This is a genomic window from Kitasatospora sp. NPDC050463 (assembly GCF_040655255.1).
GTDB lineage: Bacteria > Actinomycetota > Actinomycetes > Streptomycetales > Streptomycetaceae > Kitasatospora.
Genome location: NZ_JBFAJO010000036.1, coordinates 1 through 57,671, shown reverse-complemented (window position 1 = coordinate 57,671; position 57,671 = coordinate 1). Strand labels below are relative to the sequence as shown.

Below are 57,671 nucleotides of genomic sequence, written 5' to 3'. Positions count from 1 at the left end.
CTTCGGCGAGGAGGTCGAGTCGAACGGGTCGTAGGTGTGCGGCGAGTAGTCGTCCACCTCGGGGACCTCGACCGGCAGCATCGACTCGGGCAGCGCGTGCATCACGCCGTCCTCGTCGTAGACGATCGGGAAGGGCTCGCCCCAGTACCGCTGGCGGCTGAACAGCCAGTCGCGCAGGCGGTAGTTGACGGTTCCCTCGCCGATGCCGCGCTCGGCCAGCCAGGCGGTGACGGCGGCCTTGGCGTCGACGACGCTCAGGCCGTCCACGGAGATCCCGTTCTCGGCGGCCACGTCGTCGGCGGAGTGCGCCGAGTTGACGATCACCGAGTCGTAGGTGTCGAAGGCGTCGTCCCAGGTGTGCGGGTCCTCGTCGCGGCCGTCGGTCGGCTTGACGACGCAGCGCATCGGCAGCGCGAAGGCGCGGGCGAACGCGAAGTCGCGGTGGTCGTGGGCCGGGACGGCCATGATGGCGCCGGTGCCGTAGCCCATCAGCACGTAGTCGGCAATGAAGACCGGGACGGGCTCGCCGCTGACCGGGTTGACGGCGTGGGCGCCGGTGAAGACGCCGGTCTTGACCTTGGCCTCGACCTGGCGTTCCACGTCGGACTTGGCCGCGGCGGTCGCGCGGTAGGCGGCGACGGCCTCGGCCGGGGTGGCGGCCCCGCCGGTCCACTCCTCACGGGTGCCGGCGGGCCAGGCGGCCGGCACGATCGAGTCGACCAGACCGTGCTCGGGGGCCAGCACCATGTAGGTGGCGCCGAACAGGGTGTCGGGACGGGTGGTGAAGACGGTGATCCGCTGGTCGCCGGGGGCCGCGAAGTCGACGCGTGCGCCCTCGGAGCGGCCGATCCAGTTGCGCTGCTGCAGCTTGATGGCGTCGGGCCAGTCCAGCAGGTCCAGGTCGGAGATCAGCCGGTCCGAATAGGCGGTGATCCGCATCATCCACTGGCGCAGGTTCGACTTGAACACCGGGAAGTTGCCGCGCTCGGAGCGGCCGTCCGCGGTGACCTCCTCGTTGGCCAGCACGGTGCCCAGCCCGGGGCACCAGTTGACCGGCACCTCCTTGGCGTACGCCAGCCGGTACTCGCCCAGCAGTTCGTCGCGCTCGGCGGCGGACAGCTCCGACCACGCCCGGCCGCCCGGGACCTCGCGGGAGCCGTCCGCGAAGCCGGCGATCAGCTCGGCGATCGGGCGGGCCCGGCCGGCCTCGTCGTCGTACCAGGAGTTGAAGATCTGCAGGAAGATCCACTGGGTCCAGCGGTAGTACTCCGGGTCGATCGTGGAGATTGAGCGGCGGGGGTCGTGGCCCAGGCCCAGCCGGCGCAGCTGCTGGCGCATGTTGGCGATGTTGGCCTCGGTGGAGACCCGCGGGTGGGTGCCGGTCTGCACCGCGTACTGCTCGGCGGGCAGGCCGAACGCGTCGTAGCCCAGCGTGTGCAGGACGTTGTGGCCGGTCATCCGCTGGTAGCGGGCGAAGACGTCGGTGGCGATGTAGCCCAGCGGGTGACCGACGTGCAGGCCCGCGCCCGAGGGGTACGGGAACATGTCCATGATGAAGCTGTGCGGCTTCGCGGAGACGTCGCCGGCGGTCGGGTCGGCCAGGTCGCCGGCCGGGTTGGGGGCGCTGAACGTCCCTTCCTTCTCCCAGATGTCCTGCCAGCGGGACTCGATCTCCGCCGCCAGGGGGGCGCTGTACCGGAACGGCTCGGTTGCGGCCTCGGCCGCGCCGGAAGCAGGGGTCGTCTCGCTCATGGTCCTTCAGGCTCCATCGATGTCAGGGGGCGAACCGGGCACTGGGCCGGGCGCGACACGAAAGGCGGCGGGAAACAAAAAAAGCCCCTCGCAGGAGGGGATGCCACGCCGACTCCGGCGCCCGCCCTGGGGCGCGGCCGGTCCTGGTCAGCGCGGCCGGCTAAGGAGCAGGCGCACGGTTCGCATGGGCTCAGGGTACCGCAAGGGGCTCAGGCCTCCTCCGGTGATATCGACCGGGAGGCCGCGTCGAAGTCGCGCAGCGCGCGGGCGACCCGCTCGGACTGCATCCCGGCCGCCAGGGCGCGCGCCCGGTCGGCCGTGTCGGCGGCCTCCCGGAGGCGTCCGGTGCGGCGCTGGGAATCCGCCAGCCGGACCATCAGCAGCGCCCTGGCCCGTGCCCGGCCGGGGCCGAGCCCGGCCACCGCGTCGGCGAGCAGGGCCTGGGCGCTCCGGTGGTCACCCAGGTGCAGGTAGCCCTCCCCCACCATGCCGGCGAGGTCCGCCCGGGCCTCCGCCACGTCCGGACCCGCCGCCGCCCCACCACCCGGCCCAGCGAAGGCGCCGCCCGACCCCCCGAACGCCCCGCCCGACTCCCCGAGCGCCCCGCCCGACCCCCCGAACGCCCCACCCAGCTCCGCGAACGCGCGCCCGGCCGCCGCCGCGGTCTCCTCCGGCTCGCCGCGCCGCCCGTACGCGCGGGCCATCCGGCCGAGCTGCAGGGCCCGGTCGACCGGGCCGAGCGCGTCCCCCGCCGCCTCCAGCACCCCGGCGAGCACGGTGACCGCGTCCAGCCCCCGCCCTCCCCCGCCCTGGGTGGCCAGCACCACCAGGCAACCGACCACCCCCACCCCGAGCCGGGGATCCCCGCTGAGGTGCGCGGCGCGCAGCGCGGCCACGAACGCCCGCTGGGCCGCCGCCTCGTGCCCGAGGTCGTAGGCAGCCCAGCCCGCCAGCCGGGCCAGTCGGCTCGCCGTGCCGTACAGCGCGCGGCCGAGTTCCTCGTCGTACCCTCCGAGTTCCAGCAGTTTGGCGACCATGGCCAGCTCGGCCCGGGCCGGCCCGAGCACCAGGCCGCCCCCGCAGGCCCGCTCCAGCCGCAGCTTGCTCCGGTAGGAGAGCCGGAGCTCCCCGAGCAGCGCGGGGTCGATCCGCAGCGCACCCTCGCCACCGCCGACGGGCGGCGGCGGGGTGGCCAGCCGGGCGGCGGCCTGGTCGAGGTCAGCGCCGCGGAACAGGTCGGTGAGCCGGACCGGTCCGGCGTCGGCGGCCGCCTCGCGCAGCGCGGTCTGCGCGGTGTCGGCCGTCCACGGGTCGCTGAGCAGCCGCGGCGAGAGGATCTTGGCTCCCCGGTTGCCACCCATCCGGCCCCAGAGCTGCTCGTAGGTGACGGCGATGCCGAGCGTGCGGCTGAGCACCTCGCAAACCGTCTGGTCGTGCGGGCTGCGCGGGACCATGCCCCGGTCGCGCCACTTGTACGGGGCCGTCGAGCTGATCGCCAGGCCGGGCGGCAGGGTGAGGTTCACCTCGCGGGCCAGGCGCTCCGGGTTCCAGCCGAGCTGGTGCAGTATCCGGGCCAGCTCCTCGTTGCGTCTGCGCTCCAGATCGGCCATGGCACGACGGTAGCGGTCCCGCGAGGCCGGCTGCCGAGCCGTTCGGAAACTTCCGGGCCGCTCGGCGCCGAGCCGTCACGTCGGCCCGGAAAACACCGAGGGCCGCCTCCCGGAACGGGAGACGGCCCTCGACTGCTGTGGAGCTACGGGGAATTGAACCCCGGACCTCTTGCATGCCATGCAAGCGCTCTACCAACTGAGCTACAGCCCCTTGACCTGCATTGTCACCGGAGGCTTTCCTGCGTTTTCCCTCGGCGACATCGACTACTTTACACGGTCGAAGGGGTGCTCCACGAATCCGTTACCGGAGGTACTACCCGGCCGTCGGACGGGTGCGGGCCGCGAAGGCCGCGCCTAGGCCGACGATGCCCGCGATCGCGGCGGTGGTCACCAACAGGGCGTGCCCGGAGTCCCCGGCCGTCGCCGGCAGATCGACCCCGCCGAGGAAGACCGAGCCGAGCACCGCCACCCCGACCACCTGGCCGAGCTGGACGACCGTCACCATCACACCGCTGGCGTCCGCCGCGTCCGCCGGGGCGACGCCGCCCAGCGCCCGGGCGAACAGCGGCGAGTACGAGCAGCCGGCAACGAGACCGAGAGCGGCCATCAGCAGCAGCGCCACGGGGCCGATCTCGGCGCCACCGCCGAGCAGCCACCCGAGCAGCAGGTAGCCGGGGGCCAGCAGGGCGGCGCCGAGCAGCGGCAGGACGCCGTGCAGCCGGCCGGGCAGCCGCTGCCAGTGCAGGCTGGAGAACCCGAAGCCGAGCGCCACCGGTACCGAGCAGAGCCCGGCGCGCAGCGCGCTGTACCCGAGACCGGACTGCTGGTGCAGGGCGAAGGCGAACAGGAAGCCCGCGAAGGCCGCCATGATCATGAAGATCGCGCCCGCCGCCGGGCGCAGTCCGGTCGCCCGCAGCACCCGGCCGGTGATCAGCGGCTGTCCGCCGCGCCGCGCGATCCGCCGCTCGACCACCGCGAACAGGCCGAACAGTGCCGTGCCGGCGGCGAGCATCGCCCAGCCCCAGGCGGGCCAGCCCAGTTCGCGGCCGAGCACCAGCGGCACCACCAGCAGCCCGAGGGCCGCACCGAGCACCACCAGGCCGGGGAGGTCGAAGCCGCGCTCGCGGTCGCCCGGCAGGCTCGGCAGCAGCCGGGCACCGGCCGCCAGCAGCGCCAACCCGATCGGCACGTTGACCAGGAAGACGGGGCGCCAGCCCGTCCCGAACAGGTCGGCGCTGACCAGGACGCCGCCGAGCACCTGGCCGACCGCCAGGCCCCCGGCCAGCACCGCCGAGTAGAGGCCGAGCGCCCTGGTCCGGGCGGCGCCGGTGAAGGTCTGCTGCACCAGGCTCATCACCTGCGGCACCATCAGGGCCGAACCCGCGCCCTGGAGCAGTCGGAAGGCGATCAGCCAGCCGGTGGCCGGCGCGAGGCCGCAGGCCAGCGAGGCGGCGGTGAAGGCGGCCAGTCCCAGCTGGAACAGCCGGCTGTAGCCGTAGCGGGCGCCGAGCCGGGCGCCGGTGATGAGCAGCACCGCGTAGGCGATGGTGTAGCCGGCGATGACGAGTTGGAGGGCCGCGCCGGAGGCGCGCAGGTCGGTGCGGATGGTCGGCACCGCGACGTTGACGATGGAGACGTCCAGGATGGCCATGAACTGGCCGCAGAGCAGGAGGGCGAGGAGCAGGCCGGGCCTGGTGGCCGAGCCGCTGGTGGTGCCGCCGGCCACGCCGGGCCGGATCTGAAGGTCCGTCATGGCCCCAGCGTGCCGCGCGCCCGGTACTGGTGGTTAGAGCCTGCCGATCCTGGTACTGGCAGCACCTGTTTCGGCCGCCGGGTCTGCGGCACGATGGCGGGTATGACCGTCCTGGACGACCGCACCGCCACCGTTGTCGGGCCGCGCCGGCAGGACCGCCGCCGCACCGAGCTGGCCGGCTTCCTCAAGGCCTGCCGGGCCCGGGTCACCCCGGAGGAGGTCGGCCTGCCGCCGGGGCTGCGCCGCCGTACGCCGGGGCTGCGCCGGGAGGAGGTGGCGCAGCTCTCCGGGGTCGGCGTCACCTGGTACACCTGGCTGGAGCAGGGGCGGCCGATCAACGCCAGCGAGCAGGTGCTGGCGGCGGTGGCCCGGACGCTGCGGCTGGACGATACCGAGCGCGAGCACCTGTTCCGGCTCGCGGGGGTGTCCGCGAGCCCGAGCGCCCAGCCCGATCCGCCGGTCCTCGACCCGTCCACCCAGGCCATCCTGGACGCGCTCGCGCCGCTGCCGGCCGCGGTCTCCAACACCCGGTTCGACGTGCTGATGTACAACCGCTCGTACGAATCGCTGTTCGGAACGAACCGCACCGCCACGCCCAGCGGGCGGTTCAACAGCATCTGGTGCACGCTCCTCATGCCGCCCTGCTGCAATCCGTTCCTGAACCGTGCGGAGGCACTGCCGCGGATGGTGGCGGTGCTGCGGGCCTCGTACGGCAAGCACGTGGGCGAGCCGGTCTGGGAGGAGCACGTGCAGGGGCTGTCGGCGAAGAGCGAGCTGTTCCGGGACCTCTGGGCCCGGCAGGAGGTGGCGCCGCCGGAGACCTCGCTGCGGGTGTTCCGGCACCCGGAGGTCGGGGTGCTGCGGCTCAACGCCTCGTACCTGACGCTGCCCGGGGTGCCCGAGACCTATGTGGTGGTCTACCTCCCGGAGGGGCCGGGGGACCGCACGCGGATCGAGGAGCTCGCCGCCCTGCCGCCCGGCGGCTGGCTGAACAGCTGCCACTCCTGAGCCCCCGCCGGGGCCCGGGCACACGGCCACCGGGAAAGCCGGGAGGGCAGGAAGGCGAGCGGGAACGCAGAAGGCCGCCACCCGATGGGTGGCGGCCTCTCGCCGTTCTGTGGAGCTACGGGGAATTGAACCCCGGACCTCTTGCATGCCATGCAAGCGCTCTACCAACTGAGCTACAGCCCCGCGACACGCACGGCCCTCGCGGACCGCAGGTGCGGAGTGGAGCTACGGGGAATTGAACCCCGGACCTCTTGCATGCCATGCAAGCGCTCTACCAACTGAGCTACAGCCCCGCACTCACCGGATTTCGCGCTTCCCTTCCGGGCTGCGTTTCTTCCGTGCGAACGAGGAAGACTCTAACTGGTCAGGCCCGGAACTGCGAAATCCGCCCCCGCAGGCCGCTCGGCGGCTCACCGCCGAACGTCGTCGCCCAGGTGTCACCACCCGAACGCCGCCGCTCGGCCGGCACCGCTCGCCCGTCGCCGATCGCGTGGTCGCCGGTCAGGCGTCGCCCCCGATCAGGCACCGTCCCGATCAGGCACCGTCCCCGATCGGATCCACCCGATCAGGTGTCGTCGCCGATCACCGGCTGCGGCAGGGTGCCCGCGTTGTGCTCCAGCAGACGCCAGCCGCGCGCCCCCCGGCCCAGCACCGACCAGCAGCAGTTGGACAGGCCCCCGAAGCACTCCCAGAGCGCCGGCTCCAGGCCGAGCAGCTGCCCGAGCATGGTGCGGATGGTGCCGCCGTGGCTGACCACCACCAGGGTGCCGTCCTCCGGCAGCTTGCCGACCGCGTCCAGCACCACCGGCACCGAACGGTCGGCGACCTCGGTGGACAGCTCGCCGCCACCGCGCCGGACGGGTTCGCCCTGCGCCCAGGCCGCGTACTCCTGCGGGAAGCGGGCCCGGATCTCGGCGTTGGTGAGCCCCTGCCAGGAGCCGGCGTAGGTTTCGCGCAGCCCCTCGTGGTGCTGCACGTCCAGGCCGGTGATCCTGGCCAGCTCCTCGGCGGTGCGCCGGGCGCGCTGGAGGTCCGAGGAGATCAGCAGGTCGGGGTGCAGGCCGGCGAGCAGCCGGGCCGCCCGCTGGGCCTGCAGGACGCCCTGGCCGGTCAGCTCGATGTCCGTGGTGCCCTGGAACCGCGATTCGAGGTTCCAGGACGTCTGGCCGTGCCGCCAGAAGACGATGCGCGGGCCCCGCGCCTCCCGGCTCAGCTGTAGTCCTCGGCGCCGAAGTTGTCGGCCGGGGCGACCTCGGCCGGGGCGAGGGCGTTGCCGGCCTCGTCGGTGTGCGCGTCGGGGCGGTTGCGGGAGGCCAGCGCGTCGGCCGGCAGCGGCAGCTCGGGGCAGTCCTTCCAGAGCCGGTCCAGGGAGTAGAAGGAGCGCTCCTCGGAGTGCTGGACGTGCACCACGATGTCCAGGTAGTCGAGCAGGATCCAGCGGCCGTCGCGCTCGCCCTCCCGGCGCACCGGCTTGATGTCCAGCTGCTCGCGCAGCTTGTCCTCGATCTCCTCGGCGATCGACTTGACCTGGCGGTCGTTGTTCGCGGAGGCGATCAGGAAGGCGTCGGTGATCGACAGCACGTCGCTGACGTCGAACGCGATGATGTTGTGCGCCAGCTTGTCGGCCGCCGCCTGGGCGGCGACGTTGATGAGTTCCTGGCTGTGCTCGGTGGCGGTCACGATGTTCTTCCGGCTCGGCGGCTTGGGGGCGATGCCCAGCACTCGGCCGGGCATCGCCTTCCAGGATCTCACGCCGCCCCGGTGGCCCAGGAACCGTTTCCCGCGCCCACCCGCCACGGGTGGGCCCGGGAGCCGGTCTCCCGCGGGCCTACGACGCCTTCGGCGGCTGGTAGTCCTTGCCGAGGACGACCACCAGGTCGGCGTTCTGCGCGTCGGTGACCTTCTTCGCCGCCGTCTCCGGCAGATTGAGGCTGATCGCCAGCGACTTCGCCGCGGCCTGCCGGGCGTCGTCGGTGTAGCGGATCTCACTGGCCGCCTGTGGAGCAGCCTTCGCCCCGCCGGGGATGAAGGTGAGGCCCGCGTTCACCACCTGGACCTGCGCGGCGGCGGCCGCCTGGTCGTTGCCGGTGGCGTCCTGGATCGAGACCCGGGCCGGCGCGTCGGCCGAGGTGGCGGACTTCAGCGTGCCGCCCAGCACCTCCTTGACCTGCTGGCCGGCGCCGGCCTCGTCCAGGGTGCCGTCCGGCTTCACGGTCAGCGCGGTGGTTCCGAGGTGCCCGTCCTTCGCCTGCTGGGCGAGCTGGACGAGCACGCCGGCCAGGGCGTCCTCGGGCAGCGACGGGTCGAGCACCGCGTTCATCCGGTGCACGTCGTCCTTGGCGTCCTTGAACTCGGTCGGCATGGTCCGCATCACCGCGTCCATCACCTGGCCGAACCGGGCCAGTTGGGCGTCCCGGCTCTCACCGGCCGCCTGCAGGGTGGCGTAGGCGACGGCCGCCTTTCCGCTCAGCAGGGTGTTCTTGCCCACCGCGGAGAGCAGCTTGCCGTCCGGCTTGCCGCCCTCGTGGGTCTCCGCGTTGGTGTCCACCCGGACTCCGCCGAGCTGGGCGACCAGCAGTTCCAGGTACGGCGTGTCGAGCCGCCAGGTGCCGGCCACCGGGGCGCCCAGCACGGCGGTCAGGGCGTCGCGGGTGGCGGACGGGCCGATGCTGTCCATCGCCTGGCCGACGGAGGTGAGCGGCGGGTCGCCCGGACCGGGCAGGCGCAGCGTGTCCGGCAGCAGCAGCACGGTGCCCTTGTGTCCCGCGGCGTCGTTGACCAGCAGCGCGCTGGACACCTTGCCCTGCAGGTCGCGCAGGTGCACCACGTTGACCTGGCGCGGGCCGGCGGCGGTCGCCGCGCTCTGCTTGTCGCCGGTGAACCAGAGGTAACCGCCGGCGCCGGCCGCCGCGAGGGCCAGCACCACACCGACGCCGATCAGCCGGTTGCGCAGCTTGCGGCGGCGCTCGGCGCGCACCTCGCTGCGCGACTCGGCGAACTTCAGCCAGTCGATGACGTCCTCGGTCTCCTCCGCCTCCTCGTCGACGAAGGTGAACTCGCCGGTGGCGTAGTCGTCCCTGGGCGCCTTGCCGGCGCCGGCGGCCTTGGCGGCGCGGCTTCCGCCGACCTGTTCGGACGGCGGGGCGGGCCGGGCCGGCGCAGCCTCGGCGGGGGCCGGCCTGGGCGTGCGGGGGCGCGGCGGCACCGGGGCGGGCGCCGGGGCGGCCTGCTCGCGCTCCGGCTCGGTGACCACCGGCTGCTGCGCGGTCCCGTACTGCTGCTGCTCGTAGCCGCCCTGCTGTCCGTAGCCGCCCTGCTGCGACTGCTCGTACGGCTGGTACGCCTGCTGGTACTGGTCCTGCCCCTGGTAGCCGCCGGGCTGCTGGTACGCCTGTCCGCCGGGCGCCGCCGGCTGCCCGTACGGGTCGTACTGGTCGTACTGCTGCTGCTCGTAGCCGCCCTGCTGTCCGTAGCCGCCCTGCTGCGGCTGCTCGTACGGCTGGTACGCCTGCTGGTACTGGTCCTGCCCCTGGTAGGCGGTGTACTGGTCCTGCGCGTAGGGCTGCGCCGGTGGTACCGGCTGCCCGTACTGGTCGTACTGCTGCTCGTAGCCGCCCCGTTGCTGGGGCGGGTACTGCTGCTGGTACTGCCCGGTGGACCAGTCGTCCTGCTGTCCCCTGCGATCGGTCATCCGTCGGCCCCTCCGGGGATCAGGTCCGGTGCGGCGCGTAGAGCGCCCGCTTGTCGATGTAGCGGACCACGCCGTCCGGGACGAGGTACCAGACCGGTTCGCCCTTGGCGACCCGGTTGCGGCAGTCCGTGGAGGAGATGGCCAGCGCCGGGACCTCCACCAGGGAGACCCCGCCCACCGGAAGCCCGGCGTCCGACAGAGTGTGCCCCGGCCGGGTGCAGCCGATGAAGTGGGCGAGCGAGAAAAGCTCCTCGGAGTCGCGCCAGGAGAGGATCTGCGCGAGCGCGTCGGCGCCGGTGATGAAGAAGAGGTCGGCGTCCGGGTGGAGCGCGTGCAGGTCGCGCAGGGTGTCGACGGTGAAGGTCGGGCCCTCGCGGTCGATGTCGATCCGGCTGACCGAGAACTGCGGGTTCTCCGCGGTGGCGATGACCGTCATCAGGTAGCGGTCCTCGGCCGGGGTCACCTGGCGGTCGGTCTTCTGCCACGGCTGCCCGGTCGGAACGAAGATCACCTCGTCGAGGCGGAACGCGCTCGCCACCTCACTGGCGGCGACCAGGTGCCCGTGGTGGATCGGGTCGAAGGTGCCGCCCATCACGCCGAGCCGCTTCTTCACCGGTACCGGTCCGCCGGGATTCCCGGCCTGCTCTCCCATGCCGCCACACCTTACGCGACGCCCGTTACGGTGCGGGAACGCCCGGGTGGCGGGCGTCCGGAGGACGCGTGAGGGAGCGGCCAGCGCTCCCGCCGGACGCTCCCCGGGCCGCCCCGGCGGGGCTCATCGCGCCGCTCAGCGGTCCCGGTTGAAGCGGGTGGTGACGTAGAGCAGCAGCAGCAAGACGAACAGTGCGGCGCCACCGGTCAGGTACGGGTTGAGGCTGTCGTGGTTGCCCCCCTCACCCTCGGAGGCGAGCAGGTTCAGGACGGGAAGTGCGGCGGCAGTGCTCATGGTCGGCGGACCTTCTCGGCTCGGGTGACGGACCAGGGTGTGCGGGCCGGCGAGGGCCCACCCGTCATCGTACGGGTGCCGACACGGCAACCGCTCGGCGGCCCACCGCGTCTGATCCGGCGTGAGCCGGGCGCCCGGCGGGGCCGTCCGGGAGCGCTCAGTTGTTGCGACCGGCCCGCAGCAGCGCCCACGCGAGCAGACCGACACCGACGAAGGAGGCCACCACGATGATCCGCAGGAAGAGCCCCGGGCCGTTCTCCGTGGAGATCGGACCGGCCAGGCTGACAAGGGCGTCGGTGGACATCTGCGGGCTCCTCGGACTGCTCGGTACCGCGGCCAGGTCTGGTCTCGGCTCTCCAGGGCATTCAGGGTAAACCGGTCTCACACCCGCGCCGGCCACCGCCCCCTCCGGCGCCGTCCGCGCCGCGTAGGGTGACCGCGGGGACGAGTACGCAACCACGGACGTTGCACAGACAGTCGTTGCAGGCGAAGACCAGCGGGGGCCGGCCAGCTGCCGGGGCCGCCGTCGACCAGGAGGGTACTCACACCATGACCGATACGACCTCGAAGACCCCGAGCCGGCGCCGTCAGCGCTTTCCGGAGATCTCCACCCGGGCCTGGGAGCACCCGGCGGACCGCTCCGCCCTCGTCGCGCTGCGCAAGCTGACCGGCTTCGACGACGTCCTGAAGAAGCTCGCCGGGCTGGTCTCCGAGCGTTCGATCCGGCTGATGTTCCTGGCCACCGCCGTGAAGACGTCCGAGCGTCAGTTCCCCGAGCTGAACGAGATGGTCCGCGACGCCGCGTACGTGCTGGACCTGGAGAAGGTCCCGGACCTCTACGTCTCCCAGGACCCGACGGTCAACGCCTACTGCATCGGCATCGACACCCCGATCATCGTGGTCACCAGCGGCCTGGTCGAACTCCTGGACGAGGAGGAGCTGCGCTCCGTCATCGGCCACGAGGTCGGCCACGCGATGTCCGGCCACGCGGTCTACCGCACGATGCTGCTGATCCTCACCAACATCGCCGCCCGGATCGCCTGGGTGCCGCTCGGCAACCTGGCGATCATGGCGATCGTGACCGCGCTCAAGGAGTGGTTCCGCAAGGCCGAACTCTCCTGCGACCGGGCCGGCCTGCTCGCCGGGCAGGACCTCCAGGCCTCCATGCGGGCCCTGATGAAGCTGGCCGGCGGCCACAACCTGGCCGAGATGAACGTCGACGCCTTCCTGGAGCAGGCCGAGGAGTACGAGAAGGCCGGCGACCTGCGCGACGGTGTGCTCAAGCTGCTGCAGGTGCTGCCGCAGAGCCACCCGTTCGCGGTGGTGCGCGTCGCCAAGCTGAAGAAGTGGGCGGAGAGCGAGGAGTACCGCTCCATCCAGGCCGGCGCGTACCCGCGCCGCTCCGACGACGCCGACACCTCGGTCGGCGAGCAGTGGAAGGCGGCCGCCGACCACTACACGACCTCGGTGAAGGAGAGCAAGGACCCGCTGATGGGCCTGATCCGTGACGTCGCCGGTGGCGCGGCCACCGTCGGCGGCAAGCTCCGTGACACTTTCACCGGTGCCACGCGCACCAACGGCTCCTCGGCACCCCGCGACGAGAACTGACCCGGACGGGGACCGGCCCCGCCCCGCCGACGGCTCCCGGCTCCCCCGCCGGGAGCCGTCGCCACGTCCGGGCCCGGGCCGCCCGCACCTCGGCCGACCCTTACCCCGGTGACCCGCGCTGCCAGGACTGCCCGGACGGCCCGCGGCACAGTGCCCCGCGGCCCGGCGTCAGCTGCCCGCCAGCACGCCGCAGACCTGCCAGGCCGGGCGGGCGTGGTTGCCCGGGTCGATCGGCTGCGCACCGGCCGCCGGGGTGCCGTCCGCCCCCGCCAGCAGCGGCTGCACGTACCCGGCCAGCGAGCTGCCGCACGGCGCCGGACCGGCCTGGAGCACCGAGTCCACCAACCGCAGCTGGGCGGAGGCCAGGTCGAGCCGGTCGAACTGGAAGGTCAGCTGCCGCCGGACGGTCTCCACGGTCACCGGCGCGCCGCTCGGGGCCCCGGCCGCCTTCAGCGCGTACACGAAGGTGTGGTCGGTGGTGATCTGCAACGTGGTGCTGTCCGCCTCGTCGATCCGCATCGCTCCCGCCACCTTCACGCTGTCGGCGGCCAGCGCGACCTGCGCCGGGTCGAAGCGGACCAGCCATCCGGTCAGCGCGTGGTGACGGTCGTCGACGGGGTGCGCCACGCTGGCGTCGAAATGCGCCTGCTCGCCGGGCGTCACGAAGGCCCGCACCTCGGCGGTCGCCCCCTGGATCAGGGTCGTCGGCGCCAGCGACGAGGCCACCAGGTAACGCTGGACGGTGTCGAGCGCCTTGGTCACCTCGATCTTGCTGAAGTGCTCGGTGGCCGCTCCGGCGGGCGTCCCCAGGCCGATGGCGCCGTCGCTGTAGCCGGGCGGCAGCGCGGCGAACGGGGCGGCCGGGTCGGCGACCGCGTGGACCGCCGAAGCCGGGCTCAACGCCACAAGACTGACGGTCAGTTGACTTCCCTCGGGACGGGCCGTCTGACGGTTCGGCGTGCTGATGCCGAAGTACACGGCGGCCGAGAAGGCCAACAGGATCAACAGCAGCAGGGCGAGCGCCTGCCTCGGCACGGTACCCAGCGGGCCGAGCCGGATGCGCGGGCGGGTGGCCCGGCCGAACGAACTCGCCAGCCGCTCACGGGCGGAAAGCTCCTGGATCCGGGCAGCCCGGACGAACGATTCGTCGAAGACGACGGACCGGTACTCGTCATCGCTTCCGGAACCACCGTCGGGCGCACCCTCCGGAGGCTCTCGCGGGTCACCCATGACACCAGGGTAAGCCGCATCCGCGCCCGGCCACGAGGGTGTTCACGCAGATTCCCGGGAGCGCTCCGCGGCGGACTTTCGGCACGCCAACGCCCCCGGGCGCACTCCGGCGCGGAACTCGCGAATCAGCGCCTCAGCCCGCCGGCGCGGTGACCACGAGCGACGGCTCGGCCGGCGAGGGAGCCGGATCGACCCCCGCACTGCTGCTCCCGGACTCGGGCCGCCGCGGCGTACCGCCGGAGGCCCCGCCCACGCCCTGGTAGACGGCCGCGACCGCCACCGCGACCAGGCTCACCCCCATGATCACGGCGAGCACCCAGGCCACCGGCCGGTGCCAGCGCTGCTGGGCGACATAGCGCCCGCGCCGCGCCCGGACCGGGTCGTAGACACTGTCCCGACCCCACCGCCCGGAGCGGCGCCCGGCCACCCGGCCGGGCCCCGACCACGGGTCGGGGTAGAGGCGGTCGTCGTCCAGTCCGCTCGGGTGGGGGCGCAGCTCCAGCGGCACCCCGTCACCGGCGGGGACGTCATACCCCCAGCCCGGCACCACCGCGTCCGGCTCGAACCGGGCCTCGGCGGCGGCGAGCTGCCGCTCCTTGGCTGTCGGCTCGTGCACGGCGGCGGACCGGACGAAGGCCTCATCGAAGACCACGGTGGCGAACTCGTCGTCCGCACCACCGTGGTCGGCGCCGTCGGGGTACGGCAAGCCCCCCACATCGTCAGCCACGGATTCAGCGTATTACCGGTCGCGCGATTTGTCTGTGGCTCCTCGCACTTGGTCCGTCACTCGTGTGACGCCGGCCGGCCGCCCGAGGCCCCCCGGTCCGCTCAGCGGGTGTCGGCCGCACCGCCCACGGTCTGCGTCGCCTCGCCCCGGACGTGCCCGTCACCAGTGACGATGTACTTGGTGCTGGTCAGCTCCGGCAGGCCCATCGGGCCCCGGGCGTGCAGCTTCTGGGTCGAGATGCCGATCTCGGCACCGAAGCCGAACTCACCGCCGTCGGTGAACCGGGTCGAGGCGTTGACGGCCACCGTCGTCGCATCGACCAGCTGGGTGAAACGGCGGGCGGCGGCCTGCGAGGTGGTGACGATCGCCTCGGTGTGGCCGGAGGACCAGCGGCGGATGTGCGCGACGGCGGCTTCCAGCGAGGGCACCACGGCCGCCGCCAGGTCGTACGACAGGTACTCGGTCTCCCAGTCCGCCTCGGTGGCCCGCACCACGGTGGCCGCCGAGCCCTCGGCGGCCTTGAGCACCGCGTCGTCGCCGTGCACCGTCACTCCGGCCTGCGCCAGGGCCGCCAGCGCGAGCGGCAGGAAGGTCTCCGCGACGTCCTGGTGGACGAGCAGGGTCTCGGCGGAGTTGCAGACGCTGACCCGCTGCGCCTTCGAGTTCAGCAGGATGCCGACGGCCATCGCCAGGTCCGTCTCGGCGTCCACGTAGACGTGGCAGTTGCCGGTACCGGTCTCGATCACCGGCACGGTCGAGCCCTCGACCACGGTGCGGATCAGCGAGGCTCCGCCGCGCGGGATCAGCACGTCCACCAGGCCGCGGGCGCGCATCAGCTCCTGGACGGAGTCCCGGCTCTCACCCGGGACGAGCTGGATCACGTCGGCGGGCAGGCCCGCCGAGACGACGGCGTCCCGCAGCACCGCGATCAGCGCGGTGTTGGAGCGGTAGGCGGAGGCCGAGCCGCGCAGCAGCACCGCGTTGCCGGACTTCAGGCAGAGCGCGGCCGCGTCCACGGTGACGTTCGGACGGGCCTCGTAGATGATGCCGACCACGCCGAGCGGCACCCGGACCTGTCGCACGTCCAGGCCGTTGGGCAGGGTGTAGCCGCGCACCACCTCACCGACCGGGTCGGGCAGGCCGGCCACGTCACGGACGTCGGAGGCGATCGCGGCGATCCGCTCGTCGGTGAGGGTGAGCCGGTCGATCACCGACTCGGCGGTGCCCGCCTCACGGGCGCGCGCGACGTCCTCGGCGTTGGCGGCGGTGATCTCCGCGCTCCGGGCCACCAGGGCGTCCGCGATCGCCGCCAGCGCGGCGTCCTTCGCCCGACGCGGCAGCGGGGCGAGCACGGCGGCGGCCTCCCGGGCACGGCGCGCTACGGCGAGAACGGGGCTGTCGGCGGTGGCGAGGTCGCTGGTCATGCGCCAAGGGTAGCGACTGCGCGGGCGCCATCCGCCGGGCATTTCGCCCGGTGAGACACCACCCGAGCCCCCGGAGCCGAGCCCGGGCCCAACCAGCCCAGCGAGGCCCGGAGGCGAGCCGAGGCCCGAACAAAGCCGAGCGAGCCAAAGGGCCGCGCCGGTGCCGAAAGGGAGAAGCGCGGGAGCGACGCAGGAGCGACGGAGCGCCGACCGTCGGCACCGGACCAGAGCGGCCCGGAGGCGAGCCGAGGCACAAGCAAAGCCAAGGCACAAGCAAGTCAGTACGGGTGCACCCCGCCCAGGTGCGGCGGCGGATCGCCGAAGCCCTCGGCGACCCGCTTGTGGTACGTCGCCCGGTCGACCACCTCCAGCCCGACGATCTCCCAGGGCGGAAGGCTCGCGGTGACCTTGTGCTCGCCCCAGAGCCGCAGCGCGATGGCCGCCGCGTCGTGCAGGTCCCGGGCCTGCTCCCAGTAGCGGATCTCCGCGTGGTCGGCCGCGTAGCGGGCGGTCAGGAAGAACGAGTGGTCGTGCGCCAGGCGCTCCAGCCCCGCCCGCAGCGCGGACAGCGGGGTGGTCCGCCCGGCCACGCTCAGCACCACGTGCCAGAGCCGGGCCTGTTCGGGCACCGTGGGCGGCTCGCCCTCGTCCCGCCGGTCGGGCCCGACCCTGCGTACCGCGCCGGGCTCCTGCGGCGGCGGACCGGCCGGCTCGGCCGGGGCGTCGGCCCCGCGCCCGCCGTCGATGCTGGTCAGCCGCCGGCCCGCCGTTCCTCCGGTCAGCGCTGCCTCGCGCCTGCGTTCCACCGGCGGCCTCCTGTTCGGCGATCTCGTGTCGTCGTACCCGCCGGCCCCGGCCCGGCGCGTACGGCTGCGCCCCCTCGCCCGTGGCCGGGCCTGCACCCCGCGCGCAGTCGCCGCCGCTCCTCCAGGCCGGTCAGCCGCGCAGGACGACCAGGTCGTCACGGTGGACGACCTCGCGCTCGTACGCGGCACCGAACTCCTGGGCCAGGTCTCGGGTGGACCGGCCGAGCAGCCGGGGCAACTCCCTCGCATCAAAGTTGACCAGTCCGCGCGCCACGATGTGGCCGTTTTCGCCAAGAAGGTCCACCGGATCACCCGCGGCGAACTCGCCGTCGACCTTGGTGACCCCGGCCGGCAGCAGCGAGGCGCCTCCGGAGACGACCGCCGCGACGGCGCCCTCGTCCAGGTGCAGGGCGCCGCGCGGGCTGCTGGCGTGGGCCAGCCAGAGCAGCCGGTCGGAGGAGCGGCTGCCGGTGCGCAGGAACAGCGTGCCGGTGGGCCGGCCGGCCAGTGCGTCGGCGGCCCGGCTGGCGGCGGTGAGCACCACGGGGATGCCGGCGCCGGTGGCGATCCGGGCCGCCTCCACCTTGGTGACCATGCCGCCGGTGCCGACGCCGGCCTTGCCCGCGCTGCCGATCGAGACGCCGTCCAGGTCGTGCGGCCCGGCCACCTGGGCGATCCGGCTGGTGCCGGGGCGGCTCGGGTCGCCGTCGTAGAGGCCGTCCACGTCGGAGAGCAGGACGAGCAGGTCGGCGCGGACCAGGTGGGCGACCAGCGCGGCCAGCCGGTCGTTGTCACCGAACTTGATTTCGGCGGTGGCGACGGTGTCGTTCTCGTTGACGATCGGCATCGCGCCCATCGCCAGCAGTTGGTCCAGGGTCCGGTAGGCGTTGCGGTAGTGGGCCCGCCGGCTGGCGTCCTCGGCGGTCAGCAGCACCTGGCCGACCCTGATGCCGTACCGGGCGAACGAGGCGGTGTAGCGGGCGACCAGCAGACCCTGGCCGACGCTCGCGGCGGCCTGCTGGCGGGCGAGGTCCTTGGGGCGCCGGTCCAGGCCCAGCGGGGCCAGGCCGGCCGCGATGGCGCCGGAGGAGACCAGGACCACCTCGGGGGCGTCCGGGCCGCTGCGCACCTTGGCGAGCGCGTCCACCAGGGCGTCGACCCGGTCGGCGTCCAGGCCGCCGGCCGCCGTGGTGAGCGAGGAGGAACCGACCTTGACGACGATCCGCCGTGCGGTCAGGACCTCCTCCCGCAGTGAGTCCTCGCTCATCTCGCTGTACGCCCTTCCGGTGTGGTGCGGGTACGGCGGGCCCGGGCCCGGCCGTTACCCCCGCAATCTACGCGATCGAGGCGGCTCGCCCGCCGGTCGGTTCACCGGCTGGACCCGCTCCGGTCGTGGCTCGTGGCCGCCGGCCGCGAGCTCACCGGTCTCGCCGGGCGGGGCACCCCCGGCCGACCGCACCTGAGCCGACGGATTGCGGCAACCACCTTGCCCACCAGGAGAAGTGACGTTTCGTCAGCCCTGAACACGGCCGCGGCCCCGCCTCCGGGAAGGAGACGGGGCCGCGGTGCGAGCAGGCTGGGACCGGCCGGTCCTACTCCTCGTCGTCGCCCTCGACGGCGTCCTGGCGGCCGCTGGACAGCGCCTCGAAGGCGAGGAACTCGGTCTCGGCCGCGTCCCGGCCCTTCTGCTTCTCGCGGCGGCGGTCGACCGCCGGGCGCGGGTTCTCGAAGCGGTGGTCCTCACCGCGGCGGCCCAGCATCTCGGCACCGGCAGCCATGGTCGGCTCCCAGTCGAAGACGACGGCGTTCTCCTCCGGGCCGATGATGACGGTGTCGCCCTCGTGCGCGCCGACCTTCCAGAGCCTGTCCTCGATGCCGAGGCGGGCCAGCCGGTCGGCGAGGTAGCCGACGGCCTCGTCGTTGGAGAAGTCCGTCTGGCGGACCCAACGCTCCGGCTTGATGCCGCGGATGCGGAAGGCGCCGTCCTCCTCGGTGATGGTGAAGCCCTCGTCGTCCACGGCCGTCGGCCGCAGCACGATCCGGGTGGACTCCTCCAGCGGCTTGGCGGCCCGGGCCTCGGCGACGATCTGCGCCATCGCGAAGTTCAGCTCGCGCAGGCCCTTGCGGGAGGCGGCGGACACCTCGAAGACGCGGTAGCCGCGCTCCTCCAGCGACGCCCGGGTGAGGTCGGCGATGTCCTGGCCGTCCGGCACGTCGATCTTGTTGAGCGCCACCAGCCGCGGCCGGTCCTCCAGGCCGCCGTACTGGGCCAGCTCGGCCTCGATGGTCTCCAGGTCGGTCAGCGGGTCGCGGCCGGGCTCCAGGGTCGCGCAGTCCAGCACGTGGACCAGCACCGAGCAGCGCTCGACGTGCCGCAGGAATTCCAGGCCGAGGCCGCGGCCCTGGCTGGCGCCCGGGATCAGGCCGGGCACGTCGGCGACGGTGTAGACGGTGTCGCCCGCGGTCACCACGCCGAGGTTGGGGATCAGGGTGGTGAACGGATAGTCCGCGATCTTCGGCTTGGCGGCGGAGATCACCGAGATCAGCGAGGACTTGCCGGCGCTCGGGTAGCCCACCAGGGCCACGTCGGCGACGGACTTGAGCTCCATGACGATGTCACGGGCCTCACCCGGCTCGCCGAGCAGCGCGAAGCCGGGCGCCTTGCGGCGGGACGAGGCCAGCGCCGCGTTGCCCAGGCCACCGCGGCCGCCGGCGGCGGCGACGAAGCTGGTGCCGTGGCCGACCAGGTCGGCGAGGACGTTGCCCTGCTTGTCCATGACGACGGTGCCGTCCGGCACCGACAGGACGAGGTCGTGCCCATCGGCGCCGGTCCGGTTGCCGCCCGCGCCGGGCTTGCCGTTGGTCGCCTTGCGCTTGGGCGAGTGGTGGTACTCGAGCAGGGTCGTGATCTGCGCGTCCACGGTGAGGATGACGCTGCCGCCCTCACCACCGTTGCCGCCGTCGGGGCCTCCCAACGGCTTGAACTTCTCCCGGTGCACGGAGGCGCAGCCGTGGCCCCCGTTACCCGCGGCGACGTACAGCTCGACGCGGTCCACGAAGGTGGTCATGGGTGTGCCTCCAGTGCGAAGAAAGTGTTGACCTGCTGTAAAGCAAGAAGGGTGGACCGGATCATTCCGGCCCACCCTTCATTGTGAGTCTTGTCCGACTCAGGCCTCGACGGCCACGATGTTGACGACCTTGCGGCCGCGACGGGTGCCGAACTGCACCGCACCGGCGGCCAGCGCGAACAGGGTGTCGTCGCCACCACGGCCGACGTTGGCGCCCGGGTGGAAGTGGGTGCCACGCTGGCGGACGATGATCTCGCCAGCCGAGACGACCTGGCCGCCGAAGCGCTTCACGCCGAGGCGCTGGGCGTTCGAGTCACGGCCGTTCCGGGTAGAGCTTGCGCCCTTCTTGTGTGCCATCTCGCTATCCCCTTACTTGCTGACGGAGTCGATGCTCGTGATCCGCACAGCAGTGTGCTGCTGGCGGTGACCCTGGCGGCGACGGTAACCGGTCTTGTTCTTGTAGCGCAGGATGACGATCTTCTCGCCCTTGGTCTGGTCGACCACCTCGGCGTGAGCCTTCACGCCGGCCAGCACCCACGGGTCGGAGGTGACAGCGTCACCGTCGACGACCAGGATGGTGGAGAGCTCCACCGAGTCACCCGGCTTGGCCTCGATACGGTCGATCTCCAGCACGTCGCCGACGGCGACCTTGTGCTGGCGGCCGCCTGCGCGAACGATCGCGTACATGCGGTACCCACTTTCCTAACTCGGTCGGAGCTCCAGATGCCAGCCACCTGGGTACGGACACAGGGGCCTCTCCCCGGCTCCTCTGACGAGGCGCCCGGAAGGTGATGTGCTCGGGAGCGCGGCGTAGACACGCCGAGGGTCAAGAATACGGATCGGCCGCCTTCGGGGCAAACCGGGCCGTCCTGGTCCGGGGCGGACTCGCGTCCGCCCCGGACCGGGGCACTACTCGGCTGCCGAATCACCCTCGGCGGCCGCGGCCTTCTTGGCCGCCGCGCTCGTCCGCTTGGTGGCGGTCTTGCGGGCGGTGGTCTTCTTCGCGGCGGCCGCCGTGGTCTTCTTGGCGGCCGTCTTCTTCGCCGCGGTCTTGCGCGCGGCCCGCTTCTTCGGGGCCGGCGCCTCCTCGGCGGGCTCCTCGGTCGCGGCGGCCTCGGCGGGAGCCGCCTCGGGCTCCTCGACAGCCGGCTCGACCGCGGCGGGGGCCTCGGCGGGCGTCTCGACGGCGGCTTGCGCCGGCACCTCGGCCGGGGTCGCCCCGGGCGTCTCGGCTGCCGCGAAGGCCGCCTGCAGCGCCGCGTCGGCACGGGCCTGCAGCACCACGATCTCGGCTTCGGCAGGGGCCCCGGCCGGAGCAGTCGCCTTGCGCACCGCCCGGCGGCGGGTGCGGCCGGCCGGCGCCGCCGTGGCGGCGGGGATCTCGACCAGGCTCGGCTGGGCCGTCTCCTCGACGGCCGCCGGCTCGGTCACCGGCTCGGCGACGAACTCGGCCTCGGCCTCGGTCACCGGCACCTCGATCGCGAGCTGGCCCTCGACCTCCTCGTACTCCGGTGCCTCGACGCCGGCCTCGACGGCGGCCTGCGCCTCGTCCTGGGCGGCACCGCCCTTGCCGCGGCGACGGCGCTTGCCGCTGCCCGCGCCCGCCTCGCCCGCCGCGACGGCCTGGCCGCCACCGGTGTGGACGTGGGTGCTCGGCTGCTCCATGTGCACGATCACGCCGCGCCCGTTGCAGTGGACGCACGGCTCGGAGAACGACTCCAGCAGGCCCTGGCCGACCCGCTTGCGGGTCATCTGGACCAGGCCCAGCGAGGTGACCTCGGCCACCTGGTGCTTGGTCCGGTCCCGGCCCAGGCACTCCAGCAGGCGGCGCAGCACCAGGTCCCGGTTGGACTCCAGCACCATGTCGATGAAGTCGATCACGATGATGCCGCCGAGGTCGCGCAGCCGCAGCTGGCGCACGATCTCCTCGGCCGCCTCGATGTTGTTGCGGGTGACGGTCTCTTCGAGGTTGCCGCCCTGACCGACGAACTTGCCGGTGTTGACGTCGATGACGACCATCGCCTCGGTGCGGTCGATCACCAGCGAACCGCCGCTGGGCAGCCAGACCTTGCGGTCCAGCGCCTTCATCAGCTGCTCGTCGATCCGGTAGGTGGCGAACACGTCCACCTCGGAGGTCCACCGCTGCAGGCGCTCGGCCAGGTCGGGGGCCACGTTGGCGACGTAGTCGTGGATGGTGTTCCACGCCTCGGTGCCGGAGACGATGACCTTGGTGAAGTCCTCGTTGAAGATGTCGCGGACGACCCGGACGGTCATGTCCGGCTCGCCGTAGAGCAGCGCGGGGGCGTTGCCGGTCGCGGCCTTCTTCTGGATCTCCTCCCACTGCTGCTGGAGGCGCTGGACGTCGCGGGTCAGCTCGTCCTCGGAGGCGCCCTCGGCGGCGGTGCGCACGATGACGCCCGCGTCGTCGGGGACGATCTTCTTGAGGATCTGCTTCAGGCGGGCCCGCTCGTTCTCGGGCAGCTTGCGCGAGATGCCGGTCATCGAGCCCTCGGGCACGTACACCAGGTAGCGGCCGGGCAGCGAGATCTGGCTGGTCAGGCGGGCGCCCTTGTGGCCGATCGGGTCCTTGGAGACCTGCACCAGGACGGACTGGCCGGACTTCAGCACCGACTCGATCCGGCGCGGGCCGCCGTGGCCGCCCAGCGAGCCGAAGTTCACCTCACCGGCGTACAGCACCGCGTTGCGGCCCTTGCCGATGTCGACGAAGGCGGCCTCCATCGACGGCAGCACGTTCTGGACCTTGCCCAGGTAGACGTTGCCGACGTACGAGGTGGCCTGCTCCTTGTTGACGTAGTGCTCGACCAGCACGCCGTCCTCGAGGACGCCGATCTGGGTGCGCTGGCCGTTCTGGCGCACCACCATGACGCGCTCGACCGACTCGCGGCGGGCCAGGAACTCGGCCTCGGTGATGATCGGCACCCGGCGGCGGCCCAGCTCGCGGCCCTCGCGGCGGCGCTGCTTCTTGGCCTCCAGGCGGGTGGAGCCCTTGATGGACTGCACCTCATCGGGGTCGAAGGACGGCTCGGTGGAGCGGCGGCGCGGCTCGCGCACCTTCACCACCGTGCGGACGCCGTCCTCGGTGGTCTCGGCGACCTCGGTGGCACCGGCCTCACCGCTGCGGCGGCGGCGGCGACGACGGCGACGGGAGGAGGCCAGGCCGGCGGACAGCTCGTCGTCGTCCTCGCCCTCCTCGTCCTCGACGTCGGCGGCCGACTCCTGGACGGGCTGCTCGGTCTCGGCGGCCTCGGTCTCGAAGTCCTCGGCCTCGCCACGACGGCGGCGGCGGCCACCCCGGCGGCGACGGCGCGACGGACGGCCGTCCTCCTCCCACTCGCCCTCGGCCTCGGGGCCGGCGGCGGGGGCCTCGACAGCGGCCGGAGCCGCGACGACGGGGGGCGCCTCGACCGGCGCGACCACCGGAGCGACGGGAGCGGCAGGAGCGGCGGCAGCAGCAGCGGCAGCGGCAGCGCCGGACTTGCGGCGGCCCGGGGTCTGCACCCGCACCTGGGTGCGGGTACGACGACGGCGGCCGACGCCGCTGTACTCGTACTCGTCCTCCTCCGTGGTCTTCACGGCGGGGGCCTCGGCCGGGGCGGGGGCCTCGGCCGGAGCCGGAGCGGCCGCGGCAGCCGGGGCGGCGGCCGGGGTCGACGGCGCGGTGTAGGGCGCCGGCTCCTGGAAGACCGGGGCCTGGAAGATGGCGGTGGACGGGCGGACCGCACGGCGGCGCACCCGGTGGGTCGGCTCGGCCTCGGCGACCGGCGCGGGGGCCGGGGCGGGCTCGGGCTCGGCGACGGGCGCGACGGCCGGGGCCTCCTCCTCCACGGGCTCCTGCTCGGCGGCGGGCTCCTCGACCGGGGTCTCCTCGACGACCGGGGCGGCCTCGACCACGCGACGGCGGCGGGGGCGGCGGGCCGGTGCGGCGGGGGTCTCCTCGACCGGTGCGGCCTCGGCGGCGGGCGCCTCGGCGGGCGCCTCGGCCGGCGTCTCGGCCGGCGTCTCGACGGGTGCCTCGGCAGCCGCGGGCGCGCTCACCGGCGCCTCGGCACGCTTGCGGGCCCGGCGGGCCCGGGCGGGCTTCTCGGCAACCGGCTCGGCGACCGGCGCCTCCACGGCGGGGGCCTCGGCGACGGGCGCCTCGGCGGCCTCCGGGCCGGTGACGACGATCGGGGTGGCCTCCGGCGCCCCGGCGGGGGCCTCGGCACGCTTGCGGGTCCGGCGGGCCCGGACCGGCTTCTCGGCGACCGGCTCGGCCGCCGGGGCCTCCGCGACGGGGGCCTCGGCGACGGGCGCCTCGGCCGCGATCACCGTCTCGGCGGTGTCGGCGGCCGCACCCTGCGGGGTGCCCGCGGGGCGGGAGACCGCCCTGCGGCGGCGGCGCGGCGGCGCGGCGGACGCGCCCTCGCCGGTGGTTCCGTCGCCGGTGGCGACGGTGTTCTCGTTCTGTTCCGCTGCCGCACTCTGCTGCGGATCGGTGTTATCGAGCATGCGGGTGGATCTCCCGTCAGGCCCCCGGGCTCCGTATCCGGGCACGGCAGGGCACCGGTGGCCGACCGGCATCACGAGGATGCTCGGGCCGGACCATTTCCTGGTGCCGCCGTGCGGACGCGAGGCCGCACAGGGGCTCGTAGTCTCGCTCGGCGCCCCGCGCTCGGCGGGGTGTCGAAAGTCTTCTGGTCTGACCAGTCTTCTGAGGTTTTCCCAAGCTGCGCCGTCCCCCAACCCCGGGTGGCTCCCGGACGGGGTCCTCGGGCCCACCGACCATCCGGGTCGGCGGGCCACAAGAGGCCGGCCTGTGCTTCGACGACGCTCGCTCCCCTGGGGAGCCGCGGGGGCCTGGAGGACCAGCGGGTCCAGTGAGGCACTGGACCAGGCCTCCGCCCGCTAGGCGGACGCGGTTGCGCGCGGCTCGCCGGCGGCCACAGGGCCGGCCGGGGCCGCGGCGCGGTCGAGCGCCAGCGGGTCGGTCACCGTGCCGGTCTCCTCGTCGAGCGGCCCCTGCGCCAGCCTGGTCACCTCTGCGGGGACCGGCGGCGCCAGGTCAGCCGTCGCACGGAGACCGGACAATACGTCGTCGGGTCGTACGGCGGGTGTGGCGTGTCGTACTACCAGGCGCAGTATCGCACAGGCATGGCCGGTCCGAACATCGCGGGCCCCTTCGCCCTCCGTGTCCGCACCGTCGTCGACCTGCGGCGAGAGGATTTCCAGCACCGCCACGGCGCCGCGCGCGTCGAAGACACGCACGCCGTTCTTGGTGAGGCGTTCGACCTCGACCCGCTCCTCGGCGAGGAAGGCGGCGGCCGCGCGGGCCGCCTCCTGGGCGGTGACACCGTCCAGGCGGACCTGCCACTCGGAGGCTTCCAGACGCTCCACGAAGTTCGGCGTCCGGACCTCGACCGCGTCGATGACGTCCAGGCCGTTCGGGAGCGACTCGTCCAGCTGCGCGCGCAGCTGCTCCGGGTCGCGGAAGGCCGCCAGGCCGATCTCCAGGTACTCCGCCTCGCTCGCCACTCCGGTGGGAGCGGCGTTGGCGTAGGACACCTTGGGGTGCGGCGTGAACCCGGCCGAATAGGCCATCGGCACGGCGGACCGGCGCAGGGCGCGCTCGAAGGCGCGCTGGAAGTCGCGGTGGCTGGTGAAGCGGAGCCGGCCGCGCTTGGTGTAGCGGAGACGGATCCGCTGCACCGTCGGCGCGGGCGGCGGACCGTCGGGCGTACGGCGTGCCAGAGTCGCTCAGTCCTTAGTCAGTTGTCCCTGTCCGTCGTGGCACGATCGCACCACACTCCGGACTCTGTCACTCAAAGGGTACGCGCCCGCGCGGCCCCTTCGCTCCGCCCCTGGTCAGCCCGGATGCACGGGACCCCGGCCGGAGCGTCCGGCCGGGGTCCCGCGGTGGCGTGCGACGTGCTACTTGACGACCGTCAGCGGCAGGAGCTTCTTGCCCGTCGGGCCGATCTGGATGGACGTGTCCATCTGCGGGCAGACGCCGCAGTCGAAGCACGGGGTCCAGCGGCAGTCGTCGACCTCGACCTCTTCGAGGGCGTCCTGCCAGTCCTCCCAGAGCCAGTCCTTGTCGAGGCCGCTGTCCAGGTGGTCCCAGGGCAGCACCTCCTCGTAGGTGCGCTCGCGGGTGGTGTACCAGTCGACGTCGACGCCGGTGCCGGCCAGACCCTTCTCTGCCGAGGCCATCCAGCGGTCGTAGGAGAAGTGCTCGCGCCAGCCGTCGAAACGGCCGCCGTCGTCATAGACCGCCCGGATGACGGCGCCGATCCGGCGGTCGCCGCGGGAGAGCAGGCCCTCGACGATGCCGGGCTTGCCGTCGTGGTAGCGGTAGCCGATGTTCTTGCCGTACTTGCGGTCACCGCGGATGGAGTCGCGCAGCTTGGCCAGGCGGGCGTCGGTGTCCTCGGCGGACAGCTGCGGGGCCCACTGGAAGGGGGTGTGCGGCTTGGGCACGAACCCGCCGATCGAGACGGTGCAGCGGATGTCGTTCTGGCCGGTGACCTCGCGGCCCTTCTGGATGACGTTCTTCGCCATCTCGCCGATCTGGAGCACGTCCTCGTCGGTCTCGGTGGGCAGGCCGCACATGAAGTACAGCTTCACCTGGCGCCAGCCGTTGCCGTACGCGGTGGAGACGGTGCGGATGAGGTCCTCCTCCGACACCATCTTGTTGATCACCTTGCGCATGCGCTCACTGCCGCCCTCGGGGGCGAAGGTGAGGCCCGAGCGGCGGCCGTTGCGGCTGAGCTCGTTGGCGAGGTCGATGTTGAAGGCGTCGACCCGGGTGGACGGCAGCGACAGACCGATCTTCTCCTCGGCGTAGCGGTCGGCCAGGCCCTTGGCGACGTCGGCGATCTCGGTGTGGTCGGCGCTGGACAGCGACAGCAGGCCGACCTCCTCGAAGCCGGTGGCCTTCAGCCCGCGCTCCACCATCTCGCCGATGCCGGTGATGCTTCGCTCCCGCACGGGGCGCGTGATCATGCCGGCCTGGCAGAAGCGGCAGCCGCGGGTGCAGCCGCGGAAGATCTCGACGGACATCCGCTCGTGCACGGTCTCGGCGAGCGGGACGAGCGGCTGCTTGGGGTAGGGCCACTCGTCGAGGTCCATGACGGTGTGCTTGGAGACCCGCCACGGCACGCCGGGCGCGTTCGGCACCACGCGGGCGATCCGGCCGTCGGCCAGGTACTCCACGTCGTAGAACCGGGGGACGTACACGCCGCCGGTGCGCGCCAGGCGCAGCAGCACCTCCTCGCGGCCGCCCGGACGGCCCTCGGCCTTCCAGGCCCGGACGATCTCCGTGATGTCCAGCACGGCCTGCTCGCCGTCGCCGACCACCGCGCAGTCGACGAAGTCGGCGATCGGCTCCGGGTTGAAGGCCGCGTGACCGCCGGCGAGCACGATCGGGTCGTCCTCGGTCCGGTCGCGGGCCTCCAGCGGGATGCCGGCCAGGTCCAGCGCGGCCAGCATGTTGGTGTAGCCGAGTTCGGTGGAGAACGAGAGCCCGAACACGTCGAAGGCCTTGACCGGGCGGTGCGCGTCCACGGTGAACTGCGGGACGCCGTGCTCACGCATCAGCGCCTCGAGGTCCGGCCAGACGCTGTAGGTGCGCTCGGCCAGGACGCCCTCGCGCTCGTTGAGCACCTCGTAGAGGATCATGACGCCCTGGTTCGGCAGGCCGACCTCGTAGGCGTCGGGGTACATCAGCGCCCAGCGGACGTCGCAGGCGTCCCAGTCCTTGACGGTCGAGTTGAGCTCGCCGCCGACGTACTGGATCGGCTTCTGGACGTGCGGGAGGAGGGCCTCCAGGCGTGGGAAGACCGATTCGACAGTCATGTACTAGGAACCCTTACGACGTTGAGAGGTGTCGCTCGCATCGGACCCGGTCGGGGTGGTGGGCGACGGCTGGGAGGGGTGACCCTCAAGAGTAGCCGAATCCCGGGAGGCTCCGGCCGGCCCGCGGGCCCCGGCCGCCCTCCCGGAACCCGGCAGACCGGTTGTTGACAGCCCCGGAGGGCCCATGCGGTACTGGCAGGGCTCCGCCGGGAGGCCCTGCACGCCATCGGGACAAGGAAGTTGACCATGCACGACGGCACCGACACCGGCCTCCCGACATGACCGACACCGGCCGGCGGATGCCGCACTGCCGGCCCGCACCCGCGCAGCCGGACCGCTACCCCCCGGTGGCCCGCGCCGAGGCGGCTTTCCGGCGGCTCGCCTGGCGCCACCCCGACCGCTGCCGGCTGCGGGAGGTGGGCCGCTCCCGGGCCGGCCGTCCGCTGCTGCTGCTCTCCGTCGACGAGGGCCCGGACGCCGTCCTGGTGGTCGGCGGCCCGCACCCCAACGAACCGGTCGGCGTCGCCACCGCCCTGCGGCTGGCCGAGCGGCTGCTGGACCACCCGCCCCGGCGGGGCGTCTCCTGGCACGTCCTGCCCTGCCTGGACCCGGACGGCGCCGCGCTCAACGCCGGCTGGCTGGAGGGGCCGCTCACCATGCGCCGCCACTACGAGCACTTCTACCGGCCCTCCTTCGAGGAGCAGCCCGAGCTGCTGCCGCCCGCCGACGCCGACCGCGCGCCGATGCCGGAGAGCCTGGCGCTGACCGGCCTGATCGACGAGCTGCGCCCGTTCCTCCAGTGCTCCCTGCACGGGGTGGACTTCGGCGGCGCCTTCGTCCAGCTCACCGGCCCCGTCCCGGGCCTGTCCGAGCGCTTCGCCCGCTCGGCGGCGCGCGGCGGCATCCCGCTGGACGTCGACTCCTACGACGCGGTCGGCTGGGCCAGCCCCGCGCCCGGGACGTATCTGATGCCCGCGCCCGGCGGCACCGGCCTCTCGCGGGCGCTCCCCGACGAGCCCGAACTCTCCACCTGGTCGTACGCCGGCCGCCACGGCGGGGTGACGGCGGTCCTGGAGGTGCCGATGTGGGCCGTCGACTCGGTCGGGGACGAGCGCCCGCACCCGGCCGTCCGGCCGGCGGTCACCGCCGCCGCCCGGGTCCTGCGGGACCGCGCCGAGGAGCTGTCCGGGCTGCTCGTCCACGTCCCGCCGCACACCCGCCGGGCCTACGGTCCGATGGTGCGCGCCGCCGAGTTCACGCTGGCGGTCTGCTCACCGGTCGCCGACGAGTGGCTGGAGCAGTGGTGCGCCCAGCCGCTCACCGTCTCCCGGGTGACCACCGCCGGGCTCGCCGCCGCCCGGATCCCGCTGCGGGTGGCCTCGGTGCTGCTGCGCCTGCTGGCGGACACCGGCGGTCCGGCCGTGGACGCGGCCCGCGAGCGTGCGCAGGGGATCGTCGCCGAGAGCCTGGACCGGTTGCGCCACCGCTTCGGCGCCCGCTGGGTACCGGTGGAGGTGCAGACCGCCCACCAGACCCGCGCCGTGCTCGCCGCGGCAGCCTGCCTGCCCGACCGGGGCCGGTAGCACGCGGGGGCCGGTAGCACGCGGCGGGGCCGGTCCGGAGTCACCCTCCGGACCGGCCCCGCCGGCACGCCCGTACGCTCAGGCCGCTATCGGCCGCTGGCTCTGCACCGCCTGCAACAGCCCGATCGCCAGCCAGGTCGCGAACATCGACGACCCGCCGTAGGAGACGAACGGCAACGGGATGCCGGCCACCGGCATGATGCCCAGGCACATCCCTATGTTCTCGAAGCCCTGGAAGGCGAACCACGCGACCACTCCGGCGGCCACGATGGTGCCGTACAGGTCGGTGGCGTGGCGGGCGATCCGGCAGGCCCGCCAGAGGACCACACCCAGCAGCACGATGATCGCCATCGCGCCGAGGAAGCCCAGCTCCTCACCGGCCACCGTGAAGACGAAGTCGGTCTGCTGCTCCGGCACGAACTGCCCGGTGGTCTGCGTCCCGTGGAACAGGCCCTTGCCGGTGAGCCCGCCGGAGCCGATCGCGATCCGGGCCTGGGCGGTGTTGTAACCCACCCCGGACGGGTCGAGCGCCGGGTTGGCGAAGGCCGCGAAGCGGTCGATCTGGTACTTGCTCAGCACCCCGAGCTTCCAGATCGCCACCGAGCCGCCGACGCCGGCCAGGATCAGTCCGAACACCCAGCGGTTGGCCGCGCCGGAGGCCAGCAGGATGCCCAGCACGATGACGGCCATCACCATCACCGAGCCGGCGTCCGGCATCAGCATCACGACCGCCATCGGCAGGGTGGCCCAGACCAGTCCACGGAACACCGCCCGGTGCGAGGGGAACTCCCGCTCGCCCGCGTCCACCTGGTCGGACAGCACCACGGCCATCGCGAGCACGATCGCCAGCTTGGCGAACTCGGCCGGCTGGACGGAGAAGCCGCCGCCGAGCTGGATCCAGGAGTGCTGGCCGTTGATGGTCGAGCCGAGCGGGCTCAGCGTGGCCACCAGCAGCACGATCACCGCGACGTACAGGAACGGCACCACCGTGCGGAACCGCCGGCTCCCTATCCCTATCACCACCGCGCACAGCACCAGTCCGATCACCACATTGGTGAGGTGGCGGAACAGGAAGTACTGCGGATCGCCGTGGGTGAGCGAGTCCCGCCCCCGGGTGGCCGACCAGACCAGCAGCGAGCTGCCCAGCGACAGCACCATGGCGGCCAGCAGCAGTATCCAGTCGATCCGCCAGAGCGGGGAGTCCTTGGCGAGGGCCTTCGACACCCCGCTGCGCTGCGGGGCGAGCCGCAGCTGGCGGTACGAGCCGTAGGAGGTCATGCCCGGCTCCTTCCGGTGCCCCGGTTGGGCTCGACGGCGGCGGAGTCCACCGTGGTGAGCGCGATCGGCGGACCGGCCGGCTGCGCCGGGTCCAGGAAGACCCGCGGCGAGCCGCCGCGCACGCCCGGGTCCCCGGCCGTGGTGTAGCCGGCCGGCTTGATGATGGCGGTGCCGTCCGGGTTGAACTTCGGCAGCTCGGCCTGCGGCTTGGGCAGCAGCGCCTTGGCGCCGTCGATGTTGCCCTTGTCGTCGACGCCGTACAGCGCCTGGTAGATCCGGCGGATCGCGTCACCGGAGCCGCCGGAGCCGGTGCCGCCCTGGCTCATCGTCATCACGACCGCGTAGTCGTCGCTGTACGTGGTCAGCCACGAGGTGGTCTGCTTGCCCTCGACCTCGGCGGTACCGGTCTTGGCGTGCAGCTCGATCTTGCCCTGCGGCCAGCCGGCGCCGGTGAACTTCCAGGCCGCGGTACCGCCGGTGACGACGCCCGCGGTGGCCTGGTCGATGTAGCTCAGGAGCTTCTGGTCGCCGGGGAACTTGGCGTCCTCGTGCGGGGCGATCTCGCGGACGAGCTCCCCGCTCGGGCTTATCACCGCCTTGGCGACGGTCGGCCGGTAGAACGTGCCGCCGTTGGCGAGCGCCGCGTAGATCCGGGCCATCTGGATCGGGGTGACGAGCGTGTCGCCCTGGCCGATCGCGAAGTTGACCGAGTCACCGGCGCGCATCTGGTAGCCGTCGACGCAGTTCTCCCGGGCGATCTGGTCGGAGAAGCTGTTGCCGCCCTTCTCCGCCTGCCTGCACCAGGCGTCCTTGTTGTTGTCGAAGAAGGACTGCTTCCACTGCCGGTCCGGCACCCGGCCGGTGACCTCGCTGGGCAGGTCGATGCCGGTCTTGGCGCCGAGGCCGAACTGGTGCGCGGTCTTGAAGAACCAGTCCGCGGTCTCCTTCTTCGGCTTGATGCCGCCGTCCTTCATCCACTGGTCGTAGGCCAGCCCGTAGAAGACGGTATCGCAGGAGACTTCGAGGGCCTTCTCCAGCGTGATCGAACCGAAGCTCTCGCTCTCGAAGTTCTTGAACTCACGGCCGCCGATGGTCATGCTCTTCGGGCACGGGTACGTCCCGTCCAGCGAGTAGCCGGCCTGCACGGCGGCGGTGGTGGAGATGACCTTGAAGGTCGAGCCGGGGGCGGACTGACCCTGTATGGCCCGGTTCAGCAGCGGGAAGTTGGAGTCCTTGCTGGTCAGGGCCTGGTAGTCCTTGCCCGAGATGCCGCCCTGCCAGAGGTTGGGGTCGTACGTCGGCGCGCTGGCCATCGCCACGATCCGCCCGGTGTGCACGTCCATGACGACGGCGGCGCCGGAGTCGGCCTCGTAGTTGCGGTTGGTCACCTTGTCGAAGGTCTTCCTGGCATCGTTCATCGCCTGCATCAGGTTGTCCTCGACGACCTTCTGCACCCGGGCGTCGATGCTGGTCACCAGGTTGTTGCCGGTCTGCGGCTCGACGATGCCGGCGTTGCCGATCACCCGGCCGAGGTTGTCCACCTCCAGCTTGGTGATCCCGGCCGTCCCGCGCAGATCGCGGTCGTACACCGACTCCAGTCCGGCCCGGCCGATCTGGTCGGCCGGCAGGTAGCGGTCCAGGCCCGACTTGTCGGCGGTCTTGCTGACCTCCTCGTCCGTCACCGGCGAGAGGTAGCCGAGCACCTGGGCCATGTTGGCGCCCTCGACGCCGGTGTAGTGGCGCACGGCGGTCGGCTGCGCGGTGACCCCGGGGAAGTCCTCGCGGCGCTCCATCATCTGCAGCGCCTGCTGGGTGGTCGCCTCCTTGGTGACCGGGATCGGCTGGTACGGCGAGCCGTTCCAGCAGGGCTGCGGCGTCTTGGCGTCGCAGAGCCGGACCTTCTCCTGGACGTCCTTGGCCGGCATGCCAAGCACCTCGGCGAGCCGGCCGAGCACCGCCTTCCCGCCGTCCTTCTGCTGCAGCAGCGAGGTGCGGCTGACCGAGACCACCAACCGGGTCTCGTTGCCGGCCAGGATGCGGCCCGAGGCGTCGAGGATCTCGCCGCGCACGGCGGGCTCGACCACCTCGCGGATGTGGTTGCCGGTCGCCTTGGCGGTGTAGACGCTGGCGTTGCGGATCTGCAGGTACCAGAGCCGCCCACCGAGGGTGGCGAGCAGCGACAGCACGAGGATCTGCAGTACCACCAGACGGATCGTCACCCGCCGGGTACGGCCGGTCTCGGGGATGTTGCTCACGTCTCGTGCGCTCCAGAGTGCGGGGTTCCGGGGATCATGGGCGGGACCGGGGCTACGGCCGCTTGGCGAAGCCGAGCGAGCGCCGCTTCTTGTAGGACGGCCCGGACGACGCCTCACGGGTGGTGCGGTAGCGGGACAGCGTGCCCAGCCCGGGGCCGCCCTCGTCGTCGCCGGCCGCGGCGGCCACCGGGTCGCGCCCGAAGCGGCGGCCGATCAGCATCACCACCGGGACGACGAACGGAGCCAGCAGCAGGTCGTACAGCAGGGCGGTGAGCACCAGGCTGCCGAGGCCGACGTGACGGGCGGCGGTGTCGCCGACCAGGGCACCGACCATCGCGTACAGCAGGGTGGAGGCGACCGCAGCGGCGGCCACCACCAGCAGCGCGCCGGAGACCGAGCGCTGCCGGCCGTGGTCGGGCCGGAGCAGACCGGCGGCGTAGCCCATCAGGCAGAGGACCAGCGCGTAGCGGCCGATCGCGTGGTCGGACGGCGGGGCGAGGTCGGCCAGCAGTCCGGCGGCGAAGCCCACCAGGCAGCCGCCGGTCGGCCCGTAGACCATGGCCAGCCCGACCACCACGAGAAGCAGTATGTCCGGTGTGGCGCCCGGGAGTTGGAGCCGTCCGAAGACGCTGACCTGGAGGATCAGGCCGAGCAGGACGAGAACGGCGGAGACGGGGATGCGGGCGAGGCGCATGGTTCAGTTCCCCCCGGTGGTCTTGGCGGGCGGGGCGGCGGCGGCCGGGGCGGCGGGTGCGGCCGGAGCCGGGCCCTGGGCAGCCGGCGCCGGTGGCAGGACGGCGTCGCGCGGGTCGGTGCGCGGCGGCACCACCACCACGCCGATCAGGTCGAGCCGGGTGAACTGGACGAAGGGCTCGACCAGGATGGTCTTGGTCAGCTGGCCGGGGTTCGCCTCGACCTGGACCACCTTGCCGACCGGGACGCCGGGCACGAACGGGCGGCCGCTCTGCGAGCCGAAGGTGACCAGCCGGTCGCCCTCCTTCACCTGGGCCTTGCCGTTGAGCAGGGAGACCTTCATGGCGCTGGTGCCGCCGCCGGAGGCGAAGCCGATCTCGCCGGTGCCCTCCAGTCGGGCACCGGCGCTGAAGCCCGGGTCGGAGGCGAGCAGGACGGTGGACGTGGTCGGGGCGACGGTGGTGATCCGGCCGACCAGGCCCTGACCGTTGATCACCGTCATGTCCCGGGTCAGGCCGTCGTCGCTGCCCGCGTCGATGGTGATGGTCCAGGAGAAGCCCTGGGCCGGGCCGATCGCGATCACCTGGGCGGCCTTGACGGTGTAACCGCCGGAGCCCGCGGTGCGCAGCAGGTCGTCGAGCTGCTTGGTGCGCCCGCCGGCCATGTCGGAGGAGGCCAGCTTCTGACGCAGCTCGGTGTTCTCCCGGGCCAGCTGGTCGGTGCGCCCGCTGTGGCCGGCGGCGTCGCGGAAGGCGCGGACGGTGTCGGCCACCGGGTCGACCGCGGTGGCGGCGCCGCGCTCGACCGGGCCGAGGACACCGGCCGCGGCGCGCCGGGCTCCGCCGAGCGGCGAGCTCTCACCGCCCTTGATGTCCACGGTGATCAGCGCGAAGGCGACGGCCACCAGCAGGATGAGCAGCAGCCGGCTCTCTCGTGTGTCCCTCACGGTGCTGGTACTGCCCCTTCGTACCTGGCCGCCCACCCGGGCTGTGGGCCCGGGCGGGGGCCGTTCAGTTGACTACAGGTCTGACGGTTGTGCTAACGGCGCGGTTGGGCGTCGAGTACCTGCTGGAGCGCCTCGAACTCCTCGACGCACTTGCCGGAGCCGAGCGCCACGGAGTCCAGCGGGTTCTCGGCGATGTGGATCGGCATACCGGTCTCGCGGCGCAGCCGCTCGTCCAGGCCGCGCAGCAGGGCGCCGCCGCCGGTGAGCACGATGCCGCGGTCCATGACGTCGCCGGCGAGCTCGGGCGGGCACTGGTCGAGGGTGGTCTTGACCGCGTCGATGATCGAGTTGACCGGCTCGTCGATGGCCTCGCGGACCTCGGCCGCCGAGATGACGACGGTCTTGGGCAGGCCGCTGACCAGGTCGCGGCCGCGGATCTCGGCGTGCTCGTCCTTCTCGCCCTCCAGCGCGAAGGCGGAGCCGATGCTCATCTTGATCTGCTCGGCGCTGCGCTCGCCCAGGAGCAGCGAGTACTCCTTCTTGATGTGCTGGACGATGGCGTTGTCCAGCTCGTCGCCGGCCACCCGGATGGACTGCGCGGTGACGATGCCGCCGAGCGAGATGACGGCCACCTCGGTGGTGCCGCCGCCGATGTCGACGACCATGTTGCCGGTGGCCTCGTGGACCGGCAGGCCGGCGCCGATCGCGGCGGCCATCGGCTCCTCGATGATGTGCACCTGGCGCGCGCCGGCCTGCGAGGAGGCCTCGATCACGGCGCGGCGCTCGACCCCGGTGATGCCCGAGGGCACGCAGACCACGACCCGGGGGCGGGCCAGGTAGCGGCGGCGGTGGATCTTGAGGATGAAGTAACGGAGCATCCGCTCGGTGATCTCGAAGTCGGCGATCACGCCGTCCTTGAGCGGGCGGATGGCGACGATGTTGCCCGGCGTGCGGCCGATCATCTTCTTGGCCTCGGCGCCGACCGCCAGAATGCCACCGGTGTTGGTGTTGACCGCGACCACGGACGGCTCGTTGAGAACGATCCCCTTGCCCCTGACGTACACCAGCGTGTTGGCGGTTCCGAGGTCGATCGCCAGATCGCGGCCGATGAACGACAGGTTGGTTGCCATGGGGTGTAGGTGCCTTCCCGGGCTCGGAGTCATTGCGGGGGTGGACGAGAGAGTGCGCCCACGGCTTGGGCGAAGAGCAGCTGACCAGCCGTACCGGGCCCATGAGTCGCGTCCATCGTAGTCACGCCGGCCAGTACGGACGTCGACGTGGGGCATACCGTCCATTGTCCGGAGCGTGATCGCTTCTCCGGGCATTGGGACGCCGTGTCGGCGTCTCCAGTTCCCTATTTCACGATAAGAATGCCCCGGCCGGGCCAATGGTCCCGACCGGGGCACCCGAAGGTCCCGGGTGGTGCTTACGCGTGCGCCGGGAAGAAGATCTTGATCTCGCGCTCGGCCGACTCCGGGGAGTCAGAGGCATGGATCAGGTTCTCGCGAGTGATGGTCGCGTAGTCGCCGCGGATGGTGCCGGCACCGGCCTCCAGCGGGTTGGTGGCGCCGGCCAGCATCCGGATGCCGGGGACGACCTCCTCGCCCTCGACGATCAGCGCGATCGACGGGCCGGAGGTCATGAACTCCAGCAGCGGCTCGTAGAACGGGCGGCCGACGTGCTCCGCGTAGTGCTGCTCCAGCGTCGCCCGGTCGAAGGTCCGCAGCTCGACGGCGGCGAGCCGCCAGCCGGCCTTGCGCTCGATGCGGCTGATGATCTCGCCGGCCAGGCCGCGCTTGACGGCGTCGGGCTTGAGCAGGACGAGAGTGCGCTGGGACACGGTGCGTCTCCTGGGAAATCGGTTCGGCGCGCACCCGGTTCGCGGTGCGGAGTGCGACTACGGCAGAGGTTACCTTGCGTGAGCAACGGGGCCGGGCGCCCCCGAGGCGAAGGCAGACCCTACGCGACGGTGACCGCCTGGGCGGCCGCGCGGGCGGCCTTGAACTCGTCGATCTTGCGGCCGTAGTGCACCGAGCACCACCAGAGCCCGGCGAAGACGACGCCCAGGCCGAACATGGTCGGCAGGACGAAGCCGCTGGCGATCAGGCCGATCTGGAGCGCCCAGCCGATCGCGACCGCGCCGGGGCGGGTGATCATGCCGCAGAGCAGCACGCACAGCGCCATCGCGATGCCCGTCACGGTCCAGACGGTGGCGGTCGACACGTCGGAGAGCTGCATCGCCACCAGTCCGGCGAACAGCGCCAGCAGGGCCTCGCCGATCAGCGTCGAGGAGCAGAGCGTCCTCATCGTCACTTCCTCCCGAGCAGCAGGCGGGCCTCGCCCACCGTGATGACCGAACCGGTGACCAGCACCCCGGCGCCGCCGAGGTCCCCGTCCTCCTCGGCGAGGGTGACGGCGGCGGCGATGGCGTCGTCGAGCCGGGGCTCGACCTGGACGCGGTCCTCGCCGAAGATCTCGACGGCGAGCGCGGCCAGGGCGTCCGCGTCCATCGCCCGGTGGGTGGAGTTCTGGGTGATGACGACCTCGGCGAGGATCGGCTCGAAGGCCTCCAGCAGGCCCGCCACGTCCTTGTCGCCACTGGTGCCGATCACGCCGACCAGCCGGGTGAAGCCGAACGACTCACCGATCGCGGCGACGGTGGCGTGGGCGCCGTCCGGGTTGTGCGCGGCGTCCAGGACGATCGTCGGGCTGCGCCGGACGACCTCCAGGCGGCCCGGCGAGGCGACACCGGAGAACGCCTGCCGGACCTTGTCCGCGTCCAGCTGCCCGCCGCGCGCGCCGCCGACGCCGAAGAAGGCCTCGACCGCCGCGAGGGCGAGCGCCGCGTTCTGCGCCTGGTGGGCGCCGTGCAGCGGGAGGAAGACGTCCGTGTACTCCTCGCCGCCGAGCCCACGCAGCGTCACCAGCTGGCCGCCGATGGCGACCTCACGGCGGATCACACCGAACTCCATGCCCTCGCGGGCCACCGTCGCGTCCACCTCGACGGCCCTGCGCAGGATGGTCTGGGCGGCATCCAGCTGCTGCTGGGCGACGACCGCGACGGCGCCCGACTTGATGATCCCGGACTTCTCGACCGCGATCTCGCCGGTGGTCTCCCCCAGCTTGTCGGTGTGATCCAGCGAGATGGGGGTGATCACGGCGACGGCGGCGTCGATCACGTTGGTGGCGTCCCAGGAGCCGCCCATGCCGACCTCGATCACGCCGACGTCCACCGGGGCGTCGGCGAAGGCCGCGTAGGCCATGCCGGTCAGCACCTCGAAGAAGGACATCGCGACCGGCTCGCGCTCGTCGACCATCCGCACGTACGGCTCGATGTCCCGGTAGACCTCGGCGAACCGCTCGGGGGTGATCGGGGCGCCGTCCAGGGTGATCCGCTCGGTGACGGACTCCACGTGCGGGCTGGTGTAGCGGCCGGTGCGCAGCTCGAAGGTGTTGAGGAGCTGCTCGACCATCCGGGCAGTGGAGGTCTTGCCGTTGGTGCCGGTGATGTGGATGGAGGGGAAGGACCGCTGGGGCTGGCCCAGGATGTCCATCAGCGCCTCGATCCGGTCGAGCGAGGGCTCCAGCTTGTTCTCCGGCCAGCGCTTGGAGAGTTCCAGCTCGACGTCACGCAGAACGTCGCCGGAGCCGCCGTCGGCGGGGCGGAGGGTGTACGGGTTCGGGTCGGCCTTGTCGCTCACGACCCCAGTCTACGGAGCGGCGGCGCGCGCTCCCGACGGGGTGAGAACGACCACTTTGCCCCGACTTTCCGATTCACCCGATATGCCATTGATCTGGCGGGTGCAGCTGCCAATGAAGCACTGATTCGTACTCCAAAGAGCCAAGCTGCCTTTGATTGCCAGGAGATCACCGCCATGCCCGACGTGCCGCGCCAGTCCCTCCCGGCCCATCGGAGCGGCCCGGGCCGGGCTCAGACCCCGGCTCGGGCCTCCGGGATCTCGGGGCACGGGCCGCAGTGCCGGCGGCGCAGCTCGGCGGTGATCTCGGCCAGCTCACCCTCGGGCAGCAGCGGCAGCATCATGGCGACGCCCTGGAGCAGGCCGCCGAGCAGGAAGGTGGTGTCGGCGGTGGCGGCCACCAGGCCGCGCACCTCGGCCACCTCGCCGGCCGCCACGGCCTCGATCAGCCGGGCCGCGTCGGCGGTCTCCTCGTCCACCGCCACCCCGCCGCAGTCGGCCGGGGCGCGCCGGACCATCGCGTGCAGCACCTTGTCGCCCACCTCGGGCGCGTACGCCTTGCGGACCGCCTCGGCGGCGATCCAGGCCAGCAGGGTGGTCACCTCTCGCTGCGCGTGTTCCTCGAAGAGCCGGTCCAGCGCGTGATCGAACGCGAGCTGGTTCCCGTGCCGGAACGCGAGCAGCAGCGTCGCCGCCCTGGCCTTGGCCTCCTGGACCGCTTCCATCGGCAGTTCGTCGGCCAACTTCTCGGTCACCACCACGCCATGCCCTCCCGTCGGTCGTCGGCTCAGCGAAACTCCGTGCACACCGTACACATCCAACCTGCAAACTTCCGCGAACCCGCGCGGGCAAGACCGGAATGAATTCGGGCGGAATTGGACTTCACCCGGTCCAGGATGAATATTCGCCGGAACAGCGCAATGCCGCTGGGCTATTAGAGGGTCCGATTTCCCCGTTCGGCGGGCGCGCTCCCCGGCGCGTCCCACCGGTACGGATCCGCGGCACGGTGGAAGGCCGCGGAAAAGGGCGAGGGGCCGCACCCCGCGTCAGCGGGATGCGGCCCCTGGAGAGCCTTCGACGGGCCGGGCCCGTCGGCCGGGTCAGGCCTGCGGCAGCGCCGCGAGCTGCGCGGTGATCCGGGCGATGTCGGCCTCGGCGGCCTCCTGACGGGCACGGATCTTGGCGACCACGTCGTCCGGCGCCTTGGCGAGGAACGCCTCGTTGCCGAGCTTGCCGGCGGTCTGGGCCTTCTCCTTCTCGGCGGCAGCGAGGTCCTTGGCCAGGCGCTTGCGCTCGGCCGCGACGTCGATGGTGCCGGAGAGGTCCAGCAGCACGGTCGCGCCCGCGACCGGGAGCGAGGCGGTGGCCGAGAAGCCCTCCTCGGGCGCGGTCAGCCGCAGCAGTGAGCGGATCGCGTCCTCGTGGACGGCGAGCACGGTACCGGCCACCTCCAGGCGGGCCGGGACCCGCTGCCCCGGCTTCAGGCCCTGGTCGGTACGGAAGCGCCGGACCTCGGTGACCACCTGCTGGAGCGTGGCGATCTCGGCCTCGGCCCCGGCGTCGCGGTAGCCGCTGTCCGTCGGCCAGTCGGCGATGACCACCGACTCCGCGCCGGTGAGCGTGGTCCACAGGGTCTCGGTGACGAACGGGACGATCGGGTGGAGCAGCCGCAGCGTGACGTCCAGGACCTCGCCGAGCACCCGGCGCGTGGCGTCGGCCTGCGGGCCGCCCTTGGCGAGGGTGGTCTTGGAGAGCTCGACGTACCAGTCGAAGACCTCGTCCCAGGCGAAGTGGTAGAGCGCCTCGGAGAGCTTGGAGAACTGGTAGTCCTCGTAGAGCGAGTCCACCTCGGCGACCGTGCTGTTCAGCCGGGACAGGATCCAGCGGTCGGCCGCGGTCAGCTCCTCCGGCGCGGGCAGCGGGCCCTCGACGGTGGCGCCGTTCATCAGCGCGAAGCGGGTGGCGTTCCAGATCTTGTTGGCGAAGTTGCGGGCCGCCTGGACCCAGTCCTCGCCGATCGGGACGTCGACGCCCGGGTTGGCGCCGCGGGCCAGCGTGAAGCGCAGCGCGTCGGAGCCGTACTTGTCCATCCAGTCCAGCGGGTTCACCACGTTGCCGAAGGACTTCGACATCTTCTTGCCGTTCTGGTCACGGACCATGCCGTGCAGCGCGATGGTGTGGAACGGCGGGGTGCCGTCCATCGCGTAGAGACCGAACATCATCATCCGGGCGACCCAGAAGAAGAGGATGTCGTAGCCGGTCACCAGGACGGAGTTCGGGTAGAACTTCGCCAGGCTGTCGGTCTGCTCGGGCCAGCCGAGGGTGGAGAAGGGCCACAGGCCGGAGGAGAACCAGGTGTCCAGGACGTCGGTGTCCTGGTGCCAGCCCTCGCCGGTCGGCGGCTGCTCGTCCGGGCCGACGCAGACGATCTCGCCGGCCGGGCCGTACCAGACCGGGATGCGGTGGCCCCACCAGAGCTGGCGCGAGATGCACCAGTCGTGGAGGTTGTCGACCCAGTCGAAGTAGCGCTTCTCCATCTCCTGCGGGTGGATCTTGACCTTGCCGTCGCGGACGGCGTCGCCCGCGGCCTTGGCGAGCGGGCCGACCTTGACCCACCACTGCATGGACAGCCGCGGCTCGATGGTGGTCTTGCAGCGCGAGCAGTGGCCGACCGAGTGGACGTACGGGCGCTTCTCCGCCACGATCCGGCCCTCGGCGCGCAGCGCGCCGAGAATGGCCGAGCGTGCCTCCAGCCGGTCCAGGCCCTGGAAGGGGCCGTGCACGGTGATCACCGCGTGCTCGTCCATGACGGCGATCGACGGCAGGCCGTGGCGCTGGCCGATCTCGAAGTCGTTCGGGTCGTGAGCCGGCGTCACCTTGACGGCGCCGGTGCCGAACTCCGGGTCGACGTGGGCGTCGGCGACGACCGGGATGCGGCGGCCGGTGAGCGGCAGCTCGATCTCGGTGCCGACGAGGTGCTTGTAGCGCTCGTCCTCAGGGTGGACCGCGACGGCGGTGTCGCCGAGCATCGTCTCGGCCCGGGTGGTGGCGACGACGATCGAGGCGTCACCCTCGCCGTAGCGGATGGAGACGAGCTCGCCGTCGTCGTCCTGGTACTCGACCTCGATGTCCGAGATCGCGGTGAGACAGCGCGGGCACCAGTTGATGATGCGCTCGGCGCGGTAGATCAGCTCGTCGTCGTAGAGCTTCTTGAAGATGGTCTGGACGGCCTGGGAGAGGCCCTCGTCCATGGTGAAGCGCTCGCGGGACCAGTCCACGCCGTCGCCGAGGCGGCGCATCTGGCCGGAGATCTGGCCGCCGGACTCCGCCTTCCACTGCCAGACCCGGTCGACGAACGCCTCCCGGCCGAGGTCGTGGCGGGACTTGCCCTCCTTGGCCAGCTCCCGCTCGACGACGTTCTGGGTCGCGATGCCCGCGTGGTCCATACCGGGCTGCCACAGCGCCTCGTAGCCCTGCATCCGCTTGCGGCGGACGAGGGCGTCGATCAGCGTGTGCTCGAAGGCGTGGCCCAGGTGGAGGCTGCCCGTGACGTTCGGCGGCGGGATGACGACGGTGTACGGGGGCTTGTCGCTCTTCGCGTCGGCCGTGAAGTAACCGCGCTCTACCCAGCGCTCGTACAGCTCGCCCTCTACGTCCGCCGGAGCGTAGGTCGTCGGGAGGGTGGCTGCGTCGTCCCCGGCGTGAGTGCTCACGGGGCGCTGGTTCGTGGTGTCGGTCACGACGCACAGTTTACGTACCTGCGGACGTGGGTTACGAACCGCTTTCGGTCCGGGGCCCCCGTGCGCCCGGTCCGGACGGCCGTCGGCCCTGTGCGATAACGTGCCCGCACGCTCGTCCGGTCCTCGGTACGGGCACGGACTACTCCAGATCTCGACAGGCCGCAGGTGCGGCGGGGGAGCACAGGCAGATGTACGGCCAGGGTCAGCAGTATCCGCAGGGTCAACCGCAACCGTACGGGGCACCGCAGCCCTACGGCGCGCCGCAGCCGCAGCCGCCCTACGGCCAGCCGCCGCAGCAGTACGGCTACCCGCAGCAGGGGGCCCCGGCCCCGCAGTACGGCGCGCCCCAGCCCCAGCCCCCGTACGGCGCCCCGCAGCCGCCCTACGGCGCGGCGCCGGCGCAGGCCCCGTACGGCGCCCCCGGCTACCCGATGGCGCCGCCGCCGAAGAAGGGCAAGGCGGGGCTGCTGATCGGCCTGGTGATCGGCGCCCTGGTGCTGGGCGGCGGCGGCTTCGGCCTCTACAAGGTGCTCGGCGGGGACACCGGGGGCAAGTACAAGATCAGCGCCGCCCAGTCGCTGCCGGACGGCTACACCCAGAAGTCGGCCAAGGAGCAGGCGGCCGACCCGAGCAAGGCCGAGACCTCCAAGCTCGGCAAGGACCTGCACGTGCTGATCGCCAGCTACGCCAAGGGCGCCGACCCGCTGGACACCATCAGCGTGATCGGCGTCTACGGGGAGCTCGACGACCCGGACAAGATCATCGAGGACTCCAAGAAGCCGGGCGAGGGCGGCACCTGGACCACCCCGCTGGCGGAGTTCCCGGCCCAGGACGGCCACAACTCCTCGGCCAAGCTCTCCTGCGGCGTCTACGGCGTGCTCGGCGGCAAGTCGCAGTCCACCGTCTGCATCTGGGCCGACAAGTCGACCACGGCCCGGGTCTCCTTCCTGAAGTCCAGCCTCACCGGCAGCGCCCAGACCGCGCTCACCCCGGCCCAGGCCGCCGAGAAGACCCGGGCGATCCGCTCCGCCATGGTCGTCGCCAAGTAACCGCTCAGGTCACCGTCACACCTGCCACCCGGCCCCGGGTGGGAGTGCGCCACGTCCGCCGTTCCCTCCCGTCCCCAGAAAGGGCCATCGTGACCGATCAGACCCCCTACGGCACCCCGCCGCCGCCCGCCGGACAGCCGAACGGCGGCGCTCCCGTGCCGCCGCAGCAGCCCGGCTACGGCGCCACTCCCCCGCCGCCGGCCGACCCGGCCTGGGGCGCCGTCCCGCCGCAGGCCACGCCGCCCGGCTACCCGCCGGCCGACGGCCAGCCCGGCTACCCGGGCTACGGCGCGTACGCCCCGGTGCCGCAGCGCAAGTCCCGCAAGACGCTCTGGATCCTGCTGGGCGTGTTCGTCGGCGTGCTGGCGCTGATCGGCGGCGGCATCGCGTACTTCGTCTTCGACGTGACGTCCAACGCCGGCACCCAGAAGATCGTCCTGCCGGCCACGTTCAAAGACCTCACCAAGGACGACGACAACGAGATCGCCCAGGCGATGGAGAAGGAGATCACCTCCGAGTTCGGCAAGGGCGACGGCGCCTGGAACCCGACCGGCGTCAGCGCCGTGTACCAGGACTCGGCGGAGGAGCCCCAGCTCATCGTGGTCGGCGGCTACGGCAAGGTGCTGCTCCCGAAGCAGGAGCTGGACGCCATGTTCAAGGGCTTCTCCTCCGGCGGTCCCACCGTCACCGACCGGCACTCGGTCGACGCCGGTTCCAAGGGCGGCACCATGGAGTGCGCCAAGGCCACCCAGGCCGGCACCGACCTCGGCATCTGCGCCTGGGCCGACAACAGCACCCTGGTGCTGCTGATGCAGGCGCCCGAGGAGGGCAAGGCGCCGAACCTGGAGAAGCTGGCCGCCGACGCCCGAGACCTGCGCGCGGTCGCCGAGGTGGCGAAGTAACACCCCCCCGGCGCCGCGGATCGCAAAGGCCCCCGGAGACCGACCGACGGTCTCCGGGGGCCCTTTCACGCGGAAGGTCAGGCGCTCTTGTCGCGCCGCTCCCGCTTGATCATGTCGCGCGGGACGAGCGTGGGGATGGCGTGCTTGGAGACGACGTCCCCGGTGACCACCACGCGGGCGACGTCCTGACGCGAGGGCACCTCGTACATCACGGACATCAGCACCTCCTCCATGATGGCCCGCAGACCGCGCGCGCCGGTGCCGCGCAGGATCGCCTGGTCGGCGATGGCCTCCAGCGCGTCGCGGGAGAACTCCAGCTCGACGCCGTCCAGTTCGAAGAGCTTGCGGTACTGCTTGACCAGCGCGTTCTTCGGCTCGGTGAGGATCTGCAGCAGTGCCTCACGGTCGAGGTTGTGCACGCTGGTGATCACCGGGAGACGGCCGATGAACTCAGGGATCATGCCGAACTTGACCAGGTCCTCCGGCATCACCTGACGGAAGTGGTCGCTGGCGTCCTGCTCCCGCTTGGAGCGGATGTTCGCGCCGAAGCCGATGCCCTTGGCACCCGCCCGGCCCTCGATGATCCGCTCCAGGCCGGCGAACGCGCCACCCACGATGAACAGCACGTTGGTGGTGTCGATCTGGATGAACTCCTGGTGCGGGTGCTTGCGGCCGCCCTGCGGCGGCACCGAGGCGGTGGTGCCCTCCAGGATCTTCAGCAGCGCCTGCTGCACGCCCTCGCCGGAGACGTCCCGGGTGATCGACGGGTTCTCGCTCTTGCGGGCGACCTTGTCGATCTCGTCGATGTAGATGATCCCCGTCTCGGCCTTCTTGACGTCGTAGTCGGCCGCCTGGATCAGCTTCAACAGGATGTTCTCGACGTCCTCGCCGACGTACCCGGCCTCGGTCAGCGCGGTGGCGTCGGCGATCGCGAACGGCACGTTCAGCATCCGGGCCAGCGTCTGCGCGAGCAGCGTCTTGCCGGAGCCGGTCGGGCCGAGCAGCAGGATGTTGGACTTCGCCAGCTCGATGGCGTCCTCACGGCCGTTGCCGCCGCTGCGGCCGGCCTCGCCGGCCTGCACGCGCTTGTAGTGGTTGTAGACCGCCACCGACAGCGCCTTCTTGGCGAGGTCCTGGCCGACCACGTACTGGTCCAGGAACTCGTAGATCTCGCGCGGCTTCGGGAGCTCCTCGAAACGCACCTCGGAGGTCTCGGCGAGCTCCTCCTCGATGATCTCGTTGCACAGGTCGATGCACTCGTCGCAGATGTACACGCCTGGGCCGGCGATCAGCTTCTTCACCTGCTTCTGCGACTTGCCGCAGAACGAGCACTTGAGCAGGTCGCCACCGTCTCCGATGCGTGCCACGAGGTGCTTCCCCTTCGCCAGGGGCCCCGCGGGGGTTCCGGGGCCTGGTGCTGTGGACCGTCTACGCCGACGGCGATCGGTCTCGCTATCCGACGGTACTCTGCCGGGCCCCTGATTCCGTCCTCTTCGCCGGGTCTGCCCTACGCCCTGGGCGAATTGATACCGAACAGATGCCGGCGGCCGCGCCGCGGATGCGCCGGGGCGGGGCGCGCGACACCTGGCGCGCCCCGCCCGTGAGTTCCGCCCCGCCCGCCGGGGGGCAGGGCGGGAAGGTGCCGACCTCAGGAGGTCAGCGAGGCCTTGCGGGTGGAGATGACGAGGTCGACCAGACCGTACTCGACGGCCTCCTCGGCCGTGAGGATCTTGTCGCGCTCGATGTCGTCGCGGACCTGCTCCACCGACTTGTTGGAGTGCTTGGAGAGCATCTCCTCCAGCTGCTCGCGCATCCGGAAGATCTCCCGGGCCTGGATCTCCAGGTCGGAGACCTGGCCGCGGCCGGTCTCGGTGTACGGCTGGTGGATCAGGATGCGGGCGTTCGGCAGCGCCATCCGCTTGCCGGGGGTACCGGCCGCGAGCAGCACGGCGGCGGCCGAGGCGGCCTGGCCCATGCAGACGGTGGTGATGTCCGGCTTCACGTACTGCATGGTGTCGTAGATCGCCGTCAGGGCCGTGAACGAGCCGCCGGGCGAGTTGATGTACATCTGGATCTCGCGGTCCGGGTCCATCGACTCCAGGCAGAGCAGCTGCGCCATGATGTCGTTCGCGGAGACGTCGTCGACCTGCGAGCCGAGGAAGATGATGCGCTCCTCGAACAGCTTGGCGTACGGGTCGTATTCGCGGATGCCCTGCGAGGTGCGCTCGACGAAGCGCGGGACGATGTAGCGGCCCTCGGCGCGCATGTCCTCGACGCGTGCCTTGGCGCTGGACAGGCTGGGGATGTTCATGGGGGTTCTAGTCCTCCGGAGCGTTGTGGCTGTGGTCTCGTGGGAGCCGGGGCCGAGGCTCAGGCGCCCGTGCCGCCGCCGCCGGGGACATCCGCGGCGCTGTGCATGATCGCGTCGATCAGGCCGTACTCCAGGGCCTCCTCGGGCGTGAACCAGCGGTCGCGGTCGGAGTCCGCGGTGATCTGCTCGAAGGACTGGCCGCTGTGGAAGGCGATCAGCTCGGACATCCGCTTCTTGGTGCGGAGCAGCTGCTCCGCCTGGATGCGGATGTCGGTGGCCGAACCGCCGAGACCGGCGGACGGCTGGTGCATGAGGATGTTGGCGTTCGGCAGCGAGAAGCGCTTGCCCTTGGCGCCGGCGGTCAGCAGGAACTGCCCCATCGAGGCGGCCATGCCCATGGCGATGGTGACGACGTCGTTCTTGATGTACTGCATGGTGTCGTAGATCGCCATGCCGGCCGAGATCGAGCCGCCCGGGGAGTTGATGTAAAGGAAGATGTCCTTGTCCGGGTCCGCGGCCAGCAGCAGCAGCTGGGCGGTGATCTTGTTGGCGATGTCGTCGTCGACCTGCTGGCCGAGGAAGATGATCCGCTCGTTGAGCAGCCGGTTGTAGACCTGGTCGCCCAGGCCGCCGAGCACGTCACCAGAGGCGGCGTGCGGCGCCATCGGGCCAGGCATCTGCATCTGCGGGAACGTCACTTAGCCACCTGCTCAGTCGATTTGGACGGTCGCTCCGCGGCCGTCACGGTGTCGCACAGCTTCCGGGTATCACGGTGTGATTGTTGCTGTCCAAGGACCCTAACGCGCAGGCCGGGCCGCAGAATCCCTCACGCAGAACTGTTCGCTGTGAGCGCAGGGTTCACGGCGCGGCCCCGGGGACCGGCCCGGGCGGGCCGGGGGAGCCCCGGCGGCCCGCCCCGACGGCCCGGGAGAACGCGGCGGGCCCGGACGCCTCGTACGGCGTCCGGGCCCGCTGCTGCGTCAGGCCGACCGGGGCGATCAGGCCTCGGTCTTCTCCTCGGCGTCGGCCTCGGCGGCCGGGGCCTCGGCGGCGACGGTCTCGGCCGACTCGTCGGTCTCGTCGTCGTCGAAGTTGATCTCGTTGCCCTCGGTGTCGAGGACCTTGGCGGCCTCGACCACGGTGGCCAGCGCCTTGCCGCGGGCGACCTCGCCGACCAGCAGCGGCACCTGGCCACCCTGGACGACCTGCTGCGCGAACTGGTCCGGGGTCAGACCCGAGCCGGCGGCGCGGCGGATCAGGTGCTCGGTGAGCTCCTGCTGGTCGACACCGAGCTGCTCGTCGGCGACGATCTGGTCCAGGACGAACTGGGTCTTGATGCCCTTCTTCGCCTGCTCCTCGGTCTCCGCGAGGAACTCCTCCTCGGTCTTGCCCTGGGTCGCCAGGTAGGACGCGAGGTCGAGGCCCATGGGCTCCAGCTGGTGGTGCTCCAGGTTGTGCTTGCGGGTCTCGATCTCGTCCTTGAGAAGCTTCTCCGGGAACTCGATCTCGACCAGCGCCAGCAGCGCGTCGAGCACCTTCTCCTGGGCCTGGGTGGCCTGGTCGTACTCCTTCATGCGCTCGAGGCGCTTGCGGGAGTCGCCGCGCAGCTCCTCCAGCGAGTCGAACTCGCTGGCCAGCTGGGCGAACTCGTCGTCCAGCTCGGGAAGCTCCTTCTCCTGGACGGCGGTGACGGTGACGGTGACCTCGGAGGTCTTGCCCGCCTGGGTGCCGCCCTTGAGCTCGGTGGAGAAGGTGGCGGTGCCACCGGCCTCCAGGCCGACGACGGCGTCGTCGATGCCGTCGATCAGACGGCCGGAGCCGATCTCGTAGCTGACGCCCTTGGCGATGCCGTCCTCCGGCACCTCGCCGTCGACCTCGGCCTCGAGGTCCACGACCACGATGTCGCCGGCGGCCGCGGCGCGCTCGACGTCCTTGACCGAGGAGAAGCGCTCGCGCAGCTGCTCCAGCGACTTGTCGACGTCCTCGTCGGTGACCACGATCGGGTCGACGGTGACCTCGATGGTCGAGAAGTCCGGAAGGGTGATCTCGGGGCGAACGTCGACCTCGGCGGTGAACTTCAGGTCACCGCCGTCGGCGATCGTCTCGACACCCTCGATGTTGGTGATGTCGGGCTGGCCGAGGACCTCGATCTTGCCCTCGTCGACGGCCTGCGTGTAGAAGCGCGGGAGGGCGTCGTTGACGGCCTCCTCCAGCACGGCGCCACGACCGAAACGCTGGTCGATGACACGGTTCGGGATCTTGCCCTTGCGGAAGCCCGGGACCGAGACCTGCTGGTTGATCTTCTTGTACGCCGCGTCGAGGCTGGGCTTGAGCTCCTCGAAGGGCACCTCGACGGTGAGTCGAACCCGGGTCGGGTTCAGAGTCTCGACGGCGCTCTTCACGGTTTGGTCTCCTATGGGCTTGCGGTCAGGTTGCCTCCGCCCTCCCCATCGGCGCCGGCCGGGGCCGGTGCTGGCGGGTCGGGCGAGACGGGCGATGGGCGGTTGGAGCTGCATCTCCCGTGGGGGGTGGACGGTGAGCGTGACTCCTCGCCCTCGTGCGGTTGACCTGGGTTGACGCCACAGGGACTACCGCCAGCGCCCCATCCTACCGGTACCACGAAAGGCGGACGCCAGGACGCTGCCGTCAGCGGCCGCTCAGCCCTTCCCGACGGGCTCCGCGGCCGGCTCGGCCGCCCCCTCGGCGGTACCCCCGGCCGGTACCGCGCGCATGGTGGCGGCGGCGTCGGAATCCCGTACCAGCAAGGCGATGGCGGCCGCGGCCAGCGCCAGACCGGCCGCGGTGAGGAAGGCCGCGCGATAGGCGGCGAGGTTCGCCACGGGCGTACCCGAGGCATTCACCGTGAAGGCGCCCACGGCCGTCAGCACGGTGCCGAGCACCGCGACCCCGAGCGCGGAGCCGAGCTGGCGCTGCGCGTTGTAGAGGGTGGAGGCGGCGCCGGTGTCGCGCGCGCCGATGGTGGCGAAGGCGGCGGTCTGCGAGGGCATGAAGACGTGCGACATCGCGTAGCCGGTGACGAACATCAGGGCGCGCACCGCCCAGAGGTTGCTGTCCGGCCCGATCGTGGCCATCAGGGCCAGGCAGCAGGCCACCACGGCGGCGCCGGTGGCCAGGATCCGGCGCGGGCCGATCCTCGGGTAGAGGCGGCTCGCGATCTGGGAGGCGAGCATCACCCCGAGTGCCTCGGGGAAGACCATCAGGCCGCTGTGCAGGGCGTCCATGCCGAGCGCGTCCTGCATCAGCAGCGGGAAGAGGTAGAGCATGCCGAGGAAGGCGGCGCCGGAGAAGAGCGAGAGCAGGTTGGTGGTGCGGAATATGCGGTCCCGGAAGAGCCGCAGGTCGAGCATCGGCTCGGGGCGGCGCAGCTCGACGACGACCAGAGCCGCCAGCGCGCAGGCGCCGACGAGCGCCGAGGTCAGGATCCGCACGCTCCCCCAGCCCTGCGACGCGCCCTCGGAGAGCGCGTACATGGCGGCGCCGAAGCCGACGGCGGAGAGCAGGAACCCGGCCGCGTCGAACCGGACGGCCCGAACGGCGCGGTAGTCGGGCAGCGCGAGCAGCCCGAAGACCAGCGCGGCGATGCCGACCGGCACGTCGACGATGAAGACCCAGTGCCAGGACCAGCTGTCCACCAGCCAGCCGCCGAGCACCGGCCCGGCGGCGGGCGCGACGGCGGTGGGCAGCATCAGGATGCGGGTGGCCCGCATCCGCTCCTCCTGCGGGAAGGCGCGGAAGAGCATGGTCATCCCGACCGGGGTGAGCAGGCCGCCGGCCGCGCCCTGGAAGATCCGGTAGAGGGTGAGCGAGGTCATCGAGCCGGCCGCGCCGCAGAGCAGCGAGGCGAGGGTGAACAGGGCGAGCGAGGCGAGGAAGACCCGTCGGGTGCCGAAGCGGTCCCCCAGCCAGCCGGAGAGCGGGACGAAGACGGCCAGGCTGACCAGGTAGCCGACGTTGATCACGCCGACCCCGGCCGGATCGGTGCCGAACTGGCGGCCGATCGCGGGCAGCGCGACGTTGACGATCGTGGTGTCCATGATCGACATGAAGAGCGAGGCGACGAAGACGACTCCGACCGCGATCTTGGGGTTCATCCTCGTCGGGCTCATCCGGACTCCAGCATTTGGTGAAATGTCAACCATTCACCATGCCGGACCGCGCCCGGAAACGACAACAGGCCCCGGGCGGCGGCCGCGGACCGCCGAGCGGTGCCCGTGGTCCCCCGAAGACGCCAACAGGGCCCCGCCGAGGACGAGACCCTGCCGCACTGTCGGGGTGACCGGATTCGAACCGACGGCCTTCCGCTCCCAAAGCGGACGCGCTACCAAACTGCGCCACACCCCGTGGTGCCGAGAGGAAGCGTACACGCCGGGCCCCGCCCGGTCGGCGACATATCCGAGGGCCCGAGAACGAATGTGGTGTGCACGCAGGCGACCGGACCAGGTACGCTGTTCCCGACCTTCCGTCCGGCGACGGCCGGGGGATCATGCGGGTGTAGCTCAATGGTAGAGCCCTAGTCTTCCAAACTAGTCACGCGAGTTCGATTCTCGTCACCCGCTCCACCTGTCCGGCCCCGGTACGACGACACCGTCGCACCGGGGCCGTCGTGTTTCCCGACCGCCCGTCAGGGCCCCGGCGGCTCCGACCCCGGCTCCCGGTCCCGGACCGTCGGCCCGTCAGAGGCCGAGCCGGCCGGCGCGGGCCGCGGCACGGTCGAGCAATTGGTGGACGTCGGCCTGCCGGGTGGTGGGCCGGTCGTTGTACTCGTCCGGGGAGGCCGCCGGGCGGCCCGTGGCGTGCAGCACCTCCATCAGCTGCACCCGGGCGCTCCGGACGGTGTCCGGGGTGCCGTAACCGTGGGCGAGCACCGCGGCCTGGGCGCCGAGCAGGCAGACCCGGCCGGCGCCGTCCCACATCGCGCCCTGCAGCCAGCCGACCGCGCCGATGTAACGGGACGCGAGCCGCAGATGGTCGGCGGCGCTCACCGGCACCGGGCGGGCGGGCCGGCGCAGCACCCGGTCCAGCAGCGTGGCCCGGGGCAGCGGATGGCCGGCGTGCCAGGACTGCACGGTCGAGCCGAGCGGGCAGACGTACGGCGGCCGGAGGTGCGGCGCCGGAACGGGCAGCGAGGAGAGGTACGCCTCGATCTCGGCGACCAGGCCGGAGCCGTCCGGGACGAGCAGCGGCGGAGCGGGCGTCAGGTCGGTGCGGGGCATGCGGTTCTCCAGGCGGTGGCCTACGGTTGCCGCTACCCAAAATGGTGCATAAAGGACATTTCTGCGACCGGAGAGCCGGACCGGTATCGGCGGCCGGCGGCCCGCATCGGTTTCCCGGCAGGGCTTCGGGCCGATAGCCTCGGCGGCGTTCGAAAGCAGTTCGAGAGCAGTTCGAGAACGCTGCGAACCCGAGGGTGGAGGAGTGTCCGGTGCGTCCCCAGGACCGACTGACCGTCATACAGCGCTCCGTGGTCCGGGAAATGGCACGCTTCGGGCAGGTGTTCACCGTCGACGGCGAGGTGGTGCGCGGTCCGGGCACCACGGCGGTGGCCGTCCGGGAGCACCCCGGCGTCGACGGCGCCGGCCACGTCGACCTGGGCTTCGTGCTGCGGCTGGGCCACGCGGACGCGCCGGTGGTGTGGGACTGCGCGGCCGGTCTCGGCAAGACCGAGGAGGAGAAGCTCGACAACGCGGTGCGGATGTGGGCGACCACCACCGCCTCGGCACTGGTCGAGCTGCGGGAGCGCCGGGGCGAGCACGGCGACCACGCCGATCACCCGGAACTGCCGGGCTGGCACGCCGTGCAGGGACCGGCGGCGGTGTTCGGCTTCGGCAACGAGCGGCTGGCCGGCTGGCTGGCGGAGCACCGGGTGCTGCCCGCGCTGGCGCCCGCGCTGCTGCCGGAGCTGACCGGGCGGCACCTGAACGGGGTGAAGCTCTTCCTCGGCGGCAAGGCGGGGGACGACGTCGCCGAGGTACGGGTCAACGGCGAGGTGTCGGAGGCCGCGTCGGCGGCACTGCGCATGCTGGACTGGCCGCGTGGCGAACGACTCTGCTGGGCGCGGCTGTTCGTGCTGCTGACCGCCCCGGACGCGACAGCGGTGACGGCCGCGCCGCCGGGCGCCGCGGCGCCCGTGGCGGTACGGCGGCCGGCCCCGGCGGCGGCGCGGGCCCGGGGACTGTTCGCCCGCTGGCGGCAGGCCAGACGGGCCGACCGGTGACCCGGACGGCCGGCCTCCACCCCCGCCGAACCCGCCCCGGGCCGCCGCGGATCAGCTGGCGATGTTGGAGATGCTCTTCGCGATCTGGCTCAGGAAGTCCTGGATCGGCTTGGCGGCCGTGCTCTGGTTGAGCATGAAGCCGAACAGCGCGGCCAGGATCGCGTGCCCGACCTTCAGTTGCTTGTTGCGGATGAAGATGAAGCAGATGACGCCGAACAGGACCAGCGCGGAGACGGAGAGTGCCACCCGGACTCACTTCCTCGTTTCATAGCGGGGCGCCATCGGCTGACAGCCCCTGCGAAAGCCGGACCCCGGCCTGTCCGACGGTCCCGAGGCGGAACGGCAGTTCGTCCGACGTGTCGCGGTCGGAAGGAGAGTCCGGTACGGCCGGACGGTGTCCGTCGTGCCGCATGTGGCGCCCCCATCCCCCGAATCCTGACCAGTCCCGCCCGGACTCAGTGTGGTCGACCGTGCCGATTGCGTAAAGGTCTGACTGTCAGCCGAACGCCGATATCCTGCGATGCGAGACGAGTTTCCGCCGACCGAGACGATAGCGGAGGCGTTCTGACGAATCGTCGGCGGGGCGCCGCTGAGCGGCCGGGAAACGCCCGGCGGGCCGGACCGGAACGTGCTGGTCCGCTCCGGTGACGGCGGGTCGGAAATGGCTGAAGATCAGCTCCCAGGCTTGACAGCAGCTGCCCGCGGCACGTGCCCGGGGCGCCCCGCGCGCGGGCACCGGGGAAACGGCCCGGTGAGCGGGGCCGGCGGACGAGGCCCAGGAGGATGTGAGCTCTCCGGCGGGTCGGGCGGGCGGCGCCGGCGACTGGGCCGGGCGGCGCGGGCGGTGTCAGTCGCGCCAGAGCAGCAGGACGGCGCGGTCGTCGTTGATGTCCCGGGCGACCGTCTCGATCAGCCGGGCGGCGGCGCCCACACCGGCGGCCGGACCGCCACCGGGGACCAGGCGGTCGGCCTCGCCCATCAGCCGGTCCATTCCGTCGGAGAGGTCCCGGCCGGGCGCCTCGACCATGCCGTCGGTGCAGAGCATCAGGACGTCGCCGCGGTTCAGCCTGCCGCGCACGCCCTCGAACTTGGCGCCGTCGTAGATGCCGAGCAGCGGCCCCTCGGTGGTCTCCTTGATCTCCCAGCGCCCGGCGCCCGCGAGCCGCTGCATCCCCGGCAGGTGACCCGCCGAGAGCAGCTCGTACTCCCCCGTGTCCAGGTCGAGGACCAGGTGGACGGCGGTGGCGAAGCCCTCCTCCCAGGACTGGCGGAGCAGGTACCCGTTGGCCGCGGGCAGGAAGTCGTGCGCGGGCAGCGAGCCGACCAGGCCGCCGAACGCCCCGGAGAGCAGCAGGGCGCGCGAGCCGGCGTCCATGCCCTTGCCGGAGACGTCCGCCAGGACCACCTCCAGCACCCGCTGGGCGGGGCCGGTCCGGGCGGCGACCACGAAGTCCCCGGAGAAGGACTGCCCGCCGGCCGGGCGCAGCGCCATGTCGGCGTGCCAGCCGTCCGGCAGCTCCGGTACGCGGCTCTGCACCCGCAGCCGCTCGCGCAGGTCGAAGAGCATGGTCGAGCCGCCCCACCAGGGGACCCCGACCCGGCTGCGGAACTGGGCCAGCAGCAGGCCGCCGACCCCGGCCGCGCCGACCACCAGCGCGGCGCCGGGGGTGACGCCGTAGGTGTAGGCGTCCGGATCGGCGCTGGCGACCCGCTGGCCGGTGTGGATCACGGACTCGGCGGAGAGCCCGAGCGCCGCCAGCGCGTAGAGCACCACCAGGCTGCCGGGGCGCAGCAGCAGGGCCGCGGCCAGGATCGGCAGGACCAGGGAGGTGGGCGGGGCCCAGGCCGGGATCCAGATGTTGAGCAGGATCAGCAGCGGGACGAGCAGGGCCAGCACGCAGAGCACCGGCCAGTCGGCGGCGCCGCCGCGGAAGTAGTCGACACCGGCGGTGCGCAGCCTTCGGCGGACCCGGCGGAGCTTCTTGCGCAACCGGGCCGTCACGGGGTCGGGCGCCGTGGCGGCGCCGGGCCTCGTCGCAGTCGTCTGGGGCGTTTCGCCCGGCGGTCTGCCAGCCATGGGGACCGACCATATCCACCGGTGCGGGTCGGCGTCGACGGCCCGGACGCGGGCGGCGTCGCCGTGGCGCGGGCGCCTCAGCGGGTTTCGGCCGATTGCGGCGGGTGTCGGCCGCTGCGTCAGGAAGCGTACGGCGGTTGGGCGTACGAACCACGCGGGCCGCGCATGCGCCCCGCGTGCGGGGCGGTCCACGCGCCGGCCGGGGAGGGTGGGCGCTGTGGCCGATCACACAGGACGGCGCGGATGCCGACAGACGCGCCGGCCGGCCGCGCTGGGGAGCGCGGCCGGCCGGCGGGAGCGGTCGAGGGGGTGGGTCAGACCTGCGGGTGGTGGGCCGGGATCGGCGGGAGCTCGCCGGTGGTCTCGTACTCGCTCAGCATGGTGATCCGGCGGGTGTGCCGGTCGTCGCCGCTGTACGGGGTGTTGAGGAAGACCTCGACGAAGCGGGTGGCCTCCTCCCGGGTGTGCATCCGGCCACCGACGGAGATCACGTTGGCGTTGTTGTGCTCACGGCCGAGCGAGGCGGTCTGCTCGCTCCAGGCCAGCGCGGCACGGACGCCCTTGACCTTGTTGGCGGCGATCGCCTCACCGTTGCCCGAACCGCCGATCACGACGCCCAGCGCCTCCGGGTCGGCGGCGGTGCGCTCGGCGGCCCGCAGGCAGAACGGCGGGTAGTCGTCGGCCGCGTCGTAGATGTGCGGCCCGCAGTCGACCGGCTCGTGGCCGGCCTCCTTGAGCCACTCCACGAGGTGGTTCTTCAGTTCGTATCCGGCATGGTCCGAGCCCAGGTACACGCGCATGCCCATGAGTGTGGCATGCGCGCGCACCGGGTCCACGCAGGGGGCGGAGCCGAGCGAGCCGGGGCCCTCCCGGCCGAGCGGCCCGGAGGCGAGCCGAGGCCTTCCTACAGGCCGCGCTTCCCGACCAGCTTCCAGGCGAGCGGGAGGGCGCCGGCCGCGAGGACGGCCTTCAGCGCGTCGCCGACCAGGTACGGGTAGAGGCCCAGTTCGGCGGCGCGGGCCAGCGGGACGTCCAGCGAGAAGGCGAGGTACGGCACGCCGACGGCGTATATGGCGAGGGTGCCGAGGGCCATCGTGGCGGCGGTGTTCAGCGGGGTCCGGTCGGCGCCCCGGCGGGCCAGCGCGCCGGTGAGCGCGGCCGCGAGGACGAAGCCGATCATGTAGCCGAGCGTGGGGATCGACCAGCCGGAGGCGCCCTCGGCGAACCAGGGCAGGCCCGCCATGCCGGCCAGCAGGTAGAGACCGAGCGAGGCGATGCCGCGGCGGGCGCCGAGTGCGGTGCCGACCAGCAGGGCGGCGAAGGTCTGGCCGGTGACCGGCACCGGGGAGCCGTGGACGCTCACCGAGAACTGGGCGGCCAGGCCGGTGAGGGCGGCGCCGCCGGTCACCAGGGCGAGGTCACGGGCCTGGGCGCCGAACCGGCTGGACGCGGCGGGCAGCAGGTCGGCCAGGACGGCGCGGCTCAGTATCGGGGTGCTGGCAGTCGGGGTGCTGGCAGTGGCCATCGGGGGGTTCCTCCGCACGGGGACGGTCGGCGATCGGGTGATCGGGCGAGTCGGACGATCGGGTGAGTCGGACCATCGGGTGAGCGTTTGGATCAGGTGCTCGGATGATCGTGTGGTTCTGATGATCAGGTGAGTGAACATCTGTGAACCTACGCGCTGATCGTCGCCGACACCGTCTGGGAACCGGACAAAGCCCCGGCGCCGGTCATTGTGGGGTCCGACCCACTCACCACCACGGAATGTGACCGATTCGGCCATTCTCCGTCACGTTCCGGTCCGCATCGTGGGCCCGGCCCCGTCATTCTTGGCACGGACAGCGGTGCCCCCGGATATTGGGCAACTCGCATCGCATTCCGAACAGTCTGGATTCCCCCCTCATGGCCCGTACCTCCGCGCCCTCGGCGCCCGGGACGACCTCCACCGCCGATGTGCCGGCCGGTGGGCAGCAGCTCTCGCACGGCCTGAAGCAGCGCCACCTCTCGATGATCGCGCTCGGCGGGGTCATCGGCGCCGGCCTCTTCGTCGGCTCCGGGGCGGGCATCGCGGCGGCCGGGCCCGCCATCATCCTGGCGTTCACGCTCTCCGGCCTGCTGGTCATGCTGATCATGCGCATGCTCGGCGAGATGTCGGCGGCCCGCCCGGCGTCCGGTTCCTTCTCGGTCCACGCCGAGAAGGAGATCGGCCCGTGGGCCGGGATCACCGCCGGGTGGATGTACTGGGTGATGCTCTGCTGCGGAGTCGCGGCCGAGGCCACCGCCGCCGGAAAGATCGTCAACGGCTGGATCCCCGGCGTCTCCGCCTGGGTCTGGGTCGGCCTCTTCATGGTCTTCTTCTGCGCCAGCAACCTCACCGCGGTGAAGAACTTCGGCGAGTTCGAGTTCTGGTTCGCCACCATCAAGGTCGCCGCGATCATCGCCTTCCTCGTGCTCGGCTCGCTCGGCATCGCCGGGGTGCTCGGCCCCGGCACCCCCGGCGCCGAGAACCTCACCGGCCAGGGCGGCTTCCTGCCCAACGGCGTCAGCGGGCTGATCGTCGGTCTGCTCGCCTCGGTGTTCGCCTACGGCGGTCTGGAGACCGTCACCATCGCCGCCGCCGAGTCCGACGACCCCAAGCGCAACGTCGCCAACGCGGTGCGCACGGCCGTCTGGCGCATCGCGATCTTCTACATCGGCTCGATGGCCCTGGTCGTCACGCTGGTCTCCTGGAAGGACCCGTCGGTCGTCGAGAACGGCCCCTACGTGACCGTCCTGCAGCACCTGGGCGTGCCCGGTGCCGGCACCATCATGGAGGCCGTGGTGCTGATCGCCCTGCTCTCCGCGATGAACGCCAACATCTACGGTTCCTCCCGGATGGCGTACTCGCTGGTCTCCCGCGGCCAGGGCCCGAAGGCGCTGGCCAAGGTCAGCGGCGGGGTGCCGCGCCTGGCCGTGGTCGCCTCCTGCCTGTTCGGCTTCGGCGCGGTGCTGGCCTCCAAGTTCTGGCCCGACACCGTCTTCACCTGGCTGATGAACACCACCGGCGTCGCCATCCTGGTGGTCTGGTTCTTCATCTGCGTCGTCCAGCTGCGGATGCGCCGGCGGCTGGAGCGCGAGACGCCCGAGCTGCTCACCGTCCGGATGTGGGGCTTCCCGTACCTGACCTGGATCGCGATGGCCGCCGTGGTCGGCATCCTGGCGCTGATGACGACCACCGAGGGCAACCGGCAGCAGCTGTACGCGGCCGGCGTGCTCGTCGCGCTGCTCGTCGGGGCCGGCCTGGTCAAGCAGCGCCGGGACGCCGCCGCCGGCACCCGCTAGGCGCGCGGAAGGGGGCGGGGGCGCGGGGGGGGGTCGGGGCGCGGGGGGGGGGGGGGGGGCGCCCCCGGGGGGGGGGGGGCGGGCGCCGCGGCCGGGGGGGCCCCGC

The 57,671-nt window shown here is 72.3% G+C and carries 47 protein-coding genes and 5 tRNA genes (1 of these 52 running past the window's edge); 8 read left to right on the top strand and 44 right to left on the bottom strand.

Annotation, left to right across the window (positions count from 1 at the left end):
• The 4 genes from leuS to AB0J08_RS22860 all read right to left on the bottom strand — a co-directional run.
• Positions 1-1,752, bottom strand: partial view of a leucine--tRNA ligase gene (leuS, locus tag AB0J08_RS22875; RefSeq protein ID WP_360637165.1) — the 5' portion only. 1,155 nt of this gene lie to the left of the window's left edge; the window shows 1,752 of its 2,907 coding nt (coding positions 1-1,752); its start codon is at positions 1,750-1,752; the stop codon falls past the left edge of the window.
• Between the two features lie 209 nt (positions 1,753-1,961).
• The gene (locus AB0J08_RS22870; RefSeq protein ID WP_360637162.1) at positions 1,962-3,362 is read right to left on the bottom strand and encodes a hypothetical protein; all 1,401 of its coding nucleotides are present in this window, start codon (positions 3,360-3,362) and stop codon (positions 1,962-1,964) included.
• Positions 3,363-3,500: 138 nt separating this feature from the next.
• Positions 3,501-3,573 (bottom strand) — tRNA-Ala (locus tag AB0J08_RS22865).
• A 102-nt stretch (positions 3,574-3,675) separates the two neighbouring features.
• On the bottom strand, positions 3,676-5,115 hold the full coding sequence (locus AB0J08_RS22860; protein ID WP_360637159.1) for an MFS transporter: 1,440 nt from the start codon (positions 5,113-5,115) through the stop codon (positions 3,676-3,678).
• 102 nt (positions 5,116-5,217) lie between these two features.
• On the opposite strand from AB0J08_RS22860, the gene AB0J08_RS22855 reads away from it, so the two are divergent.
• Positions 5,218-6,123 (top strand): helix-turn-helix transcriptional regulator, encoded by a 906-nt coding sequence (locus AB0J08_RS22855; protein WP_360637156.1) that lies wholly within the window; start codon positions 5,218-5,220, stop codon positions 6,121-6,123.
• Positions 6,124-6,233: 110 nt separating this feature from the next.
• Here the strand turns inward: AB0J08_RS22855 and AB0J08_RS22850 are convergent.
• The 8 genes from AB0J08_RS22850 to AB0J08_RS22815 form a co-directional block, all read right to left on the bottom strand.
• A tRNA-Ala gene (locus tag AB0J08_RS22850) sits at positions 6,234-6,306 on the bottom strand.
• Between the two features lie 37 nt (positions 6,307-6,343).
• Positions 6,344-6,416 (bottom strand) — tRNA-Ala (locus tag AB0J08_RS22845).
• 272 nt (positions 6,417-6,688) lie between these two features.
• A complete protein-coding gene (locus AB0J08_RS22840) occupies positions 6,689-7,336 on the bottom strand; it encodes a histidine phosphatase family protein (RefSeq protein WP_360637261.1) in 648 nt (215 codons plus the stop codon).
• Entirely contained in the window at positions 7,333-7,803 is a 471-nt protein-coding gene (gene rsfS, locus AB0J08_RS22835; RefSeq protein WP_360637258.1) for a ribosome silencing factor, read from the bottom strand. Before rsfS ends, AB0J08_RS22840 begins: the two co-directional genes overlap by 4 nt.
• Positions 7,804-7,951: 148 nt before the next feature.
• Positions 7,952-9,814, bottom strand: a complete 1,863-nt coding sequence (locus AB0J08_RS22830) for an LCP family protein (protein WP_360637153.1) — start codon at positions 9,812-9,814, stop codon at positions 7,952-7,954.
• A 19-nt stretch (positions 9,815-9,833) separates the two neighbouring features.
• Complete coding sequence (gene nadD, locus AB0J08_RS22825; protein WP_360637150.1) at positions 9,834-10,466, bottom strand: nicotinate-nucleotide adenylyltransferase; 633 nt, start codon at positions 10,464-10,466, stop codon at positions 9,834-9,836.
• Positions 10,467-10,601: 135 nt separating this feature from the next.
• Complete coding sequence (locus tag AB0J08_RS22820; RefSeq protein WP_360637147.1) at positions 10,602-10,760, bottom strand: hypothetical protein; 159 nt, start codon at positions 10,758-10,760, stop codon at positions 10,602-10,604.
• A gap of 157 nt (positions 10,761-10,917) precedes the next feature.
• On the bottom strand, positions 10,918-11,064 hold the full coding sequence (locus tag AB0J08_RS22815) for a hypothetical protein (RefSeq protein ID WP_360637144.1): 147 nt from the start codon (positions 11,062-11,064) through the stop codon (positions 10,918-10,920).
• Positions 11,065-11,309: 245 nt separating this feature from the next.
• Between AB0J08_RS22815 and AB0J08_RS22810 the strand changes: the two genes are divergently transcribed.
• Positions 11,310-12,368, top strand: a complete 1,059-nt coding sequence (locus AB0J08_RS22810; protein WP_360637141.1) for a M48 family metallopeptidase — start codon at positions 11,310-11,312, stop codon at positions 12,366-12,368.
• Positions 12,369-12,536: 168 nt separating this feature from the next.
• Here the strand turns inward: AB0J08_RS22810 and AB0J08_RS22805 are convergent, their stop codons facing one another.
• The 11 genes from AB0J08_RS22805 to AB0J08_RS22755 all read right to left on the bottom strand — a co-directional run bounded on the left by AB0J08_RS22805 (position 12,537) and on the right by AB0J08_RS22755 (position 27,477).
• A complete protein-coding gene (locus AB0J08_RS22805; protein ID WP_360637138.1) occupies positions 12,537-13,598 on the bottom strand; it encodes a hypothetical protein in 1,062 nt (353 codons plus the stop codon).
• 133 nt (positions 13,599-13,731) lie between these two features.
• Positions 13,732-14,325 (bottom strand): hypothetical protein, encoded by a 594-nt coding sequence (locus AB0J08_RS22800; protein ID WP_360637135.1) that lies wholly within the window; start codon positions 14,323-14,325, stop codon positions 13,732-13,734.
• A gap of 101 nt (positions 14,326-14,426) precedes the next feature.
• Positions 14,427-15,749 (bottom strand): glutamate-5-semialdehyde dehydrogenase, encoded by a 1,323-nt coding sequence (locus AB0J08_RS22795; RefSeq protein WP_360637132.1) that lies wholly within the window; start codon positions 15,747-15,749, stop codon positions 14,427-14,429.
• Between the two features lie 278 nt (positions 15,750-16,027).
• On the bottom strand, positions 16,028-16,555 hold the full coding sequence (locus tag AB0J08_RS22790; RefSeq protein WP_360637129.1) for a hypothetical protein: 528 nt from the start codon (positions 16,553-16,555) through the stop codon (positions 16,028-16,030).
• Between the two features lie 130 nt (positions 16,556-16,685).
• Entirely contained in the window at positions 16,686-17,822 is a 1,137-nt protein-coding gene (proB, locus tag AB0J08_RS22785) for a glutamate 5-kinase (protein WP_360637126.1), read from the bottom strand.
• A 325-nt stretch (positions 17,823-18,147) separates the two neighbouring features.
• Complete coding sequence (gene obgE, locus AB0J08_RS22780) at positions 18,148-19,623, bottom strand: GTPase ObgE (protein ID WP_360637123.1); 1,476 nt, start codon at positions 19,621-19,623, stop codon at positions 18,148-18,150.
• A 99-nt stretch (positions 19,624-19,722) separates the two neighbouring features.
• The gene (gene rpmA / locus AB0J08_RS22775) at positions 19,723-19,980 is read right to left on the bottom strand and encodes a 50S ribosomal protein L27 (protein WP_360637120.1); all 258 of its coding nucleotides are present in this window, start codon (positions 19,978-19,980) and stop codon (positions 19,723-19,725) included.
• 12 nt (positions 19,981-19,992) lie between these two features.
• Complete coding sequence (rplU, locus tag AB0J08_RS22770) at positions 19,993-20,310, bottom strand: 50S ribosomal protein L21 (RefSeq protein WP_360637117.1); 318 nt, start codon at positions 20,308-20,310, stop codon at positions 19,993-19,995.
• Between the two features lie 222 nt (positions 20,311-20,532).
• Positions 20,533-24,132, bottom strand: coding sequence for an Rne/Rng family ribonuclease (locus AB0J08_RS22765; RefSeq protein ID WP_360637114.1), 3,600 nt, complete (start codon positions 24,130-24,132; stop codon positions 20,533-20,535).
• A gap of 396 nt (positions 24,133-24,528) precedes the next feature.
• Positions 24,529-25,329 carry a TIGR03936 family radical SAM-associated protein gene (locus AB0J08_RS22760; RefSeq protein ID WP_360637111.1) on the bottom strand — a complete coding sequence of 267 codons (801 nt, stop codon included), beginning with the start codon at positions 25,327-25,329 and terminating at the stop codon, positions 24,529-24,531.
• A gap of 222 nt (positions 25,330-25,551) precedes the next feature.
• Complete coding sequence (locus tag AB0J08_RS22755; RefSeq protein ID WP_360637108.1) at positions 25,552-27,477, bottom strand: TIGR03960 family B12-binding radical SAM protein; 1,926 nt, start codon at positions 27,475-27,477, stop codon at positions 25,552-25,554.
• Positions 27,478-27,755: 278 nt separating this feature from the next.
• Between AB0J08_RS22755 and AB0J08_RS22750 the strand changes: the two genes are divergently transcribed.
• Complete coding sequence (locus AB0J08_RS22750; RefSeq protein WP_360637105.1) at positions 27,756-29,060, top strand: M14 family zinc carboxypeptidase; 1,305 nt, start codon at positions 27,756-27,758, stop codon at positions 29,058-29,060.
• 78 nt (positions 29,061-29,138) lie between these two features.
• Here the strand turns inward: AB0J08_RS22750 and rodA are convergent, their stop codons facing one another.
• The 10 genes from rodA to AB0J08_RS22700 form a co-directional block, all read right to left on the bottom strand.
• The gene (gene rodA / locus AB0J08_RS22745) at positions 29,139-30,338 is read right to left on the bottom strand and encodes a rod shape-determining protein RodA (protein ID WP_360637102.1); all 1,200 of its coding nucleotides are present in this window, start codon (positions 30,336-30,338) and stop codon (positions 29,139-29,141) included.
• Positions 30,335-32,593: a penicillin-binding protein 2 gene (gene mrdA, locus AB0J08_RS22740; protein ID WP_360637099.1), complete on the bottom strand. Its 2,259-nt coding sequence runs from the start codon at positions 32,591-32,593 to the stop codon at positions 30,335-30,337. Before mrdA ends, rodA begins: the two co-directional genes overlap by 4 nt.
• A 52-nt stretch (positions 32,594-32,645) precedes the next feature.
• Positions 32,646-33,287 (bottom strand): rod shape-determining protein MreD, encoded by a 642-nt coding sequence (gene mreD / locus AB0J08_RS22735; RefSeq protein WP_360637096.1) that lies wholly within the window; start codon positions 33,285-33,287, stop codon positions 32,646-32,648.
• 3 nt (positions 33,288-33,290) lie between these two features.
• Positions 33,291-34,232: a rod shape-determining protein MreC gene (mreC, locus tag AB0J08_RS22730; RefSeq protein ID WP_360637093.1), complete on the bottom strand. Its 942-nt coding sequence runs from the start codon at positions 34,230-34,232 to the stop codon at positions 33,291-33,293.
• 92 nt (positions 34,233-34,324) lie between these two features.
• Positions 34,325-35,350 carry a rod shape-determining protein gene (locus AB0J08_RS22725; RefSeq protein WP_305067939.1) on the bottom strand — a complete coding sequence of 342 codons (1,026 nt, stop codon included), beginning with the start codon at positions 35,348-35,350 and terminating at the stop codon, positions 34,325-34,327.
• A gap of 308 nt (positions 35,351-35,658) precedes the next feature.
• Positions 35,659-36,072: a nucleoside-diphosphate kinase gene (gene ndk / locus AB0J08_RS22720; RefSeq protein ID WP_360637090.1), complete on the bottom strand. Its 414-nt coding sequence runs from the start codon at positions 36,070-36,072 to the stop codon at positions 35,659-35,661.
• Between the two features lie 119 nt (positions 36,073-36,191).
• Positions 36,192-36,539: a DUF4233 domain-containing protein gene (locus AB0J08_RS22715; protein WP_360637087.1), complete on the bottom strand. Its 348-nt coding sequence runs from the start codon at positions 36,537-36,539 to the stop codon at positions 36,192-36,194.
• A gap of 2 nt (positions 36,540-36,541) precedes the next feature.
• Complete coding sequence (locus tag AB0J08_RS22710; protein WP_360637084.1) at positions 36,542-37,933, bottom strand: folylpolyglutamate synthase/dihydrofolate synthase family protein; 1,392 nt, start codon at positions 37,931-37,933, stop codon at positions 36,542-36,544.
• A gap of 230 nt (positions 37,934-38,163) precedes the next feature.
• Complete coding sequence (locus tag AB0J08_RS22705; protein WP_360637081.1) at positions 38,164-38,685, bottom strand: hypothetical protein; 522 nt, start codon at positions 38,683-38,685, stop codon at positions 38,164-38,166.
• Between the two features lie 345 nt (positions 38,686-39,030).
• The gene (locus AB0J08_RS22700) at positions 39,031-41,643 is read right to left on the bottom strand and encodes a valine--tRNA ligase (RefSeq protein ID WP_360637255.1); all 2,613 of its coding nucleotides are present in this window, start codon (positions 41,641-41,643) and stop codon (positions 39,031-39,033) included.
• 215 nt (positions 41,644-41,858) lie between these two features.
• On the opposite strand from AB0J08_RS22700, the gene AB0J08_RS22695 reads away from it, so the two are divergent.
• Both AB0J08_RS22695 and AB0J08_RS22690 read left to right on the top strand, forming a co-directional pair.
• Positions 41,859-42,719, top strand: coding sequence for a hypothetical protein (locus tag AB0J08_RS22695; RefSeq protein WP_360637078.1), 861 nt, complete (start codon positions 41,859-41,861; stop codon positions 42,717-42,719).
• An 89-nt stretch (positions 42,720-42,808) separates the two neighbouring features.
• Positions 42,809-43,621: a hypothetical protein gene (locus AB0J08_RS22690; protein WP_360637075.1), complete on the top strand. Its 813-nt coding sequence runs from the start codon at positions 42,809-42,811 to the stop codon at positions 43,619-43,621.
• A gap of 77 nt (positions 43,622-43,698) precedes the next feature.
• Here the strand turns inward: AB0J08_RS22690 and clpX are convergent, their stop codons facing one another.
• The 6 genes from clpX to AB0J08_RS22660 all read right to left on the bottom strand — a co-directional run bounded on the left by clpX (position 43,699) and on the right by AB0J08_RS22660 (position 50,294).
• Complete coding sequence (clpX, locus tag AB0J08_RS22685) at positions 43,699-44,988, bottom strand: ATP-dependent Clp protease ATP-binding subunit ClpX (protein WP_030397392.1); 1,290 nt, start codon at positions 44,986-44,988, stop codon at positions 43,699-43,701.
• Positions 44,989-45,269: 281 nt separating this feature from the next.
• Positions 45,270-45,932: an ATP-dependent Clp protease proteolytic subunit gene (locus AB0J08_RS22680; RefSeq protein WP_327676905.1), complete on the bottom strand. Its 663-nt coding sequence runs from the start codon at positions 45,930-45,932 to the stop codon at positions 45,270-45,272.
• Positions 45,933-45,991: 59 nt separating this feature from the next.
• The gene (locus tag AB0J08_RS22675; RefSeq protein WP_305067940.1) at positions 45,992-46,609 is read right to left on the bottom strand and encodes an ATP-dependent Clp protease proteolytic subunit; all 618 of its coding nucleotides are present in this window, start codon (positions 46,607-46,609) and stop codon (positions 45,992-45,994) included.
• A gap of 321 nt (positions 46,610-46,930) precedes the next feature.
• Entirely contained in the window at positions 46,931-48,334 is a 1,404-nt protein-coding gene (gene tig, locus AB0J08_RS22670) for a trigger factor (RefSeq protein ID WP_360637072.1), read from the bottom strand.
• 255 nt (positions 48,335-48,589) lie between these two features.
• A complete protein-coding gene (locus tag AB0J08_RS22665; RefSeq protein WP_360637069.1) occupies positions 48,590-50,059 on the bottom strand; it encodes a DHA2 family efflux MFS transporter permease subunit in 1,470 nt (489 codons plus the stop codon).
• 161 nt (positions 50,060-50,220) lie between these two features.
• Positions 50,221-50,294 (bottom strand) — tRNA-Pro (locus AB0J08_RS22660).
• Positions 50,295-50,438: 144 nt separating this feature from the next.
• On the opposite strand from AB0J08_RS22660, the gene AB0J08_RS22655 reads away from it, so the two are divergent.
• Positions 50,439-50,512, top strand: a tRNA-Gly gene (locus AB0J08_RS22655).
• A gap of 114 nt (positions 50,513-50,626) precedes the next feature.
• On the opposite strand, the gene AB0J08_RS22650 is transcribed toward AB0J08_RS22655, so the two are convergent.
• Positions 50,627-51,166, bottom strand: coding sequence for a hypothetical protein (locus AB0J08_RS22650; protein WP_360637066.1), 540 nt, complete (start codon positions 51,164-51,166; stop codon positions 50,627-50,629).
• A gap of 209 nt (positions 51,167-51,375) precedes the next feature.
• Here AB0J08_RS22650 and AB0J08_RS22645 point away from each other — a divergent pair, with 209 nt between their 5' ends.
• Complete coding sequence (locus AB0J08_RS22645) at positions 51,376-52,167, top strand: DUF6348 family protein (protein ID WP_360637063.1); 792 nt, start codon at positions 51,376-51,378, stop codon at positions 52,165-52,167.
• Between the two features lie 51 nt (positions 52,168-52,218).
• Here the strand turns inward: AB0J08_RS22645 and AB0J08_RS22640 are convergent, their stop codons facing one another.
• The 4 genes from AB0J08_RS22640 to AB0J08_RS22625 form a co-directional block, all read right to left on the bottom strand.
• Entirely contained in the window at positions 52,219-52,413 is a 195-nt protein-coding gene (locus AB0J08_RS22640; RefSeq protein ID WP_329487645.1) for a hypothetical protein, read from the bottom strand.
• Between the two features lie 601 nt (positions 52,414-53,014).
• On the bottom strand, positions 53,015-54,244 hold the full coding sequence (locus AB0J08_RS22635; RefSeq protein WP_360637060.1) for a PP2C family protein-serine/threonine phosphatase: 1,230 nt from the start codon (positions 54,242-54,244) through the stop codon (positions 53,015-53,017).
• 314 nt (positions 54,245-54,558) lie between these two features.
• Positions 54,559-55,044 carry a ribose-5-phosphate isomerase gene (locus AB0J08_RS22630; RefSeq protein ID WP_360637057.1) on the bottom strand — a complete coding sequence of 162 codons (486 nt, stop codon included), beginning with the start codon at positions 55,042-55,044 and terminating at the stop codon, positions 54,559-54,561.
• A gap of 104 nt (positions 55,045-55,148) precedes the next feature.
• The gene (locus tag AB0J08_RS22625; RefSeq protein ID WP_360637054.1) at positions 55,149-55,769 is read right to left on the bottom strand and encodes a biotin transporter BioY; all 621 of its coding nucleotides are present in this window, start codon (positions 55,767-55,769) and stop codon (positions 55,149-55,151) included.
• A gap of 377 nt (positions 55,770-56,146) precedes the next feature.
• On the opposite strand from AB0J08_RS22625, the gene AB0J08_RS22620 reads away from it, so the two are divergent.
• Complete coding sequence (locus tag AB0J08_RS22620; RefSeq protein WP_360637051.1) at positions 56,147-57,565, top strand: amino acid permease; 1,419 nt, start codon at positions 56,147-56,149, stop codon at positions 57,563-57,565.
• Positions 57,566-57,671 lie beyond the last annotated feature (106 nt).

Excerpts from the sequence above, each read along its gene's own strand:
- AB0J08_RS22860 (WP_360637159.1), bottom strand. The coding sequence starts at position 5,115 with ATGACGGACCTTCAGATCCGGCCCGGCGTGGCCGGCGGCACCACCAGC.
- AB0J08_RS22695 (WP_360637078.1), top strand. The coding sequence starts at position 41,859 with ATGTACGGCCAGGGTCAGCAGTATCCGCAGGGTCAACCGCAACCGTAC.
- rplU (WP_360637117.1), bottom strand. The coding sequence starts at position 20,310 with ATGTACGCGATCGTTCGCGCAGGCGGCCGCCAGCACAAGGTCGCCGTC.
- AB0J08_RS22855 (WP_360637156.1), top strand. The coding sequence starts at position 5,218 with ATGACCGTCCTGGACGACCGCACCGCCACCGTTGTCGGGCCGCGCCGG.
- AB0J08_RS22815 (WP_360637144.1), bottom strand. The coding sequence starts at position 11,064 with ATGTCCACCGACGCCCTTGTCAGCCTGGCCGGTCCGATCTCCACGGAG.
- AB0J08_RS22765 (WP_360637114.1), bottom strand. The coding sequence starts at position 24,132 with ATGCTCGATAACACCGATCCGCAGCAGAGTGCGGCAGCGGAACAGAAC.
- AB0J08_RS22635 (WP_360637060.1), bottom strand. The coding sequence starts at position 54,244 with ATGGCTGGCAGACCGCCGGGCGAAACGCCCCAGACGACTGCGACGAGG.
- AB0J08_RS22870 (WP_360637162.1), bottom strand. The coding sequence starts at position 3,362 with ATGGCCGATCTGGAGCGCAGACGCAACGAGGAGCTGGCCCGGATACTG.
- AB0J08_RS22675 (WP_305067940.1), bottom strand. The coding sequence starts at position 46,609 with ATGCCTGGCCCGATGGCGCCGCACGCCGCCTCTGGTGACGTGCTCGGC.
- AB0J08_RS22755 (WP_360637108.1), bottom strand. The coding sequence starts at position 27,477 with ATGACTGTCGAATCGGTCTTCCCACGCCTGGAGGCCCTCCTCCCGCAC.
- proB (WP_360637126.1), bottom strand. The coding sequence starts at position 17,822 with ATGAGCGAGGACTCACTGCGGGAGGAGGTCCTGACCGCACGGCGGATC.
- AB0J08_RS22680 (WP_327676905.1), bottom strand. The coding sequence starts at position 45,932 with ATGAACATCCCCAGCCTGTCCAGCGCCAAGGCACGCGTCGAGGACATG.
- AB0J08_RS22820 (WP_360637147.1), bottom strand. The coding sequence starts at position 10,760 with ATGAGCACTGCCGCCGCACTTCCCGTCCTGAACCTGCTCGCCTCCGAG.
- AB0J08_RS22630 (WP_360637057.1), bottom strand. The coding sequence starts at position 55,044 with ATGCGCGTGTACCTGGGCTCGGACCATGCCGGATACGAACTGAAGAAC.
- AB0J08_RS22810 (WP_360637141.1), top strand. The coding sequence starts at position 11,310 with ATGACCGATACGACCTCGAAGACCCCGAGCCGGCGCCGTCAGCGCTTT.
- AB0J08_RS22620 (WP_360637051.1), top strand. The coding sequence starts at position 56,147 with ATGGCCCGTACCTCCGCGCCCTCGGCGCCCGGGACGACCTCCACCGCC.
- rodA (WP_360637102.1), bottom strand. The coding sequence starts at position 30,338 with ATGACCTCCTACGGCTCGTACCGCCAGCTGCGGCTCGCCCCGCAGCGC.
- AB0J08_RS22795 (WP_360637132.1), bottom strand. The coding sequence starts at position 15,749 with ATGACCAGCGACCTCGCCACCGCCGACAGCCCCGTTCTCGCCGTAGCG.
- AB0J08_RS22805 (WP_360637138.1), bottom strand. The coding sequence starts at position 13,598 with ATGGGTGACCCGCGAGAGCCTCCGGAGGGTGCGCCCGACGGTGGTTCC.
- rpmA (WP_360637120.1), bottom strand. The coding sequence starts at position 19,980 with ATGGCACACAAGAAGGGCGCAAGCTCTACCCGGAACGGCCGTGACTCG.
- AB0J08_RS22625 (WP_360637054.1), bottom strand. The coding sequence starts at position 55,769 with ATGGCCACTGCCAGCACCCCGACTGCCAGCACCCCGATACTGAGCCGC.
- AB0J08_RS22650 (WP_360637066.1), bottom strand. The coding sequence starts at position 51,166 with ATGCCCCGCACCGACCTGACGCCCGCTCCGCCGCTGCTCGTCCCGGAC.
- AB0J08_RS22750 (WP_360637105.1), top strand. The coding sequence starts at position 27,756 with ATGACCGACACCGGCCGGCGGATGCCGCACTGCCGGCCCGCACCCGCG.
- nadD (WP_360637150.1), bottom strand. The coding sequence starts at position 10,466 with ATGGGAGAGCAGGCCGGGAATCCCGGCGGACCGGTACCGGTGAAGAAG.
- mreD (WP_360637096.1), bottom strand. The coding sequence starts at position 33,287 with ATGCGCCTCGCCCGCATCCCCGTCTCCGCCGTTCTCGTCCTGCTCGGC.
- obgE (WP_360637123.1), bottom strand. The coding sequence starts at position 19,623 with ATGACCACCTTCGTGGACCGCGTCGAGCTGTACGTCGCCGCGGGTAAC.
- AB0J08_RS22830 (WP_360637153.1), bottom strand. The coding sequence starts at position 9,814 with ATGACCGATCGCAGGGGACAGCAGGACGACTGGTCCACCGGGCAGTAC.
- AB0J08_RS22715 (WP_360637087.1), bottom strand. The coding sequence starts at position 36,539 with ATGAGGACGCTCTGCTCCTCGACGCTGATCGGCGAGGCCCTGCTGGCG.
- AB0J08_RS22665 (WP_360637069.1), bottom strand. The coding sequence starts at position 50,059 with ATGAGCCCGACGAGGATGAACCCCAAGATCGCGGTCGGAGTCGTCTTC.